Genomic DNA, 57,671 nt, shown 5'->3' on the forward strand with positions numbered 1-57,671 from the left:
CCAATTGTGTGTTTTTTGCCGTAGGCGCGAGTACAGGGCAAATACTAGCTGAAAGTGGCATCGCGGCCATAGTACCTAAAGAGGCACGAACCGAAGGTTTATTGGCTTTGCCTGAACTTAATAATATCGATTCTAGTAGTGTTGTTATTATGAAAGGTTATGGGGGCCGCGAGTTATTGCGCCATACGCTTTCATCCAGAGCTGCACTTGTGCAAGAATGGGAAGTATACAAAAGACAACGCCTTACCAAACCTTTGTCGACACAAGACTGGCAAGCGAGTCAAATTAGTTGCATTATTGCTACGAGTGGCGAAGTCATTCAAGCTGCGTTTGCTCATTTTGAGTCAACTTGGCTAACCCAACTAAAGTGGATAGTAGTGAGTGAGCGGATTGCTCGCATTGCCTCTACACTGGGAATTAAACAAATAGAAATTAGCCGTGATGCTAGCGATCAGGCACTTATCCAATGCGCACAAAACATGATGTTGCGCTAGACATTCTTTGGAGCTTTAAATGGCAGATAGTCAGGACAAATTAACCCCAGCAGATCAAAAAAAATTAGCTGAGTTGGAGCAGCAAGTAGCCAAAGATAAATCATCTGATAAGGCCCAAAGTGAGCAACCATCTTTAGCTACGAAAAAAGAAACAGTCAGTAAAGCCAGGGCGCCTGATAAACCTAGTCAGCCAACTAGAACAAGTAATATTGCGAGTAATTCTGCACAAAGAAAATCAAGCAAAGAAGTGAAAACTGGCCCCTTATGGTTTTTTACGGTGATTAATTTACTGTTGCTCATAGGCGTGTTTACTGCGGGTTATTGGTTGTGGATGCAATGGCAAACTCAGAACCAACAACAAAAGGATATGCTCGTCAGCCAACAAAATGAAGTGCTGGGCCAGCAAGCTCGAATCGATCAGTCTTTGTCCAAGGCTGAGGCGACTGAAAACTCACTCTTTAAACAAAACCAAGCGCTACAAACGAGTATGCACAGTGTAATTGAGCAGTTACAAGTCACCAGCGAACAGGTCAGAGTAAATCGGCAAAACTTGGCTGACGTGTCGGGTCGCCGACCTTCTGATTGGCTATTAGCCGAAGCTGACTACTTAGTGCGCATGGCGGGTAGAAAACTGTGGCTAGAAAACGATGTAAAAACGGCCATCATGATGCTGCAATCGGCCGATACGCGTTTGCAAGACCTAGATGATCCGAGTTTATTGCCAATTCGTGAAAACCTTGCGGTCGATATGCAAACCTTACAGCAAGTTAATCAAGTCTCTATTGATTCAATTGCTCTGTCGATTGGAGCACTAGCCCAACAAGTCGATACCTTACCTTTAGCCTTTTTTAAAAAACCAACTATTGAGAATGAGCATAGTCCAACGAGTGAAGAGGGCGACTGGCGATCTAACCTAGCACGGAATTGGCAACAAGTGACTCAAGACTTTTTTAGTGTAAAACGCAAAACCGCCGAAATTAAACCTTTTATGTCAGATCAAGAACAGTGGTTGTCAAAGGAGCAATTAAGGTTTGCCTTGTTACAAGCGCAAGTGGCCGTATTACGTGAGAATGAAGCTTTATTTCAGCAGTCTTTGCAAGCGGCAAGTGATTTGTCCACCGAGTACTTTGATGTACAACAAGACGTGGTACAACAATTTGCAGAAAGAATAGCAGCCTTGCAAACCACAAATATTCAGCGGGTTTACCCAGAGCAGTTTGCTGCTGCTCCTTTATTGCAAGATGTGATTGAGCGCCGTTTAGACAGTCGCTTTATCACTCGGGAGCCAGAGACAACTGAGGCAATACAACCATGATTAGAATTTTCGTTGTTTTAGTCTTATTGCTGATCGCCCTTATGGTGGGCGCAATGGTGTTTGATGACCGCGGATACGTATTCGTGGAATTTAGCGGTTGGGTTGTGGAAATGAACGTATTTTCATTGGCTATTTCGCTAATCTTTATTTTTGTCGGTTTTATGTTTTTAAACTGGTTGGTGAAAACCTGTTTACGAGCGGCGAGTGGGTCACGTAACTGGCTAGGAAATTGGGGATCTCGGAAAAAACAAAAGGCCTTCACTGGTGGCTTGATAGCCTTAGCCGAAACTAACTATCTAGAGGCGCAAAGCCATTTTCATAAAATTGAAAATGAAGATTTTGATGGCATCAATCTATTAGCCGCAGCCGAAACAGAAATGCAGCTAGGCCAGCCACAAAAGGCGCAAGAATATTGGCGTATGGCCAGCACTTATGACAAATCAGCGCTAGCCGCCAATCTTTGTTTAATACGTCATGCGTTGGGACTACAACACAATGAAGAAGCGTTAACGTTAATCGACGAGCTTAGCAGTAAGCAAAAAGAGCAGCCGGTCGTGATTAAAGTGTGGGCGCAGGCGTTGGCCCAAGCAGGAAAGTGGCAGACGCTTAAAGATAAACTTAAAGGTTGGAAAAAATCCTTAGGCGAAGATTACCCCGTGTTAATGCAACGCGCTTCAAAAGGCAGTTTTGCCGAGATTGCAAGTAAACAAGGGGCGGTTGAACTCAAACAGAACTGGTTAGCTCAACCTAGAGCGACTCGCAAAGATCCGGCGCAACAAGCCGCCTATATTCAGCAGCTAATTGATCAGGGTATGTATTCTGACGCCGAGCAAAGTTTGGTGGAGTTACAAAAATCAGGGCCGGTTCCACAGTTAGTGCCTTTGTTTAAACACATTAAATTACCTAACCCTACTGCTTCTATTCGTTTATTAGAGAGCTGGCTAAAACGAGATGACTTGAATGTTGATTTGTTGTCTGCCTTAGCTCATGTAGCAAATGCTTCTGGTGACAAAGTTCTGGCCGAAAAAGCCTTGGGTAAGGCCATTAAATTAGCCAGTCGCCAAGAAGATTTGCTATTAATGGCAGAGATTAAAGAATCGCAACATGACGATAATCAAGCGCTGCAATTATACAAGCAGAGCTTGGCACAACAACCAAGGTAAAATAGTAGTGAAGTTATTTTGTATTTTATTGTTAGCGTATGTTGGCCTCGTTCAAGCTGGTAATGCTAAAGCACCTTCCTCTGCGGCTTTTGAACTCATTACCCTAGGTGATAGTGGTGGTATTCAAGACGGTAATCTAAGTGCGTTTTTGCTTAGATCGCTAACCGAAAACAACTATATTGCCCTCGATGCAGGCTCGATAGTTAATGGTATTGACGTGGCGCTAGAACACAATGCTTTTGCTAAACTGGCCATAGCTAACGACCCTGAATGGCATACCAATGGCACTATTTTACGTCAGCATGTTAAAGGTTATTTTATCAGTCATGGACATTTAGACCACACGGCTGGCATGTTGATATCGTCCCCCCAAGATAGTAGTAAGCCCATTTATGCATTGCCGTCAGTGCATCAAACTATGTTGGACACCTACTTTAATTGGCAGGCCTGGGCAAATTTCACAGATAGAGGCATAAAGCCTCAGCTCAAAAAGTACCAACTGATTGACCTTATGCCTAAGCAAACCCTTGCCATAAAAGATACCTCGTTAAATGTCACTGCTATGAGCCTGAGTCACCCATTAGAGTCGGCGGTGTTTATTATTGAAAAGGGCGATGACCTATTTGTTTATTTTGGTGATACAGGGCCAGATGCTGTCGAAAAACAAGGGAAGTTAAAAGCCGTATGGCAATATTTAGCGCAGCAGCTTAAAAGCAAAACTCTACGGGCTATGGTAATAGAAGTCTCATTTGACAATCAAAGGCCAAATAACCTGCTGTTTGGCCACTTAACCCCAAAGTGGTTAATGACCGAACTTAATCAATTTAATTCTTTGTTAGCGACGACAACCGATAAAGACACGCCCCTGCAAGGTGCCCAAATAGTGATCAGTCACATTAAGTACAGCTTAGCCAAAGGCCCCGATCCCAGAATAGTGATTAAACAACAGCTTGAGCAAGCGAATAACTTGGGTATTAAGTTCATCTTAGCGAAACAAGGGCAAAGATTAGAGTTCTAAGTAATACTCACTTATCAAAAAATCATGGCTCAGGCTGAGTTCATATTAGGCTTAATCTTGGGACGTAACTTGTATGCATTCAATGTCATCAAAGATGTTGATACCCACTATGGTTTTGTTTTTTACAGATGCTACGCTGGGACTCAGGTTATTCACAAAATTAGAGTTGGTATAATTCAAATATAACCTCAATGAATTATTAATATTGACTCAGAAGTATCTGATAGTATCTTAGCAAGTAAGTAATCGATCAGAGCGGACCTGAACTAACTTGAAACTCAAACGTTTAAACATAACTTATCGGCTTATTCTATTTTTTTAGTTTTACCGTTAAATGCTTTGAGTGCAGAAAGCGATAAATTGCAATTTTCTGGCTTCAGTCGTGTAATTTTAGGTTACCTAGACGACAAGAATGCAGAATACATAGGTTACGGCAATAGTGTCAGCGCAAGTCAACAATCACTATTAGGACTACAGGCGGACTACCGATTTAATCAAGATTTGTCATTTACTGGACAAGTTATTGGGCACACCGGTGAATTACGTTTATCGGGGGTCGAGTGGCTTTATTTCACTTATACACCAACTAATGCATTGCGAATTAAGTTGGGCAAACAACGCATTCCTTTCTTCAATTACAGTGATAGCTTGGACGTGGGGTTTGCGTATCCTTGGTTAACACTGCCTCAACAGTTTTACGATACTGTTTTCTTTTCCACCTTCGAAGGAATATTAGCCAACTATGAATGGGTGATTGATGATTGGGTTATCGATTTTGAAGGGTATTGGGGACGTTATGACGATAAAATTTATTTGGCGAGCGGGGAAATAGATACCAAAGTCACTGGGCTATTCGGTGGCAGTACAGGTTTTATGTACCAAAATTGGTCTTTTAGTGCGGCGTATAACCAAGGTAATGCCCACTTATTTCTGCCAGAGGTTATAGAATTTACCGATGTATTAAACCAGTATGGTTTTACTCAAAATGCCAATTGGTTAAATGGTGATGGGCTGATGCATTTTTATCAACTTAGCCTAAATTATGAGAACTTAGATTATTTTTTTCGAAGTGAAATGGCAAAGATGAAAGGGGAAAGCGGTCCAGTACCTGATATTGACAGTTTTTACCTGTCAGCAGGCTATAATTTCTCTTCATTTACCTTGTATATTTCTTATAGTGAACGAGATGTTTATTTCGAGCATTTGGCGAGTCTAATACCTCTTGGTGTGTCTGATGAGTTGAATATTTTGGCAGCAGCTTATGAGTCGATAATTGGTGGTTTTCCCGATGACAAAACGACAGGGACGAAAATTGGTCTTCGCTGGGATTGGCAATACAATATTGCCTTAAAAGCCGAGTTGACCTTAATCGAAGCAGATAAAGTGAGCAATGATTTTGCTTTACAGGACTTAGGCGGTTTCGATAATAGTGCCCTGCTGTATCAATTGGGCCTAGAGTGGGTGTTTTAATGAAAAAACTAAGTTTGTTGATTATTGTTATTTTTAGTTGTTGGAGCTCAATAACCCACGCCCAAGACAGCATCATAGTTGTGGGCAACACCGCTGACAAATCTATTCAACTTAATCGTTCGCAGGTGCGTAATTTATTCATGGGAGGGAGTTTACCTTATGATTTAGTTGCCATCTCACTACCTCCAGAAAACCAAACTCGTGTGCTTTTTAATACCAAAGTGGTCGGTTTGACTGAGTCTCGAATTCAATCTTATTGGGCGCAAATGCGCTTCACTGGACGTAAAACAAAGCCTAAAGAGGTAGGTAACGTGGAATTAGTATTGGATTATCTTAAAAATAATGAAGGAGCTGTTGGCTATTTACCTGCTGGGATCGCTTTACCAGAACCCTTAACCGTGTTGTATTCTACCCGCTAATATTGCTCAGTGATTACTTGCAAAAAAATTTGACAAAAAACTGCTTTATAGTAATTTGACAGTTAACCTCTTTTTCAAACATATATTAGTCACTCTATTAAAACGTCAATGTCTCGATTTTCTCTGGCTATTATTGTTACCTGCGCGGTAGCAATGTTTTGTTCGCCGGCTGTTTATGCTAACTCAGAAAGCAATGTGCAATTTTCAGGTTTTGCCAGAGTTGTCGCAGGTTACTTGGACGATGATAGTGGGAGATATCTGGGCTATAAAAATAGTGTCAGTTTAGATAAACAGTCGTTGTTAGGTCTTCAGTTAGACTATCAATTTACAAATGAGTTAGGCATTACTGCTCAGGTGATAGGTCGAACAGCCGATACTGAAGATTCCGGCATAGAGTGGTTATATTTAACCTACAGTCCACATAAATCCCTTAAATTCAAACTAGGTAGACAGCGCACGCCGGTGTTTAGTTACAGCGATTTCTCTGATGTTGGGTTTGCGTATAATTGGGTGACTTTGCCTCAGCAAGTATATCGCCAATTTATGTTGCCCAATTACGATGGATTGCATAGCCAGTATGATTATGTTGGGAAAAATATCTCTCTTAGTATGGAGGCATATATTGGCGGCCTAGAGAGGGATTACGACGATTTCGGTCAAGATATTAATGTAGATGTTGATAATTTTAAGGGCCTTGTTGGCACGCTAGGCTATAACAATTGGACATTTAGAGCGTCGTTACACCTAGGCGATATCGATATAAATATAGCTGAATTAGATAATTTCAGTGATACGCTTAATCTCGCCGGTTTTGCTCAAAGCGCTAATTCATTGTCTAACGAAGGCAAAGGAGAATTTTATCAATTTAGTGCTTTTTATGAAGACATCGATTATTTTTTCAGAACCGAACTTACCAAACTTAACACCGAATTGTTTTATGCGCCAGATACCAATGGTTACTTTGTTTCTGGTGGATTGAACTTTTATCCATTCTCTGTTCATCTCTCATTCGCTAGAGATACTAGTCGCTACAATGAGTACCTTTCGGAAATTCCCATTGGCGTCAATGAACAACTAGATCAATTGGCATACGGTTATCAAGCTATAGTGGGACAACTACACAACAATAGCACTGTCAGTTACACATTAGGGGGAAGATGGGATTGGCAAGATAATTTAGCTTTTAAAGTAGAAGCAACTTTATTAAAAGAGCGAGACGGGTATCAAGGACTATTTACTACTAGGAAGAGCGACTTTGATGGTGAAGCTATGTTGTATCAACTCGCTTTAGAGTGGGTGTTCTAATGAAAGTAGCATTTTTCTTTATCTCCCTGTTATTTTTTACACAGCACACCTTAGCTGACGACAAGGCTATTATGGTGATAGCCAATACGCAGAATGCTGATATACAACTGACCCGACAACAAGTACGAAACTTGTTTATGGGTGGGGTGCTTTCTTATGATTTTGTACCTATAGCTTTACCAACAGATAACCAAGCCCGTGTGTTATTTAATACTAAGGTTGTTGGGTTAACAGAATCAAGAATTCAATCCTACTGGGCGCAGATGCGTTTCACTGGTCGTAAGAAGCCTCCTCTAGAGCTGCAAAATGAGCGCTTGGTAATTGAGTATGTTATGAATAATCAAGGAGCTGTGTGTTATTTACCTGCTGATGTGCCCTTACCAGAAGGCTTAACTGTTTTATATACTTCACATTGAGCAGCAGTTAGTCCCAACCCTGTATCTAATACCATTTCGCCAGTGGCAATTCCCAGACAAAAGGCTTTGATACTCGGTCTATGTGTAGTATTTTTATGCCCAATAGAGTTCCTCACTCCCAAAAATAGCTCATTATCATCACAATGCTTAAAGTTCGACGTTTTACCCTTGTTCGGTTTTTGTTTTTACTTAGTTGCACTTCCATTGCTCAAGCGCAAGACGAAAATGAATTTCAGTTTTCTGGCTTTGCTCGTGTCATCATGGGGCATTTAGACGATTCAAATGCAGAATATGTCGGTTATGGAAATAGCCTGAGTATTGATCAACAGTCACTGTTAGGTTTTCAAGCTGATTATATTGTCAATGAACGTCTATCTTTTAGTGCCCAGATGGTCGGTTATACAGAACAGCAGCGTCATTCAGGTTTGGAATGGTTATATGTTACCTATACGCCCAATAATGCGCTACAAGTCAAACTAGGCCGCCAACGCATTCCATTTTTTAACTACAGTGATAGTCTGGACATTGGCTTTGCTTACCCATGGCTAACCCTACCCCAGCAATTTTACGACTCCGCTTTTTTTCTACCTTTGATGGTGTGTTAGCCACTTATCAATTTATGTATAAAGACTGGTTGGTAGCCTATGAAGGGTATTGGGGGCGGTTCGACGATAAAATTTATTTGGCTAGTCAAGAAATAGCGACTAAGGTCATTGGTCTGTTTGGTATGAATACTAGTATTACCTATCAAAATTTAACCCTTCGCGCTTCGTTTAACCAAGGAGACGCAAGTATTGAGCAAGATGAAGCGGCAGAGTTTAGTCAGTATTTACGGCAATTGGGTTTTACAGATAATGCTGATTGGTTAAACGCAAATGGGATGATTCGTTTTTATCAATTGAGCGCTAACTACGATCACTTAAATTATTTTATTCGTACCGAGCTTGGTAAAATGGTGGGTGAAGGGGGCTTAGTGGCTGACATCGATAGCTTTTATATTACCCTAGGGTACAACTTCTACCCCTACACAGCCTATGTTTCTTATAGCAAAAAAGACCTGTATTTCGAGCACCCAGCAAGCCAAATCCCAATTGGGGTATCCCCTGATCTGGATGTGTTAGCTGCCACTTATCAAGGAGTGCTCGCGGCATTTCCAGATGATAGAGCAAATGCTAGTAAAATGGGTGTTCGCTGGGACTATTTGGCTAACTTAGCCTTGAAAGCTGAAGTGACTTTTGTTGAGGCTGATGAACAAATTAGTAACGATTATGCTGTCAAAGATTTGGGTGATTTTGACGGTCACGCAATCTTGTACCAAGTTGGCGTTGAATGGGTATTTTGATGAATAAACACCTAGTATTTTTATTCATATTCTTGGCCGGGATTAACAGCGCCACAGGGGCGGATGGAATTGTAGTGGTGGCCAATATCAAAAACAAAACTATGCAACTCACCCGTCAAGAAGTAAGAAATTTGTTCATGGGCGGTGCCATTCCCTATCAGCTAAAAGCTATCGCTTTACCCGCAAATAATCGCACTAGGGTGTTTTTTAATACGAAAGTTGTTGGGTTAACTGAATCAAGAGTTCAATCTTATTGGGCGCAAATGCGCTTCACTGGTCGTAAAAAGCCCCCAAAAGAAATAAAAAGTGAAAAGTTGTTACTGGGATATTTAATTGACAATGAAGGAGCGGTAGGGTATTTGCCCGCCAGTACACCACTGCCAGCGAGCCTATCTGTGCTATATACCAGTAACTAACCCTTGAGTAATTCTTCTAAACTGACAGGTTTGGCAAAAAAGTACCCTTGCAATTGGTGACAGCCATTGGCTAATAAGAAATCAGCTTGCTCTCGTGTTTCTACGCCTTCTGCGCAGATTTTTAGGTTTAACTGTTTCGCCATTTCAATAATTGTTTTAGTGACTAAGGTACTTCTTTTCGAAACATTTAAGTTGTCTACAAATTGTTTGTCAATTTTCAGAGTGTTTAAGTCAATTTGGGTTAAATACCCCAGTGATGAATAGCCCGCACCAAAATCATCAAGAGCGATAGAGCAACCCATTTGACGCAATTGAGTCAAAAATCCATTAGCAGCATCGAAGTTTTCTAGGTAAGCCGATTCTGTTACTTCAAATTCTATATGTTTGGTATCAATTTTATATAAAGTAAACATCTCTTTTATATAACCCACTAGAGATGCATTTTTTATATCATGGGCCGACAAATTTAAAGAAACCACTACATCATTTTTTTGTACTGCGAGAATTTGCTCAAACTCCATGCATACTCTTTTAATCACCCACTTAGTGATTTGTAGTATTTTCCCGCTTTGCTCGGCTATTGGAATAAACTCTGCTGGAGATACAACGCCGAGCGCGGCACTGCGCCAGCGTATCAGAGCTTCGTAGCCTACTACTACTTCATCGGCGTCAACTTTTCCTTGGTAATGAATGCTAAATTCATCGTGTTTAATCGCACTGGCTATCGAATTGGCGATGAGTAGTCGACGCTTGTTATCTTCCATCATTTCTGGCACGAATATAGTGTGTGAGCTTCGTTCGGCCATTTTAGAGCGGTACATCGCAATATCTGCATTGCTGACAAATTCGCTGACATTAAAGTTTGAATCACTGGCCCGAGCTATGCCAATACTCACCCCAATTTGAATTTCCCAGGACTGAATGTGAAAAGGTTTGTTCAAATCACCTACTAGGCGTTCAGATATTTGAAATAGCTCCAGTTCGTTTGGTTCATTATGTAATAGAATAAGAAACTCGTCACCGCCCAAACGTGAAATAAGATCACCGTTCCGTAAAATTTTCTTGCTGCGACGACAAACCTCCATTAGTACTGCGTCTCCTATTTCATGACCGAATGAGTCATTTACCCCTTTAAAGCCATCGAGATCAAAATACATTAACACCAAGGTTTTTATCAGCACGTTCAGCTTTGGCCAGTTCTAGCCTTAGGTTTTCCATGAAAAACTGGCGGTTAGGTAAGCCGGTTAAGCCGTCAAAGTTGGCTAGTCGCTCCATCGCCTTTTGTTGTTCCATCAGTTTTTCGGTGTATTCTTTATTCTTTTGGGTTTCTTGATTGATGGTTTCCATCATCAAACTTAAATCTTTACTTAAGGAAGATACCTCTTCTTTGCCTCTAATCTCGATTTTTAAAGAATAATCATTTGTTTTCTGAATTTTTTGCGCTAGTCGAGATAAGCTACTCAAAGGTTTAAACAACCTTCCTTGGATCCAAAATAGAATAAAAATAAATACGATTAACACAATTAAGGTCAAGGGTAATACTTGCTTAAGAAGGCTGAGCTTGCTTTTATTCAATGGGCCACTTGAATCGTGTACAATAATCAAATATCCAAGGGGTAATCGTTTATCACCAACGAGTTTTATCGCAATTAACTCATCATTGTGGACATAAACCCCAGAGTCTTTTCCCTTAAACTCATCTAGTTGTGTCGCTGTGGTAGAGGTGTTTTTAGCGTAGGCTACGCCATGATAGTTCTGTAGAATTTTCCACTTGTTGTCAAAAATATACGCGTATTTTACATTGTCGTATCGGTCCAAACGTAGAAGCAAAGTTGCTAGTTCAAAGTCATCTGGTTGGATGGCTAAAAGAGGCACCAAATCACTAGACATATTCTCAGATAATGCGTCTAGATCACCTTTCACTGATTCAAAATACAACTGTTCATGCACTTTGATTGATAAAAAAAGAATAGTTAAGCTAACAATACAGATCGCTAAAGCCGATATAGAAGATGTAGTATTTTTAATTGTTTTAAATAGCATTACTTTCCCTAAGCTAATTAGCCCACGCTACATTTAATTGACATCGCAACCTTTGTTCACGAGTTCATTATTTTGAAACAACCTATTAAAAATGCATAATAACAATTCTGAGTAATTTAGTCTTTCCTTTGTTGGCATCTAAATCGAGTAAGTTTGACATGTTGCTAGTGAAATTACCCGCTAGCTCACGCGGATAATTCCACACAAAAATTAATTCGTACTTTAACGCTAATCTAGATTTTTAATCTTAACGTTTTTAAATTCAATTGGTTGCCCTTCACTTTGCAAAGCAACGTAGCCAGATGTCAATTGTTTACCTCCCTGTTTAAATTCGGCATCTTGACCTTTTATGGTTCTGTCTTTTCCGTCTATTGTAGGATTGCTGTATGTAAGCACTACTTTGCCGTTAATTAATTGTGTGACTTGTTCGCCTTGCACGATCAACTCAGCTGTTACCCATTGTTCTTTGGGTAACGCTTTGTGATTTGATTTCAAACAATGGCCGGGAAACACTTTCCCTTGATAGACGATATTAGTGCCAGGTGAGCACATATTGCCTGTGGTACGTTTACCATCGCCTAAGTCAGCTAAATATTGCATTTCTACAGATACAGGCCAGTTTTGTTCTTTTTTATTGAATAAGGTGATTGGCTATGAAACATCACGCCACTATTTAAAACTGCATGTCGGGGGCCGCCTTCCTCAAATTCACCGCTAAAGCGATAATCGACTGTCAGGTGAAAATTATTAAAAGGGGTTTTGTAAAAAATATGCCCAAACTCGTCGGTAAACTCATATTGGTCGTAGCGAACTTTAAGTAAGCCGTCTTCGACTCTAAAGGTATCGCCGTAATTATCGCCTGGTTCATAGTGATTTATTTTCACTACCCAGTCGTTTATGTCTTGGCCATTGAACAATGAGATCCATTCGTCTGGCTGTGGCGTATTAGTGCATGCCGATAGTGTCATATAGATACCAGCAGAGAGAAAAAGTAACTTCGCGGTCATATCAAGCCTTAGTTAGTTAAGTTGGGGTTTTATATATAAATATTTACATTAAAACTTAAATTTAACAACATTTCACTGCTTCGCTATCTGTTCCGTCCAGTGCTGATACAAGCATGAATCAATATAATTTCTCGTGAAGAACAAATTATTTCGTTTTTGTTTTTAATTATTCATGTCAATAATGCTTCTGCAGCAAAAGCTGCGATGAATTAGATTAACTTTCTTGGATTAAGGTAATGAGTAGAAATTTTTATTTTAAAAAAGATAATTTCGAATCCCACTCAGGTGCTAAAAAGCATAGATTTAACGCTGAATACAGCGGCGAACTAGAGGCAAACTCTAGAAAAAAACAAAAGGCCAACAAACGTAAAGCTCGCCCGGAGTTTGTTGAGTTACATTAACCATTTTGAAAGAGTAAATAACAATATGAAAAGCGTCATTTTATCTTTAGGCGTTTTGTTAACTGCTGCTGTGTCAGCAAAAGATTTACCTGTGGCCAAAGCAGAACTAATTACAGAATTAAAACAATACTGTACTGAAATGGCTAGCGAGTATGGAACTGAAAATAAACCGCTAAAAAAATATCTATTGGACTGTGTTAACGAAGAACTAGCCAGTGAAGGTTTTAAAGCGCTGACAAAGCTAGACTAGCCTTGTCTATCTAACAAACAGGAGCCATGTGCTCTTGTTTGTTATTTCAAAAACTCAATAAGCTCGGTTAACCACGAGTTTCTCGCCTCTTTTAAATAAATCAAGTAACACTTAACCTGTGACTCGTTTAGGGTTTCTATTTTCGTTAACGTGTCTTGCAGGACAAAACTTTCCGCAAAACTCTCAGGTAAAATAATCGAACCCTGGTTGCTGGCTAAATACTCCATGGCAACCTGTAAAGAACTTGTACGAAATCTTGCTAACCTCGTTTCTGGATAATTTCTATCTATAGACTCACTGTATTTTTGCCCCATTCGATATGTATAAACTGAGATTTAGCGGTTTCTGCTGAGAGTTTACTCGAATAGTAAAGGGCTAAACTTGAAGCGCAGAGTTCAATTGTTTCCACATCATCTGACTTAAATGGGATAGTGGTGACCGCTAAATCAATGGCATGCTCATGTACCATTCGCATTAATTGTTCGTTTGTTAATACATCGGCCTTAATTGCCACTTCGGGAAACGCTGTTTTCAGAGGCGTTAGTTGTTGCTTTAAATGTAAATCCCAAGCATTGGTTGTGCAGGCAATGGTCAACTGCTGAACATTTTCGTCACTTAACGCTTGGCGTGCCTTGTTCAAGGTTTTTGCCAATGTTTCTGCGTAAGGTAATAGCTTTTCACCCGCCACAGTGAGCTGCAAACTATTTCTATTGCGCACAAATAACGCAGAATTAAAATACTCTTCTAGCTGTTTAATCCGCGCGCTAACCGCCGACTGGGTTAAGTACAGGTTTTCAGCCGCCTTACCAAAGTGCCGTGTCTCGGCTACTTCCATAAACGTCACAAGAAATCGAATATCCATAAAAGCTCTTTTATTTATTGGTTTTATAAGGCGTTGGGTGCCTTGATGTACTGCAAGAATAAAGCAATCTACAAGATTAATAAAAGTGTTCTTGAAGATAAATATTTTGCGTTGCGGGAGCTCTTCACAATTGGCTTAAACAGAGTACGATGCGCCGAATCTTCAGCCTCGGGCTGGCTAATAATTTTCTAATACTGGAAATAGAACAATGCACAAAACCCTAATTGTACTTAACCAAACTTCAGACCAGTTAGGTGCAAATATTAAAGCGATTGATTTTAATCAATACCTTGCGGATTTTCCGAAAAAGCATGAACAATCAACGCGACTAATTAACCTATGTGATTCAAGTCAGTACTTGAGCTAGGGGTACTATTGTTCGTTATTAGCCGAAGCTAGATGCCACAAAGTGCTACCCAGTGTGAGCACCATTAACGATTTAGCCAGCGAAAAAAATGGTCGTGAGCTGTTGATACCTAGCTCTGTGTCTCGGCATTTTATCAAGCAAGAGTCATTTGACGCCTTGGTGTATTTTGGCTGGCATCAGAATTTTTGCGTTAACAAAGTAGCCAAATACGTGTTTGAGCAATACTCCGCACCGATTTTGAAACTGGATTTGTATTGGCGCGAAGGCAAGTTGTATGTATGGGTATGCTTATTTGATTTAGGTCAGTTAGAACACAGCCAACTAGAAGTATTCTTGCAGCGTCTTGAGCATTTTACTAATCAGGTGTGGCGCAATAAAAAAAATAACAAACATTTGCGTTGGGACATGGCGATTTTGGTTAACGAGCAAGAAGCCTTGCCTCCTAGCGATAACGGTGCGCTTAAACGTTTTGTTAAGGCGGCTAAACATTTTGGCATTAACGCTGAGTTAGTATCAGCTAATCACATAGGTTTGTTGAGTCGTTTTGATGCGTTGTTTATTCGCGAAACTACGGCTATTCGCCATCACACTTATGAGTTAGCGCGTGCAGCTGAGCGTGAAGGGCTGGTGGTGATAGACGATGCCGATTCAATTTTACGTTGTTGCAATAAGGTGTTTTTACACGATGCGTTTACCTATCACCATATTCCAGCACCTAGAACTCGATTCGTGTTAGATGCGTCGGAGCAAACTATCGCCGATTTAGAGCAGGAGTTTGGCTTTCCGATGGTGTTAAAACTACCAGAAAGCTCGTTTTCGAAGGGGTATTTAAGGTAGCAGATCACCAAGGGCTAGTGAGTAAGATCAGTGAAGTGTTAACCGAGTCGGCGATTATTTTGGTACAGGAATATATCTATACAGAGTTTGACTGGCGCATCGGTGTGCTAAATGGCCGAGCGATTTACGCATGTCGCTACCACATGGCACGTAACCATTGGCAAATTTATAACCATGGTTCAAAACGTTTTTCGTCGGGCGACTTTGAGACTTTGCCTACTTTTGAAGTACCAAGAAAGGTGCTTGAAGCTGCAGTGAATGCTTGTTCATTTATCGGGTCTAGTTTGTATGGAGTTGATATTAAGCATCACGAAGACAAAGTGTATGTCATTGAAGTCAATGACAACCCAAGCTTAGATTATGGTGTAGAAGATAAATACTTGGGTGAAGAGTTATACATGCAGGTGATGCAAGAATTCGCCACTCGTTTAGAGCAAAGAGGTCGCTGATGAAGACTGCATATCAACAGTTTATCAGCCGTGAGGCTAAGTTGGCAGATTTGCCCGCGTTGGTGGCTCTAGAGCAAGCCTGTTTTAACTCTGACCGACTGAGCAAACGAAGCTTTAAAAACTGGCTGCAGTCTACCCAGCGTATTTTTATGGTGCTCGAGCAGGGTGCTGAAATTGTGGGTTATGGTTTAGTTATTATGCGCAAGGGTACGCGTTTAGCGAGGTTGTATTCATTAGCAATTAGCCCAACCATGCGAGGCCTAGGGCTCGGTAAGCAGCTGTTAATTGAGTTAGAAAAACAAAGTGTGGCTGTCGGTAAGTTGTTCTTGCGTTTAGAAGTGGAAAAAACTAATCAGCGTGCCATAGGTTTGTATGAATCTATGGGTTACAAGGTGTTTGGCGACTATAAAAACTATTATGAAAATAACAATGACGCCTTAAGGATGCAAAAGGCCATTCGCCATTATTCTAATTTTAGTCGGTTACCTACTTACCCTTGGTATCAGCAAAGTACTGATTTCACTTGTGGCCCGGCAGCACTGATGATGGCCATGAATAGTATTGCGCCCAAGGTAACTATGGATCAAAAAACCGAACTAGATTTATGGCGTGAGGCGACCACTATTTTTATGATGGCGGGGCATGGTGGTTGTCATCCTCTTGGTTTGGCGTTAGCCGCTGAAAAAAGAGGCTTTAGTGCCAAAGTGTTCATAAACCAAGCTTTGCCTCTGTTTACAGCAGGTGTGCGAAGCGAACACAAAAAACAAACCCTAGAGTTAGTAGAAGCGCAATTTGCCGCTCAGGCTCTACAAAAAAACATACAAATTGAAACGGCAGAGTTCGAGTTAAGTGTTTTACAAAATGCGTTAGAAAATGGTGGCCGTGTAGTAAGCCTAATTAGTACTTATCGTATGGATGGTTACAAAGTTCCACACTGGGTGACCATAACTGCGATGGACCAAGATTGCTTATATTTTCACGACCCAAGTGTACCCGATGGTCATGTCATGGGGTTTGATTGTCAACATATTCCGCTGGCTAAGGAAGACTTTATAAAGTTGTCTAGCTATGGAAAAAACAAGCTACGTACAGCCTTGGTGTTATATCCAAACTTCTTAAACACAAGCTTGGACTAATGGCTACGTGGCTGAATAACGTTATAAGGTGAAAATAAGAATGAATACAAATTTTGCTAATTCTACTGTTGAAATCATGTTGTTGGGGAATGAGATCACACTAAGTACATTGAAACAGAAAATTGCCAGCATTTATTTTGTTAAGCAATACCGAGATGCGTTAAGTGTAAGTACCCCCAAGGGCCACTTGTTTGTTTTTGATTATGGGGTGGTAATTGCGTGGGGAATGAGTGTTGCTAAAAAACAACAATTGCTTGAGATAATCGAAGGCAGCATTCAACAAAAAGCGGCGCAAGTAGTTGATGAGTGTTTCGAATTTAAAGTAGAAGAATATCAATCGGTGAAAATGATAGATGACCAACTGACTATTCCCGATGGTAGCACTTTAACGTTACTAGCGGTTAGTCATGGCCTGACTCAATCGGCAACATTAGAAAGCTTTGAAAGAACGGCAGAGAATACGATTAAGAATAACGCTTATTTGTCGCAAGCTTTAGCTAAAACAGGGAAAATGCCCTTAGGGCGCAATAAACTATCGATGTTGCGCGGTGACTTGTTTAGCATTAAAAGCGACATTTTGTTGCACTTTAACTTGCTAGATACACCGGAGTTTTTCTGGGAATATCCCGAGCAAGAGCAAAAATATTTAACCGTCAGTAAGTATTTAGACCTAAAACCTAGGGTAGAACTCCTTACTATGAAATTGGGTACTATTAATGAATTATATGAAATGTTAGCCGCTGAGCAGCATCATAAACATTCTTCATTTTTGGAATGGATCATTATTATTTTGATTGCAGTCGAGATCGTGTTGTTTTTCGTGCACTAATTGTTGAGCGTAAACAGAAGGCTTGTCATTTTCGTGAGGTGGGTAAGCAAATTGTACCTGTGCGGCAAACCCACCTTAAAATTGTCGAAAACCCAAACAGCCACATCGCGATTGTATTGTGTAGCCGTGTATACAAAATACCGAATGCTTTGTGAAAAGGCATAGTCAATTTTGGCTGGTGCTATTTGGAATAAAAGTGTGAAGCTGCGCCGCAGTCATCGGTTTAGCATAAAAATATCCTTGGCCTAATTGGCACTCTAGACTTTTTAAATGTTGATGCTGAGCTTCAGTTTCTATGCCTTCTGCGGTTACTTGTAGTTCAAGTGCAATTCCCAGTTTAACTATCGAGTTGACAATTGTCATAGCAGAGTTATCCCCCAGCTCTGCACTAAGTAGTTGAATAAAAGAGCGATCAATTTTGAGTTTGTCTAACGGAAATGAATGCAGATAAGAGAATGAAGAAAAGCCCGTTCCAAAATCATCTATGGCGATTCGTCCACCTGAAGCTCGAAAAGCTTCTAGTATCGCCATATTCCGCTCGCTGTTGTTCATAATTGAAGACTCAGTTAGCTCTAATTCCAATCTTTTTCGGGCGAGTCCAGTGCTGCGGATTGTATTTTCAATTGCTTCGCCAAAATCCGAATACTCTAGTTGTATTGCTGATACGTTGACCGCTACGTTAATTGACTCCGGCCAATGCAACGCATCCTCACAGGCTTGTTGTAGTACCCATTCGCCTAATGGAATAATTAATTGACTGCTCTCTGTTAGTGGAATGAAGTCATCGGGAGTGACTTGACCCAGCTCTGGATGCTGCCATCTAATGAGGGCTTCAAAACTGGTTAATTGCATAGCGGTTAAGTTAAATTGAGGTTGATAAACTAGAAAAAATTGTTGTTCATCAATGGCTACTTGTAAATCATTGAGCAACCTTTGTTTGTATAGGGTCTTTTGTTTTAAATAGTCTGTAAAAAAGCTGCTGCGGTTTCGTTTTTCTTTAGCATGATATAAGGCGATGTCGGCAGCTTTTAGTACCTCATTCGGATCCAATCCATCTTGTGGCGCAAAGCTAATGCCAATACTGATTTTAGATTCGATTCTGTGCCCATGTAAATTAAATGGGGTGGCAACGGCTTCGCGGATACTGTGGGATAACTTTTCGGCACTGGCTTGGCTCACTTCCTGTGTATTTGTATGCCTAATCAATATAGCAAATTCGTCTCCGCCCAACCTAGCTAACAAGGCTTCTTCAGGTAGCACGCTTTTTATTTGTGCAGACAAGTGGCGCAGTAATTGATCACCCGCATGATGGCCTAGTGAATCATTTACGTGTTTGAAGTTGTCTAAGTCCAGCATCATAAGATAACTAGGTGCGGGTTGACTTGGCAGCCTAATATATTCGTCCAGCCAATTGATAAACTGATGCCGATTGGCAATGCCTGTCAGTGAATCCTGGTTGGCTAGGCGGATTAATTCTTGTTCTTTTGTTTTTATTTCGGTCACATCGCTGACGACGCCTCGCCAGCCTTTTATTGATTGATGTTCATCAAAAAGGGCTTAGCGGTAAACGACCACCACCTATGTTGTTGACCTATATAAACAGGCAATAACACATCTTTAAAGGGCTTCCCTAAGGTGAAGTGGTGTTTGAGTTGATTATTTAGCGTGGTGAACTGTTGTTGTTCGCGATCTAGCAGAGTTTGTAAAATGTGATTAAATTTTTGCTTTTTTAGATTTTCGATTGATTGCTTGGTGGCATCGACTAATTGCATCGATACGTGTTGTAAAAAATCGTTATGGTTTATTTCCCACAACCAATCATTAGCGTTTTCTTCAAAGTCATTCAACAATAACTCTATTAATTCTCCTTGTTGTTCAATTTTGGTTTCAGCAACTAAGCCTTGTAAAAATTTATGAGAGGTGGTCATGACCGTGGCTACCAAAAATACACAATATATAATTGAAAGATAGCCTAGCGCTTGATAACCACTATGAAACGTCAGTAGACCAATGCCAAGCGTACCGACCAAAAAAACGCTCCACAAGACACCTGCCACGGGTAAGCTTGCAAACATCCAGCCACCTGTTACCGCAAATGTAGCTACTACCGCCATCAATGTAATACGGTCATGTGGGTCGTAAATAGAGAATACCTGTATGGAAAAATAAGCATATAAAAAGGCGGCGAGGGCTATATTGAAAGTAAACAGGTGGCTCTTAAAATGAGTGTATGTGTGCCACTTTTTTTAATTAGATACTGTCGCCACAGCAACAAATTGCAGCTTCCGATAAACATTAGTAGCAAAAACCATACAATTAAGGCGCCACGGTTAAGTATTGGCCAAGCGCTAATCAGCCCAAGTACCGCAATAAAATAAGTACCTAGACTGCTAAGAGGAACAACATGCAGTACAGCCATAAATTGGCGGCGATGGTAAAGTTCTGCTTTTTCAGGTGTGGCATCAAGTGATACAAAGCTGGAACGAATTAATTGCCCAAATTTGCTGTCCACAAGTTGTTTAAGTAAATTCAGGCGTTTCTCCTTAACGGTTTAGTTTTCCCTGAAAAAATGCACAATTTAATATCGACCACTACCCGGACAATATAAAACATATTGATAGAAATGGCGATATTATGGTCTAACCAAAGCTAATCGTAGTTGCCTCGATTTTTCGTGTCCAACGCAGGTCAACGCATGATCATTGACCATTCCCATAGCTTGCATAAATGCATACATAGTTGTTGGGCCGACAAATTTCCAACCTCGTTTTTTCAAATCCTTTGACAACGCGACACTCTCTGGGCAGGTTGCTAATATCTCTGGATCTAACGATTCATCTCTTTTGGGTTCAAATTGCCAAAAATAACTAGCCAAAGAACCAAACTCTTTTATTAGATCTTGAGCCCGCTTGGCATTGTTGATAGTGGCCGTTATTTTGCCTCGGTGGCGAATAATGCCAGCATTTACTACTAACCGTTCAACATCTTGCTGAGTAAAACTAGCTACTTGGTCAAAGTCAAAGTTAGCAAACGCCTTTCTAAAATTCTCACGCTTAACCAATATGGTGTACCAACTGAGTCCTGACTGAAAACCCTCTAAGCATATCTTTTCGAATAATGTTTGGTCATCGGCAACTGGATAACCCCATTCATTGTCGTGGTAGTCAATATATTGCTCGGTCGCTTGGCACCAACTACAGCGAATTGTGCCATCATCAGCTAGAAAGGTATTTGACATAAAGGCCTGCTCTTAACTCTTTTTAGGGTTTTATTCTTGGATTTGCATGGAAGTGAATTACAATAAAATTCTTACATGTTATTCCATTGATTTAGGGTTTATTCGTACCCACATAGGTTAACATTAATTGAAACGCGGAGTTAACAAATACGTGAGGAAAACATGTTTAGAATATTAATGTTTTTAGGTACTAATATTGCCGTTATTGCACTAATAAGTGTGACCTTTAGTTTGTTAGGAATTGAAGGCTTGTTGCAGCAAAATGGTGTGGATTTGGACTTAGGTGCACTGTTAGTTTACTCAGCAGTGATAGGCTTTAGCGGCTCAATTATTTCCTTGTTATTGTCTAAGTTTATGGCTAAACGCTCAATGGGCGTACATGTAATTGACAGGCCTAGTTCTAGCAATGAACAGTGGTTAGTCAGAACAGTGAAAAGGCAAGCCGAACAAGCCAATATCGGTATGCCTGAAGTGGGTATATTTGATCATCCAAGTCCAAACGCTTTTGCCACAGGCTGGAATAAAAACAACGCGCTGGTGGCGGTAAGTACTGGCTTGTTAGCGCAAATGTCGCAAAACGAAGTAGAAGCCGTGTTAGCCCACGAAGTCAGTCATGTTGCCAATGGTGATATGGTGACTATGACTTTACTACAAGGTGTAATTAATACTTTTGTGGTGTTTATCTCGCGGGTGATTGGGCATGTGGTCGACCGAGTGGTATTTAAAGTTGAACGAGGTCATGGCCCCGCATTTTGGATAGTGTCTATTATTTGCGAAATAATATTAGGCATATTGGCTAGCATGATTGTCATGTGGTTTTCTCGCTACCGGGAATTCAGAGCAGACGAAGGTGGTGCGAAGTTAGCAGGTAAAAATAACATGGTAGCCGCATTAAAGCGCTTACAGAGCTTTCAAAATGCGCCTCCCATGCCCGACGAAATGGCCGCTTTTGCTATTAGCGCTGGCAAGGTACAAAAGATGTTTGCTAGCCATCCACCACTAGAAAAACGCATCGCCAATTTGCAAGAATAAAGCTAATAAGGACCCCCATAATTTCTAGTCAGCTAAAAAGGACACCCATAATTTCTAGTTAACGTTCGCAGATAGGCAATTGAAGTACTTGGCCTATTTTTATCTTTATAAATTTCTCGGTTGCTTGAGTTTTGATGTGTAAAAGTGAAAAAACCACTGTTTTTACGAATGGTAGGTATGCTCAATCCCCGCTGTACGGGGATGGGATGTACGTTGACAGGATGTTTGATTAAGCCAATAAGGCTCTCGCGTTGCTATGAAATAAATGTAGACACCCATAAATAAATTAGGACACCCATAATTTCTAGTTAACGTTCGCAGATAGGCAATCGAAGTGCTTGGCTTATTCTTATCTTTATACATTTCTAGGTTGCTTGAGTTTTGATGTGTAAAAAGTGAAAAAAACACTGTTTTTACTGAATGGTAGGTATGCTCAATCGCCGTTATACGGGGATGGAATGTGCGTTGACAGAATTTTTGATTAAGCCAATAAGGCTCTCGCGTTGCTAATGCCCTGTATTTGCCGGTGATGGGTATGCTCAGCAAATTGTCGCATCATGTGCTCTGAGCCAACGGCATAGCAAAAGTGTTGTTCGAACTCTGTGGTAAGGGTGAGCCATTGTGCGTCTGATAATCCCAATCTTTGTAATATTGCTGGTTGGGTAGTGGCGATATGACCCTGTTTATCTTCGCGAATAACACGGCCTGTTATATCCACTAGTTCGCAGTAATCTTTTAATGAGAATGAAATACCTTTGGGCATGTTTTGCCTAGGGTTACCCACAAATGGCAACAGCGTGTGGGGTGGGTGTTGGTTAGTTTTCAACGCGTGAATGCGTTTTTGAATGCTGGTGTGATGGGAGTTTTCAGGGGTTGTCGCTATTTTTGTGCGAATGGGATTTAAATCCACATAGGCCATGCAGGCTAATAGAGCTCTGTTATCTAACAGAGCTTGTGATTTAAACCGCCCTTCCCAGAACCTGCCAGTGCACTCGTCCTCTTTGTTGGCTTCTCGGGCGATGTGCTCGTTGAGATTGCGCATGAGCCAACTGATGTCGTGCAAACGCTGGCGATAAACCGCAATGGTGTCTTCAAGAGTATGCATTTCACTTTTTGTTAGCTCATCATCTCGCATAAACCTCTGGGTCAACAACGTCCCCTTATAGAGCGTATGCCACAGCGCTAATACCTGTTTATTCGACCAATTTAGCGCTTTGTCTACATCCACATGCAACACCACATGTACGTGATTGCTCATCACCGCATAAGCACAAATATCAATGGCAAACACCGAAGACAAAAACAACAAGCGCTCCTCTACCCAAGCCCGCCTGTGCTCATAATTTTGCCCTGAATAATGGTCAACGCCACACAAAAATGAACGGCGCACACAACGGGAAACACAATGATAAAATGGGGTGTCTGATAAACTGATTAAACTGGCTCTTTTCTGAGTCATAACGCCTCCGAAAATGAATAAACACAAGCACAACCGCTTAACGATAGCCTAGTATAAATCTACGATTTATCAAATTATGATGGGTGTCCTTGTTTTCTATGATTTATCAAATTATGATGGGTGTCCTTGTTTTCTTTATGGGTGTCCTTGTTTTCTTTTAACTTGGTCTATTCAGTTATAATCAGGCTCTAGTTGGCATAACTACTGCCAATGGCGTTAAAAGGCATATCTAAACCCAGTTCTGGCACTTGCAAGCCAATCCAAGTTGGGAAAGTGTTGCTATTAGGGCCTGGTATGACCGAGTATTCATCGGCCCAAGGGTATCGTGCAACCGCTTGTTGAATTTTAGGGATTAACCTCGCAGCTTTGTCTCCCTTGATTGACAATAGCACTTCGGGCCTAGCGCCAAACCAGTATCGATCTGGGGTAGGGGTTAAGTACTGGTGTAATGCAGGGAGTCCTCTTTTTACCCGCCAACCTGTTACTTCGTAAACCGAGTACTGTTCGGCATTTTGTTCTTTTAACGCAAACCAAGTATGTACCGCGAACCAGCCGCGCCAACTAAAGGCATCGGCGGCATAGAACTCAATTACCGCTTGTTTTTCGGTTGCTGGGTTAGGTGCTAAGCCTGCGGGCTCCCTTGATGCAGTGCGCCAATCCTTATTAGCACAGCTATTGAGTATGATAAGAAATGCAAAAATGCTGGCGAGTTTAGTCATAAATATGTAATTACGATGGGTTGAGATCATTATTCTAAATGAATTTTTATTGGCTTGATGTAATAAGTTGCAGACTAAAGGTTTGCAGAATGTTGCCAAACTTAATTTCATTGGTCAAAAGGTGAAAAGTCAACGTTCTTGTCAACAATGCGTAGTTAAAGAATAAGTAAAAGCAGGTAAAGAATGATCAGTGCTGTTCTTAAGGGACGACTACTTGCGCAAAAGCCCTAACCGGAAAAGTACCCACGCCTGTGATTTTGGGAGGCACGGCAAAAAATCTAAATCCGTTTTTGGGTAGGCGTGCTAAATTAGTCATGTGTTCAACAATTAGCACGTCATTGCCCAATAAATGCTTGTGTACGGGACGCAGTTTGCCACGAGTGTCGTCAATGTTATGGCTGTCAATGCCTACTAGTTTAGCACCGTTGGCCACCAACCATTGTGCTGCTTGTTCGGTTAGGTAAGCATGGTTCTCAAAGTACTGTTCGCTATCCCAATGTTGACTCCAATTGGTATAAACCAACACAGCTTTACCCGCCACGTCTACGCCAGTAAACGTGTCTACATCAATTTTTATTTGGTCTTTAACATCCACTAATACCGCAGGTAGGTTAGCCAATAGTTCTAAAGACAATGCAGCTAGGTCTGCGCCGTTTTCGTCAAAATGAAAAGGTGAATCAAGATAAGTGCCGGTATTGCTGACCATTTCAATTTTACCAATTTGCACTTGGTAATCATTACCGTAGATCTCTTTCGACTTTTCGCGGCTTAAGTAGTCGCACATGATAGGTGCGGGTAAGCCTTTATAAGTAACTAGTCCATCGAAAATGCGATGACTTAAATCAATCAGTTCGTTAGTGTTCGGTGCAGAATTAGTCATAGTTAACCTGTTTTTTTGAGTATGAATCTTAGGAGTAATTTATCATTTATTACCTTATAATCTCGGCCATATTTACTTAGTTTTAGGCAATACGTTGAAAAATGTAGATGTAATCGTTATAGGGGCGGGGGCTGCTGGGCTGTTTTGTGCAGCGCAAGCGGCTAAACGTGGTCGCAATGTAGCGGTGCTTGATCACGCTAAACGTATTGGCGGAAAAATATTAATGTCTGGCGGTGGTCGTTGTAACTTTACAAATATGTATACCAGTCACGAGAATTTTTTATGCGGCAATCCGCATTTCACTAAATCAGCCTTAAGCCGATATAGCCAATGGGATTTTATTGGGCTAGTGGCCGAATATGGTATTGCCTACCATGAAAAAACACTAGGGCAGTTGTTTTGTGATGACAGTGCCAAAGACATTTTAAACATGTTACTGGCTGAGTGTAAAAAAGCCGGCGCAAGTGTGTGTCAACAGTGCGAAATACTAAGTATTGAAAAGTTAGACGCAGGTTTTTTGTTGCACACAAGCCAAGGTGAATATCAATGCGAATCGTTGGTGGTGGCAACTGGCGGTTTATCTATTCCCAAATTAGGCGCCAGCCCTTTTGGTTATCAAATCGCCGAACAGTTTGGCCTCAAGGTAAAACCAACTCGCGCTGGACTAGTACCTTTTACCTTACATGAACAAGACAAAAAAATACTGTCTGAACTTAGTGGTATATCACTAGACGCTAGCGCTAACTGCAATAACGTGAGTTTTAACGAAAACATATTGTTTACTCACAGAGGCTTAAGTGGTCCAGCTGTGTTACAAGTTTCTTCATTTTGGCAATCAGGTCAAACTGTCGAATTTGACTTATATCCGAATGGTGATTTGCTAGCTCAACTTCAAAAGGCTCAGCATAACCAGCCCGATATTCAGCTTAGCACAGCACTAGGGCAAATTTATCCGAAACGTTATGTTCTAGCGGTTTTGCCTTATTTTAATGTTGCCAATAAACCGCTAAAACAGTATCAAGGAAAACAGCTAGAGCAGGTGGCAGAAGCCTTTCATCAGTGGCAACTTAAACCCAATGGTACTGAAGGCTACCGCACAGCAGAAGTAACACTTGGTGGGGTAGACACAAACGAACTATCCTCAAAAACCATGGAAGCTAAAAAGGTCAGTGGGTTGTATTTCATTGGAGAAGTGATGGACGTAACAGGCTGGTTGGGAGGCTATAACTTCCAATGGGCTTGGTCTAGCGGCTGGGTAGCCGGGCAAGTGGTTTAACCGTGTTCTTAATTTGATGATTCTGAAGTGGCTTAGTTAAATAGCAAAAATTGTAGGAGCTAGATTTATATTTTTATAGCCTCAAATCTGAGCTCCTACACCTCAAGTGAGTGAACGCTTGCTGTCAGTTATAAGTTTTTGTTAAAGCTGCCAACTGCATCGACTATTTCTCTCGCTCCTGTTTTAATTTCATTCATGACTTTCCCGCCATCATTTGACAACTCTAACGCTGTTTGCACTTGTTTCAAACTTTGCTCAATAAGTGCTACAGCATTTTCGGTTAAGTGTTTGTTGTCATTCACAACTTTGACAATTTCATCAGTCGTAGTAGTTGTCCGTAGCGCGAGTTGGCGAACCTCATCCGCGACAACAGCAAATCCACGCCCTTGCTCTCCTGCTCTCGCGGCTTCTATCGCGGCGTTTAGCGCTAACAGATTGGTCTGATCAGCAATACCACTTATGTTGTTCACTAATCCTGCAATTGTTCGCGAATGTTTCTCTAAATCGAAGATACCTTCACTTACCGTACGCATTTGTGCAGAAAGTTGCTCCATTGTATCAATTGTAGTTTCTATGACACTCATGCCCTTATCTGTATCGGCATCGGTTTTCTTCGATATATCAAATGCAACTTGAGCCGTTTCCGAGATGGCTATTTCTCTATCCATTTGCTCAGTGATGATAGTTGCAAACTTAACAACCTTATATAAAACGCCATTGTCATCATGTATAGGGTTATACGATGCTTCAAGCCATACCAAGCCACCTTGGCTATCATATCTTTTGAATCTGGAAGTAATAAAATGGCCCTGATTCAATTTTTGCCAAAATCTTGAATAGTCCAAGCTCTTAACTTCTTCAGGGTCACAAAATATTTGATGATGCTTACCAACTATTTGTTCTTTGCTATATTTCATCCCTCTTATGAAGTTTTCATTGGCATCAAGAATAATCCCATCCAAATCAAATTCAATCACGGCCGAAGAGCGGCTTAGGGCATCTAACATGTCCTGCTTGCTCCTTGACTCGGATATTGTTCTGGTTAGTTCTGAAGAATACACCGCGAGGTTTATATCATCACCTTCATTATTTTTAATAGGCTGAATAATGCTTCGATACCACAATACATTTCCTTCGCTACTGACAAATTGAATGGCTCCGTGCCAATGCAGCCCCGCTGAAATAGCTTCTAACATGTTCATACAATAGGGCTTATTTCGTGATTCTTTTAAAATAAAATCAACGAAACTCTTATTAACTAATTCTTCAGAAGAATAGCCACATGAATTAACAAAGTGTTCATTTACTTCTGTTATCACACCACGTTTATTGATAGAGCAGTAAATCATTTCCTTTTTTAAATCATGCTGAATACTGTTAAATTCGATTAACTTTTTTTCCAAAGCTTCAATCTGTAATGACATCTTCTTGTTGTTAAATAGCATGTGCGTATCAATCCTTAGGGAACACGTTTGTTATCCACGTTTCCAATTTTGTTGAGTTTAATGGGTGTGAAAATAAGTAACCTTGAGCTATGTGGTATCCTTGGGATTTTAATATTCCATATTGCTCTTTATTTTCGATTCCTTCGGCAACAACCTTAATGTTAAGGCTTTTTCCAATTTGCAATATAGCTTTGCTAAGAGCTCTGCTTGTATTGTCATTTTCTATATCACTAACAAAACTACGATCAAGTTTCAGCTCTTTTATCGGTATTTTTTGTAAATAACTTAAGCTTGAGTAACCCGTTCCAAAATCGTCCATCGAGAAACTAATACCACTTTCGTGGATATCTAGTAAAACCTTAATTGTGCTTGGATTGGTATCTAATAAGACATTCTCGGTAAGTTCTAAAATTAAGCAGGAAGGAGCGAGATTAAAATTATCAAGTTCACCTAAAATAAGTTCGCATAAATTTATGTTATGGAAATTATGAAGTGATAAATTTACCGATACTCTAGGAATATCGATTTTTTGCTCTTTCCAGGATGCCATTTGTTTACAAGCACTATGAATTGCCCACTGATTTAAAGCCTCAATTAAACCGCAATCTTCAGCAATGGGAATAAATTTACTTGGAGAGATTTGTCCTAACCTTGGGTGATCCCATCTTGCTAGGGCCTCTACTCCGCAGATTTTTCCATCTTCTATTGAAATCTGAGGTTGATAATGCAGCTCAAGTACATTGTCTTTAATCGCCTTTTCTAGATCGACTTCAAGCTCTTGGCGATCTTGAGCCAACTGATTGAGTTCGTGACTAAAGTAGGTAAATCGTCCTCTACCCGACGTTTTAGCTTGATACATCGCTACGTCTGCGCGCTGAATCAACGTGCCAATGTCACGTCCATCATCAGGGAATGTGCTGATCCCAATACTCATGGATGGAGTAAATTTATTGCCTTCAATGGTTAGCGGTAAAGAGGTTTTCTGCTTTAGTTCTTCAACAAAAATGTTCAATTCTTCATTTTGTCGAAACGGAGTCACAGCAACAAATTCATCGCCAGACAAACGCCCCACCAAAGTATGGTTATTACCAACTTCGGTTAATCTTTCTGAAATTGCTTTTAATAGTTGATCGCCTGTGGCGTGGCCATATGTATCGTTAACTTGCTTAAATCGATCTAGATCTAAAAACAAAAACGCTAACTTGGTTTTGTTATTGGATGCCTCTTGTAAAATATGTTCGGCATTGGCATACAAAAGCCGTCTATTGGGTAATTTAGTGAGAGGGTCATAGTAGGCTAGCTTTTTTATACTTTCCCGCTGTTTTTCACGTTCAATAGCTAGTGTACACAATGGGCCTAGTACATTTAATAAGTCTTGATGTAAATCGGAGGGCGTTTTTTCATTCTTATAATAGAACGTAATAGCGCCGATAGCCTCTCCGTCACTACCTTTAATGGGTACAGACAAGCAACCGGTATAGGCTAATCGTTCTAATGCATTTTTGTACTCACTACTCCATAAAGGATCACTTGCAATATCGGCTGATAGAACAGAACACCCTCTATATATGGCGCAACCAGCTGAGCTAGTTGTCTCTGCAACTTCCATTTTATTTAGCAGTTTACGATAAGACGGTGGCAGCTTTGGCGCCGATAACAATTGCAATTGATTTTCATCGTTCAGTTTTAATATTGCTGGTGTGATACTTTCACTGAGATTGCTTATTTCACTACACGCATTATCCATAATACGCTCTAACGGCTCATCATAGGCAATGGCCATCAATATTTTTTGGTGTAAAATTTCATGCAGTTTTGTTTTCGTGATCTCAGATAAGATCATTACAGCATGGGTTAATTCTCCTTCATCGCTCAGAATGGGGTTGCTCACTACAGAGCACCAGAGACGCTCCCCTGTTTTTGTTTGGAGCATTTCATCAATTTTGGTTGATTGGCCAGCCAGATGATGTTCTTTAATTTCGTCGACTTTAACAGGGGGAATGTGAGGGGCAACGGCCGATATTGGTGAATGGCCTATAACTTCAAAATCGCTGTAACCAAATAAAGTGGTAAAGCCCTGATTTACATAAATGATACGCCAATTGTTATCTACTATGATAATCGCATTATCAGTTTGATCTGTAACTAAAGAGAGTAATTCTAAGTGCTTTCTATTTTTAACTGCTTCCGTTACATCTTTAATAAATGCGGTATACAGTATCTTTCCGTCAGAATGTACTTTAGAGATAGACATTGCGCCCCATTTTTGACCGCCGTCTTTGCACATAATGGGGACTTCACGGCTAGTGCCAACTATCTTATTAACACCTGTTTTTCGATTATTATTGATGAGGTTGTCATGATTTGCTTTAAGGTTATCTGGTACAAGAACTCTTACGTTTTGCCCAATAACTTCTTCTTTGGTATAGCCCCATAATTTTTCAGCAGCGTGATTGTAAAGTAGAATATGATTGTTAGAATCAATCACCACTACACTGTCGATTGCTTGCTCTAAAGTTTCAATAAATATATTTGATAATAAGCGGTTAACCATCAGAACATGGGCTTTTCGATTCTAAATTGTACTAATAGTAACCAATTAGCATTGTATATAGAATAACTATTTAGGTATAAAATTGCTTATTTGCGTATACTTTTAGTCTAAGCCCATTTTCAATGTCAATGTTCTTCAGGGGTGTTTAAATGACCGTCTAAGGTAGGCGTTGGAGGCTGGTCCAATTTACTTTACCCCAAATAGCCAAAGGGTAAATGTAATTACCAATTTGCTTGAAGGGGCGATTGAGCCATGGAGTATTTAGCTGAATCGGTTTGGTTGCCTAATATTGACTGACAAAGTCTAAGGCACCCGTTATCGCTGCCACTTGGGCTTGAATACAGTTTTCACCATCTACTTTTGGACTGTCTGGGTAAACTTCTGTAGTGCTAACAAATTTAGCATCTGTTAACCCAGCGCATAAGCCTAAGGCTTTGGTTGCGTAGTTTATCACGCCTTTTTGTTGTATCACTTCGCCAATCAATCTGCCAGATCCATCAGCAGGAGCAATGTGAGTTACCTTTTCTACTGATTCAATAATTGCTTTTTGAAATTCAGGATTAGGTTTTATCGTATCGCCAACGGTATAGAAGCCATCGGGAATTGCCCATTCTTTGTGTTCTACCGCATCTCGTGCACTTAAGGCTGGTCTGAATTCTGAATTGTCTGTATCGGTAGTTTCATGCAAATCTATATGCATAATAAAATCCAAGTCTTTGACTAATCCCATTAAAGCAGCTGATTCAGGCGCAGGACTATTGGGATAAAAAGAACGATTAGGATCAATAGCGTTTGGATTCCATCGATTAATGGTTTGGTACGCCCAAGGGCTCACACATGGCACTATCATCAAGTTAAAACGAGCATGGTACTGCTGCGCGGCACTATCGGCAAATCGTAGTGCACCAAATATCCCGCTTGTTTCATAGCCATGGACGCCGCCGGTAATCAGTACATTAGGTTTTGATTTATCCCAGTTTACACTGCTTAGATAAAATAGTGGAAATTCTGTCGAGTCATATCTTAAATTTGCATATTGTTTAATCGTAAACTGCTTAGCTAAGCTATTTATTTGGCTCAAAACATCATCAGCATAAGAACGTTTTACGCATTGCAATGCCAACCATTGTGCTTTTTCTGTGTTAGTCCATTTTACGCCGGTTGTGCCTATTGGGTATGAATAAGTGATGTGAATGCCCCTGAATTCGTTTCAAGAGGTGATTATCGCGCGCGCGGATATTTTGTTCAAGCCAATAGGCAATAGCGCAGTGAATCCAACGTTTAATTCTAACATCCATATACGAATCCATTCGTTCCCAGCAGGGTTTCAAAAGAATAGTTCTCGGCTAAAAACCCAGCGAAATCATAAAGGTGGTATTCATCTATTTTAGCAATGACGTTTTCATAGTCTGTCATTCCGGTAGTCCCTGCTAATAACGTGCAAGGATGATGATACGAGCCGGAGCCGGTTTGTTGCTAGCGCTAAATCCAGAAGCACACTAACCAACCACTCTACCTTAATACCGAATCACTAATCATGGGTGTCCTGATTTTGTCGCTCTAATCATGAGTGTCCTGATTGGGTTCTATGATGGGTGTCTCAATAGCGCTGGTGCAGTACTTAAATAGCCCTGCGGATGGTTCGCGCAGGGCATGTCTTATGGATTAGGTCTAGAAGGGTGCGAATCCATCACTCACCGTTATCGGCTTAGTCCAGCGTACATCGGCGTCAACCGTTTCTCTGGCTGCACCTCGTTGCGGAATTAAGCCTCTATCACCGTATAGCCAAAGTACAATGTTGGTGCGCTCTCCGCTAGTGATGGGTTGAGCGGCATGCACTACGTTTCCTCTATGCAGCATGGCTGTGCCTGGTTTAAATATTAACGAATGAGTTTTACCTGTACTAGGGGCGTAAAAGTCGACACTAGAGCCGGTAAATTCCTCACCTGAGTAAATTCAAGTTAATGTTTAACGTTACTGCCGACGCATCTGTATGAGGGCGAATCGATGCATCTGTACTTGGCTGATAATGAATCGAAAAGCCAAAGGTTTGTGTGTCATATCCTATTATCTCAGGAAATAACATGCGAGAAATAGGACGCATATAAGTGTCGAGCAACTGACGGTAAAATGCCTGAAATGTTGGCGCTGCAAGATGCCCTTCAGAGCGCTCATCGAGCATAGCACCGCGGCGATTAAGTACAATACCGTATGGCGGACGCAGTGGTATTTGCGCGTTCCATGCATTTTCTAAATAGCCACGTAACTCAGCGAGTCGTTCGGGGTCGAAAAACTGGAATTGGAATACGTCAGGCGCGACTTCTTGCAGCAAGTCTTTGATGGCTAGTTCTTTGCTGGGATCTTGCCATGCTTGCATCACTGCTTGCTGTAATTTCGGATCAAGCAAAGAGCTGTCGAGTGTAAACTTACTTGCTTCATCACTTTGCTCCCACTCTTTCCAAGCTTGGCTAAATAAGTCTTGGTTATCATTCCAAAACTGCTGTACCGATGGAGCACGATGCAACATGGCTTCTCGTGAAGGTAAAGTGACATTCCGTGCTTGTTGTAGTTGATTGAGTTGCATGATTTTTATTCACTCCTAAATGATTGAACGGTGTTAACTATTTAGTTCTTTGAGATTAATACCGGACTAATGTTCTGCTTTCTAAGCTGGTTCTGATTCTATTCGGATAGGGGTTATTGACTAGGTCAAGTGCACTATGCGCAATAGATTGAATACCAGAGTTATCGTAAATATTAAAAATGGCTGCGTCGGTTGGGGTCATGGCTGACTTGTACAACCAATGGTGATTTTGATTAAAAACCAAGCCCATAATTTGCCCGGTTCGATCGGGGTAATCTAAGCGCAGAGTGAGCCAGTCTTCTGTCGCTACAGACGATGGTTGCACAAATCCAAGTGGCGCTGTCAAAACGGTTTGGTGTAGTGGCCGCCAAACATTTACAAAGCCAAAATGACCTTGCTGCCATTTGTTGGCGCGTTCTTGGCCAATAATGTCTATGAGCCTTTGCTTAGCGCCACTTGGGCTGTAATCACTGTGCACATTGCGAGCAGGTTTACGCTCAGCATTTGCGTCATCTGTACGAACCGTGTGATCAAAAACGATGACTTCTGTAGCGCCTATTTTGTCTTTTAACAACTCGCTGAGCTGTGCATTATAAGCCGCTGTACTTTGCTGATCATCAACATCAACCGTGACAGATGCCAGCTCGGTGAAAATAACACTGTCTTGCTCAAAATTCAGAGGTCGACTAATATCGCGCACATCATTCACAGCTATGTGCTTGATCACTTGCTCAGGATTGATTATTTTTCCAGAGATGCCGCCGGCATCAATACTGTAAGATTGCTCTTAGTCACTACGAACGTGATAATTAACTTTGGCTTGTGTGTTCATACATCACCTCTAAATATCTATTTTAAAAAACGAGTGAGGAGATCTGAGTTACTGACTGACCTAAACTTGACGCTCCACAGACTTGGATGTTAATCCAGTAAGTAAAGTATATTGCCTTAACTAAATTTTGATAATATAGTCAAATAACTAATCAGTTTTTACTTTTCGTTAATAATAGGCGTGACTATGAATAATGATCATTTACGGCTTTTTGTGCGCATCGCCGCTACGCAAAATATCAGTTTGGCCGGCAGCGAATTGGGCTTGTCGCCGCCAGTAGCTAGTACTCACATTAATAAATTAGAAGACGAATTGGGAGTGAAGTTAATTCATCGCACCACCAGAAAAGTATCTTTAACTGAAGAGGGGCGAGAGTTTTTACCTCGCGCCGAAGAAGTGCTTGATGCGGTAGATCTGGCTAAAGCCTCTGTAGGCAGCGGCAGCTTTACCCCACAAGGTACCATTCGTGTGACTGCTCCTTCCTCTTTTGGCGGCATGCACATAGTGCCAGCGCTAAAAGGTTTTATTGAAACTTATCCCAACTTAAAAGTGGATTTAAGGCTGAGTGACAGTGTAATTGATATGGTTGAAGGGGGCTTTGATATTGCTATCCGGAATGCCTCGCTGAATGACTCTAGTTTGGTGGCTCGCAAGCTAGCCAGTGACAAGCGAATAATCTGCGCTTCGCCAGACTACATCAAACAATATGGTGAGCCCAAAACGCCGCAAGATTTACTCAAGCATGAATGTATTAACCTTATGGGGATCGATAGTTGGTTGTTTGAAACGCCTGATGGCCCACAAAGAATTAAGGCTAAAGGAGCAATTCGTATCGATAATGGGGTGTCAGTTAGAGATACTTGTGTGAGTGGCGCAGGGTTAACTATCTCGTCTATTTGGTGTGCTTACCAACAATTAAATGATGGCAGATTAGTAGAAGTATTAAAAGATTACGCACTGATATCTGACACTGCTATTTGGGCAGTCTACCCTAGCTCTCGTTTATTGGCTCCTAAAGTACGAGCGTTTATTGACTATTTTATTAAATATTTTGGTGAAAGACCTTATTGGGAACATGATAATAGCGAGAGTAATAGGCAAGATTAATAGGTATCAGCACACAACAAATGGAATGAAACATACCTTGTTGTGTGCAATGGCTCGATTGATGGCGTCACTTTTACCTTTGAATAAGCCGATTACCCAAAGGTTTGGTTTAATGTCTAATTAGCCAACCAGCTGTTGATAAAGCTTGTCTTTTAGTACTGCTCTGTCGTGTTTCATTTGATGAAAAGCTTCATCATCAATAGGCGCATTGTTTAATTCTAGATTGCGGATTTCGCTATCTAACAAATTATATTGCTTGGTATCGGTAGCAAATTCAGAGTCTGCTGACACCAAGGCTGCAATTTTGTCTTTATGTTCTGGAAACTCGTTTAGTAAAGAATGGTCTTCGCCTAGCATGGTCTTTCCTCAATGATTAAGTAACTTGTACAAATAGCTTAGCAATGACTGCACATTTTGATAATTACCTATTACTAAGAAACACTTTCAATAAAATATTAATAGTCGCACGGCAAATGCTTTGAGCGTCTTAGGGCTACAGCCTTGAGCGTGACAAAATGACCACTCTGGATTTATCGCGGTCCAAGCCGAATCAAGGACCAGTGCAATCAGGACACCCATAACAGTGCAATCAGGACACCCATAACTAAGTTTAGTGACAATCTTCATTCGATTCATTTTTATGGGTGTCCCAATAAAGCTTTCGATTCATTTTTATGGGTGTCCCAATAAAGCTTCCTCCTAGTAAAGCTGTGAGGCCCAACAAAACTCAATCGTGCGGTAATAGCTTTAAGTGCGACAAAATTACAGCTCTGGATTTTTCGCTGTCCAAGCTTTATCAAGAGCGGCTAGATGCTCATTGTTGTCGCGTTTCATTAACTCTTCCAAATGTTGGTGATGTTTGCGATACAAAGAAATATAACCCTGCTCTTCGCCCCTTTGTTGGTAAAGTTCAGGGGTAATTTCGTTTTCTTTCTTTTGAAAAATTAGTTTTAGACGATGCACTTCGTATGGATCAACGCCGAGTTGTTGCATCACGGCTTGGCCCATATTTAGCGCAGTACCAAAGGTTTCTTGATAAATGTTACTCAGGCCTAAGTCCCTCAACTCAAAGTTGGCTTCGCGGTCACTGGCGTTCACTACAATATGTAGATTCGGATAGTGCTTGTTCGCCAGTTCAACAAGTTGTTTGGTCACTTGCATATCGCCAAGTGCAATTATGAGGAGTTCGGCGTGGGCAGCGCCTGCAGACTCTAGCAAGTCGAGCCTAGTGGCATCGCCATAATAGACCTCAAAACCGAGCTTTCTGAGTACACTCACGTTACCCGCATTATGATCAAGAATCACTGGCTTGACGCCTGCCGATAATAAAAACCGCCCAATATCAGTGCCTAAACGACCAAAGCCGGCCAATATCACTTTATGTTCGTGCGGTTGAATGTCTTGCTCGATCGTATCGTGCTCTGCAGATTGGCTGCCTTTAGATAGCTCGCTTTGCATTGCATTGCCGCTTAGTTTTTCGTGTAGCAAAAACATTAATGGTGCTAAGAACATTGAAATGGCTGCCGCTGAAATGAGCGGTTCTATTACATCAAGGGATAACACTCCGTTGGTTTTAGTTACTTGGAATAATACAAAAGCGAACTCTCCGCCTTGGGCTAAAGCTATGGCAAATAGCCCTCTTTCTTTACGGCTGATTTTAAAGACTAGACTTACCCCTACTAACACTAGCCATTTAATTGCAATTAGAGTGGCGGTTAAGCCTAAGATGAGCGGGATGTTATCGCCAATTAGCGTGAAGTTTAGGTTGGCACCAATAGAGATAAAGAAGATCCCTAGTAGTAGTCCTTTGAATGGCTCAATGTCGCTTTCCAATTCATGGCGAAATTCGCTATCGGCTAGTACCACGCCTGCTAAAAAGGCACCTAGAGCGGGTGATAAACCTACTGTCATCATCAATAGTGATGTGCCAATCACTAAGCCTAAAGCTGCAGCCACAAAAATCTCTCGTACACCAGTGTTGGCTATGCTTCTGAACAAGGGCTGACAGGCAAACTTACCTAACACCAGTACTGCACCGATGGCGGCTATCGTGACCACTATTTGCAAGTAATTTGGCAATACGCTTAGGTCGAACAGAGCCGATTCATGATGTCCACCATCACCTATGGTTAACGTTGCCAATAAAGGCAATACCGCCAACATGGGGATCACTGCTAGGTCCTGAAACAGTAATACAGCAAATACTGATTGCCCTGCTTCGGTTTTCATCAGACCTTTTTCTTGTAAGGTTTGCAGTACTATAGCAGTAGACGACAGCGACAAAATTAAACCTACTGCTAAGGCTTGCTGCCAAGGCAAAAATACAAAGGCGACACTTGAAATTAATAAACTGGTTAGGACTACCTGAGATCCACCAAAGCCTAAAATTGGTATACGTAACTGCCAAAGCAGCGAAGGCTTTAATTCTAGCCCGACCAAAAATAGCATCATCACTACGCCAAATTCTGTGAAGTGCATGATGGCCTCTACATCATGAATTAACGAAGCGCCAAATGGCCCTATCACTATGCCAGCAATCAGATAACCCAGTACTGAGCCTAAGCCCAGTTTCTTCGCGATTGGTACCGAAATAGCGGCCGCGGCCAAAAATATAAAAAGCTGAAGTAAGAAAGCTTCCATCTTATAGGCTCCTGATCATAGTGTTAATGTCGCTGTTTAAGGTGGGTTGTAGTTTGGCTTGCTCGATATCGAAAAAACCATCGCGCAAGGCTATGATAGTGCGGCGATAATCTTCGGCATGGCTTTGCATTTTTTCTTGGGCTAAGCCTTGATGAATACCAGTGACAGCGAAAGGTGGTAGCCAAATCATGTTGCATAGCTTGGCAGTTGCCTGATAGGGCGTAGTAAATTCGGCTAAAGTAAAGCCGTTATGCCCTTCTTTGCTGTAAGTGCTGGCATCGCCACCAGTGGTAATAGCTTGAAAAAACAACTTGTTTTGCAATGCTTTGCCTGTCGAACCATAAGCCCAGCCATGCTCTAACACTAAGTCTAACCACTCTTTCATAATGGCAGGGGTGGAGTACCAGTAGAAAGGATGTTGGAAAATAATAATATCGTGACTTTCACACAAAGCTTGCTCGCTCTTAACATCAATCATAAAGTCGGGGTAATTCGCGTACAGATCGTTAATGGTCACACCCTCAAGCCCTTCGACCGCTTTGCGAAGTGCTTGATTGATGTTTGAGCGAGACTTTGCTGGGTGAGCAAAGTTAATCAGTATTTTTTTCATATAAGTGGTTACCTAGCGTCTTATGGTTTATTACTAACCTGCAAATGTATTCAATACACTGGTTATCTGGCTGATTTTTTCTGAGTTCAGTGCATCTGGATGAGGGGAGGCAAAGCGGCCAGAATCATTGTCGAAATACAGTCCAGTCGCATTGGCAAATTCTTCGGACAAGGCGGCCTTCACCAGAATATCAGCGCCAATTTGCAAATTACTGCCGGCGACACCATAGGCCTTCTCAACCATTTTGCTACCCAAAAATGACTTAGGATTAACCGCGACTATCACCGGCCCTTCATTGCCTAGGGTGAGACTTAATTGACGAGACCACATGGTTAAAGCCAGTTTACTTTTGGCGTAAACGTTATTGTCGGATAATGCACTGGGTTGAGTCAGTTCCTCTGGGTTAACTGAAGCCTGGGCTGCAGAAGACAAATTCACCACTCGGCCATTATTGTCTAGCAAAGGCAGTAACGCTTTGGTCAAAATATAAGGTGCAATTGTATTAACAACAAAACGCGTATCCAATCCATCGGCAGAAACAGTTTCTGGCACCACAAATACCCCAGCGTTATTTATAATGACATCAAGCTTGCTGTGTTCATTTTTGATTTCATTCGCCAACGTCTTCACCGCATCGAGAACAGACAAGTCGGCTTGATAGCTAAAAACTCTATCGCCGTCTGCTATTGCTAATAGTTGCTGCTTGGTGTTGGCTAATTTAGCTGCACTGCGGCCATGTATCAGCACAGTATGCCCAAGTGTTAATAGGGTTTTAGCCGTTGCTAAGCCAATTCCGTCGGTTGAACCTGTGATTAAAATTGTTTTTTTCATGATTATCGCTCCAGTTGATGTAGCAAAATTATTTAATTTAAGTCTAAGGCGCAGAGTTCTCAGTCAGATAAAAGCCTGATACTGCGCAGTTGTTACTTTGCGCCTTAAATACTGACTGTTAACTGTGTTGTTAGAGGGCTAGTTGATTTCTTGTACTTTCATTACCAATTCATTCCAATTACGCTGATTCTCAATATTGTGCTCCAGGCCTTGTTCGTCAGCGGCAGCAAAACGCTTAATCGCTGGTGTTTTACTGGTGGCTTGATAGAGCCAATAAGCTTCGGCTTTTAAGGCGTCTTCGATAGGACGGTCGATGGACTCATAAACCGCTTGTTTACAAGCGTTGATAGACTCTGCGGGGAATTGAGCAATACGATTGGCTAGGTGATCTACGTATTCACCTATTTCATCGGGTTCGAGGGCTTTGTTAATCGTGCCATAGGCTTCGGCTTCGTCGGCATCAAAGTCACGAGCACTCAATATGATTTCTAGCGCTCGACCTAAACCTGTTTGACGAGCCATGCGCGAAGCTCCGCCACCACAAGGTAGAATGCCCATACCTACTTCCATTTGCATAAATTTGAACTTACCGCGAGCAGCAAAACGCATGTCTAGTGCTAAGGCTAACTCATGACCGCCACCACGGGCGAAGCCTTCAAGTTTAGCGATAGTAGCTTGAGGAACTTTACTGATACGTTCACAGACACTTTGTAAATCGAGTAATTTGGCGTCTTCACGAGCAACAGCTTCGGTTGACATATCTTTGAGTAAGTCGGTGTCGTAATGACAAACCCAGATTTCAGGATTAGCTGATTGGAAAACAACCACTTTAATGGTGCGATCCCGTTCTAGTCGCATGGCCAGACTATTTAAGTCTTCTAACATTTCTTGGCCTTGCACATTGACTGGGCCAAAATCAAAAGTGACTGTGAGTTTTCCGCCATCGGCGGCTGTAGTGAATGTTTTGAAACCTTCGTATCTCATTGTCCTATCCTCAATATTATCGTTAGTGAAAAGTTAGTAAGCACCTAAATGAAGTCTTAGCTAGGTGTTCAATTAAGCTAGGTAGATAGTAGATTGCTTTTCAAAATTTTATAATGAGGTTTATTTGGTAATCAGTTTTAACTTTTCGTTAATAATGGTGTAGATAGGCCGATACTGACCAGCAGTATTAAATTGGGCAGTATAAAAAGGGGGCTTAGGTTTGGCGTCCGTCTAAATAGGCCGGACACTTTCATCGTCCGAGCGGACACTTAAACAAAATAAATCGGACACTTTTATTTTACGTTCGTAAATATAACCTAATTAAAACAAGTGCTTACAGAATCTTTAATAGCTGGCACGCTCTTCGCAGTACTCTCTACATGTACCACTAATCTGTGCAATTTATATGATTAACTCAACAGACGGACAAGACCAAGTAATAAGCAAAACCGCTAGCCGCAAACCATGGGGTAGCATAGCGTTTGTTGCCGTTGTGCTGGTAGCTGCAGTTTGGTTCATATGGCCCACATTACAACAATGGGCTGGTGGAGTGCCTAATGTCGAGGCGCAATCTATCACTCGCTCTGAGGTTTTTCGCGGTACGTTGGTGAGAGATGTTGCGGTAAATGGCAAGCTTGTGGCTGCCAACGCACCGACACTGTATAGCTCAGAGTCTGGGCAAGTCACTTTACTTGCTAAGCCTGGCGATATTGTCGAAGAAGGGGCAATTGTTGCAACCATATCAAGCCCCGAATTACAGTCGCTTATTAAACAAGCTACGGCAAAATTAGAGAGCTTAAAAACGGCAGCCAGCCGAGGTGAGCTAACCGATTTAGAGTCACAACTCGATTTAGAAAGAGTTTTGGATACTGCACAGGTGCGGATTAAAGCCAGTACCAGAGAACTAGCTCGGGCCGAACTTTCTTTCAAAAAACAAGTGATCAGTGAAATTGATTTGGTGAGCAAGCGAGACGCAAAATTAGAGAGTGAATTACTTTTTCAACATGCCCTGAAGCGGGTCGAGTTAGCCAAAAAGCGCCTTGAATTTGAGAATCAGACTCGGGCTCTTTCGGTACAAAGGCAGCAGTTAATTGTTGATGAATTGCAACGTCGTGTTGAGTTACTTAATGTTCGAACGCCTGTAAATGGCGTGGTAGGTAATTGGTTAGTGCAAAAACAAGAGCGCGTAGCCGACACGCAAGCCATTATGACTGTGGTTGACTTGAGTCAGTACGAAGCTGAACTGAGCGTGCCAGAATTTTACGCCGATGATTTAGGCCTTGGTCTTGATGTGCAAATGAAAATCACTGGAAAGTCATTGATTGGTAAAGTTATTTCGGTATCACCAGAGGTTAAAAATAATCAAGTGATGGTGAGGGTATCGGTGGACAATTTTGCAGATATTCAATTGCGTCAAAATCAACGGCTCAATGCTCGAATAGAATTTGAAAAGAAAGAAAACGTGCTAATGGTAAAGCGCGGTGGCTTCTTAGCGAGTCACGGTGGCCAAACAGCTTATGTCATTAATGGTGAATACGCACAGCAAACACCTATCTCGTTAGGCGCACAAAGTGTTGAATTTATTGAGGTTATCTCAGGATTAAAAGCGGGAGATAGCATCATCAGTTCATCGACTGTTGAGTTTGATAGCCATTCAGCCATTTTATTGAATTAACTTTTTACTATGACCGTGGCCACTATACAGCCGCGCTCTTTAAACATTTATTAGGAAAAAACATGCTTAACATGAATAACATTAGTCGAATTTATCGCAGTGACACTATTCAAACTCACGCCCTGCGAGATTTTAATTTACAAGTCAAGGCAGGTGAATTTGTGGCGGTAACAGGGCCGTCGGGTTCTGGTAAATCGACGTTTTTAAATGTCGCTGGATTGCTAGATAGTTTCGATCAAGGGTCTTACCAACTTGATGGGGTGAGTATTCAAGGTTTGCATGACGATGAACTATCGCGCTTACGAAATGAAAAGATTGGTTTTATTTTCCAAAACTACAATCTTATCCCTGATTTCAATCTGTTTGATAATATTGACATGCCATTGCGCTATCGCGGCTTTAATGCCACCGAGCGTAAGCGTCGTATCAGCCATGCGTTAGAACAAGTGGGTCTAGCCAGTCGTCAAAACTATCTTCCAAGTCAGCTTTCAGGTGGTCAACAACAACGTGTGGCCATCGCCAGGGCATTGGCCGGAGAGCCAAAAATACTGTTAGCCGATGAACCAACGGGTAACCTAGACTCGTTAATGGCTCGTCAGGTCATGGAGTTACTTCATACCCTGAATGAGGCCGGTAGCACTATTATTATGGTGACCCATGACCCAGATCAAGCCCGCTCTATTAGCCGGAACATTCAAGTCATCGACGGGCAAATAACCGATCACAGTGTGTATGCTCCAATCAATAACAATGCGCCTATCGCAGTCAAGGCCTAAGGACTAAGCATGGAAATGTTTCACTACTATTTAAAGCTGAGCATTCGAAATATAGTGCGTAATCGTATGTTTTTTATATTGATGATATCGACTCTGGCCGCGGGCGTTGGGGTATTCTTGGCCAATATTGCGATCATCAAAGCTATGTCATCAGATCCCATTCCCCATAAGAGTGAGCGCATATTTAATGTGTCATTGAATATTTGGCCAGACGAAAATCCACGTGCAGAATTACTGGAAATTATGCGCTATGACGATGCACAACATATTTTGGATAACAAAATTGCAACCCATACCATGGTGCATTATCAGTCTCAGGTGTATGCCAGAGATAGTGAATCTACTAATTTGACTCGTCATAAAGCAATTGTACGGGCGACCACCCAAGGCTTTTTTCCATTAACCGAAGCGCCCTTTGCTTTTGGTGGAAGTTGGCAACAAGATCGAGCCAAACAAATTGTGATTGGTGACACACTAAATCAACAAGTATTTGGTGGTGGTAACAGTGTAGGTAAAACTTTAGAGATTGACGGCAAGCCTTACGAAATAGTCGGCGTGTTAAAGCCATGGCTTCTAAAGCCGTTGTTTTATCAAGCGTCAAGTCGAGAGGCATTTTCTGCAACCGATGATATTTATGTGCCGATAGAAACGGCGCTAGATAATGAATGGGCGATTAGCGTGCAAAATATGGCTACTGAACGTATTGACTCGGTATCCGACAGTCGAGGCAAAAATGGATTTTTTATCCAAGCTTTTGTCCAGCTTGACAACCAGCAGCAAAAGAACGAAATGCAGCAATATCTAGATAACTATTCACAATTTAGACAACAACAAGGTGAATATTTACGAGCCAATGGCAATCGACTGCTAGACGTCAATCAATGGCTAGATCACCAAGAGGTAGTAGATGAACGTATGTTGGCTTTTGGTCTAGCTACCTCGTTATTTTTAGCTGTTTGCGTGTTTAACGCCAGTAGTTTATTGCTAGCTCGCTATCATAGTACACGCTTCGAAACGGGGTTGCGGCGTGCCGTGGGTGCCAGAATGAAAGACGTTTTTTATCAAGGCTTAGTAGAGAGTTTACTCGTTGGGGCATGTTGTGCCGTGTTGGCGCTTCTATTTGGTTGGCTATTTTTGCAGATATCTACTGCCTTGTTTCCGGCACTTGAAAAAACTAGCGACATTGATTTCACACTGATTGTTATAGGGGTGGTTATTGCTTTAGTGACCGCGTTTACCAGTATGTTGTATCCGCTTATTCGCGCTTGTCGAATCCCTCTTTCTACCACCTTGAAGTAAGGCATTACCATGAATATTAAAGCACTATTGAAAGCCCTTAGCTTACGTAAATTTGCCACCACCTTATTGCTTTTACAGCTGAGTTTCACCATTGGTTTAATGGTTAATACCGTCATTTTAACTAACAGTGCAATTGAAAAACTCAACAATCCGTTGTTGTTTGATGTTGAGCAACTAATTACTGTGGATTTAATCCCTACCTCTGGTGCATATAGAGATACAGATTATTATCGTTCTATTACCCAGCAAGATATTGCAAAAATAAGTGCTTTGGATGGAGTGATTAGCGCTGCTCATTACAATCAGTTGCCGATTCAACGAGGCGGTTGGAATGGCAACATGCAAGCTGCTGATTTTCCAGATGATGCTATTTTACCCGATGAATTGCAGTATGTGCCACAATTCTATACCAGCAAAATAGGCTTACAAAACTTAGGTGTAGAAATTATTGAAGGCCGTGCATTGACTGATAGTGATGATATAACCCGCGACTTTTATACCTCAGGAATGCGTGATGACATAGAACAAAATATTGTGATTACTGAGTCCTTGGCTAAGGCCATCTACAAGGATCGTTCTGCGGTAGGCGAGTTAACGAATAATGGCAGAGTGGTAGGGGTTGCACGTGACTTTGTGATTTCTCCGACAAGAAAAGGCGAGGCTAAATATTTCGCTATGTTTGGTAATTTTATGTATTCACAACCTGATTATGAGCAACATTATATAGTGCGTGTTGAGCTAGGAAAACAAGAGCAAGTAAAAGCCCAGTTGAGAGATACTATTTTGTCGGTACAATCAGAGCGAGATATCAGTTTAGTGCAAAGTATGTCGCAACGCCTGACAAAGTTTTACAGCCAAGATTCTGGGCTTGCCAGCTTGTTTGGTATGTTGTCGCTACTGATGATTTTAGTCACTGTGGTGAGTAGTTTTGCCCATGCACATTTCCACGTTACCCAGCAGCGTAAACTTATTGGTATACGTCGAGCGCTAGGGGCGCGTAAAAAAGACATTATGTTGTACGTGTTTAGTGAAAACTGGCTCCTGAGCTTAGGGGCTAGCCTGTTGGGTATTGCCACTATGATTGGCTTAAATATCGCATTGTCGTTGGTTATTACTATCGATAAGCCCAATGTATTGCTGTATGTTTTAGCGGTATTGGTTGTGTTCATAGCAGGTTCGTTAGCCACGTGGTTACCCGCTTATAAAACAACTAAAATTTCTCCGGTGATTGCTACCAAAACCCTGTAAGGGGTCGCTGGCTATTAATTTAGTGACTAGCCAAAATTAAAAATAAACATAAGGTCAAAATAGTGAAACGTATCTTAGTGGTAGACGATAACCCTGATATTTTAGAGGCATTAGATTTATTGTTGGGCTTGCACGGCTACCAAGTGATAACGGCTAATACGATAAAGGACGCGGTGTTAGCAGCCAATAACCAACGCATAAATTTGATTATTCAAGACATGAATTTTAGTCAAGGCACTACGTCTGGCGCTGAAGGAAAGTCCTTGTTTTATCAGTTGAAAGAGATTTCTACTACCACCCCGATTATTGTGATAACGGCCTGGAGTCAACTTGAGACCGCCATCGAATTAGTCAAAGCCGGCGCAACCGATTATTTACCTAAACCGTGGAATGACAGTAAGTTACTAGAACTTATTGCGGCTAATATTGAAAAGGCTAGTGATGGGATTGGCAAAACGGCCAGTGCTCCTAAAAATGCGCATACTTCATCAGACTCATGTTCGTCCCTTATTATTGAAAGCCAACCAATGAAACAGTTGATTGCTATGGCAAATAAAGTGGCACATAGTGATATTAGTGTATTGATTACGGGTGCAAATGGCAGTGGTAAAGAGCGCATTGCTGACTACATTCATCAGCACTCGGATCGTCACGCGCAACCTTTTATTAAGGTGAATATGGGTGCTTTGCCCAGTGAATTGATGGAAGCTGAATTGTTTGGTGCTGAGAAAGGTGCATACACTGGCGCCACTAACGGGCGCATTGGGCGCTTTGAAGCCGCAGACGGTGGCACATTGTTTTTGGATGAAATTGGTAATTTGTCTTTAGCTGGACAAATGAAGTTACTAAGGGTTCTGCAGACTGGACAGTTTGAACGAGTAGGGTCGAGCAATACCATTAGCGTTGATGTGCGCGTAATAAGTGCCACTAACAGCCATTTAATTGAAAGCATCGCCCAAGGCACGTTTCGAGAAGACTTATATTACCGGCTCAATGTAGTGGAATTGAATTTGCCCGCATTGTCGCAACGTCCAGACGACATCATTCCACTGGCCCGTCACTTTGTATCCCCCAATTATGAACTGAGCGAAGTCACCGAACAACTGCTCAAGCAGCAGTTATGGCCGGGCAATGTACGTGAATTAGAAAACCACTGCCAACGTGCCATGGTGTTATGCAGCGACAAACTTTTGTTACCTGAGCATTTTCTGTTGGGAGAGCCAAGTACTTGTCCGGCAGATTTGTCTTTAAACGTCCCGTCACCAAGTGAAGATAGCAAAGATACGTTGCAGGCCGTATTAGATAAACATCAATGGGTTATTGCCAGAGCAGCCAGTGAGTTGGGGTTGAGCCGCCAAGCCTTGTATCGTCGAATTGAAAAATACCAACTTAATCAGTCATCTTCGCCTTCACAAGTAGACGAACAGTAAATGCGGCTGATCATTTGTTTAGGATTATTACACGCGGGCTTAATGTTGGCGGTTTATTTCTTGGCGGCGCAACATTCTATTTATATTAGTGTTGTGCTGTTGGTGTCGTTGATTGGATCTTTTGTACTGTTAAAAAAGCAGTACAAGCGTCAGAAAATAATTTTGCAGAGCATAGAGCATGGTTTACAAAGTCTATGTGATAATGACTTTTCGGTTAGTTTACGTCAGCAAAAACATGGCGGTTATAATGGCTTAATAGAAGCATTCAATCAAACCAGTGAAAAGTTAAGGCAAGAACGCCAACGGCTCTATCAACGAGAAATGATGTTAGATAAAGTACTGAATGCCTCTCCGATGGTGACCATATTGGTTGATCATCGCGATACTGTTATTTTCACAAATAATAGTGCGCAACAAGCGTTTGAACTAAATGACTCGATTGTAGGTTGTCAGTGGAGTGCATTAGTTGAGTCACTCGCCCCAGAATTTCAGCATGCTTTACACCATCAAGGCGAGTCTATTTTTACCTTAACCGATAGGCAAGGTACACAACAAGCTTGGCATGTGACAAGTTCTAATGTGACAATCCACCAAGCGGCTCATCGATTATTTTTGCTTAAAACCATTACTCAGGAGTTATCAAAACAAGAGGTAGTACTATGGAAAAAGTAATCAGCGTTATTAGCCATGAGTTGAATAATTCAATCGCACCTATTAGTTCTATGTGTCACAGTGGTGAATTAATCGCTAAAAGTTTGGATGAACCCAAACTCAATCGCGTGTTCAGTACTATTGGCCGTAGAGTGAGTCATTTGAACGACTTTATTGAGGGCTATGCCACGTTGACTAAAATAAAACGTCCAATCAAACAAAAGGTTGATTGGCATGCGCTGACTGAGCAGTTGCAATCACTTTACCCCTTTACCTTATCTAGTCCCTTACCAGATTCAACACTTGATGCAGATTTAGCTCAGCTTGAACAAGTGCTAATTAACATTCTAAAAAACGCCCATGAAGCAGACCCATCTAAAAATGTCTCCATGAGTTTTAAACGTTCTGATAACGCAATCGAAATTAGCATTGAAGACAGTGGAACGGGAATGTCGGCCGAGGTTATTCAAAATGCGCTACTGCCGTTTTATTCAACCAAACACTCTGGTACCGGCTTAGGTTTAGCCTTATGTAGAGAAGTGATTGAGGCGCATCATGGCAAGCTGGTGTTTAACAACAAAGAAACAGGGGGCCTTTGTGTGTTAATTATCTTACCTATTCATTCTATCTAAATCTTAAACGGCACGGCTTACTGCAGTAGCTTAGGCTTCATGCCCCAAACGTGACGAAAATTTACTCTCTCCCCTAGACGACTGTAGCGTATTTTTCCTCGTTAACTTGGGCTCTATGCTGTGCTCAGCAGTGTAAGCTCTACATTGAAACGCGCATGGGCGTATAAATGCCTCTCGACACCCCTCTTGTTGTGTCTAGCGGCGTCGGATTGTTTAGCTTCAACAATGCTTCTTATCCAGATCTCAGGTTAACTAATTTTATATGCCTACTTGTTGCAATATGTCTAGAATGTCTTGTTCTAGTTGTAGTTCCCAATCTTTTTTCTCTGATATGACTAGCTGTTCAAGTAGGGGCTTAATGGGGAGTTTTAAACCTTCACAATTCAAGTTTGATTCGGGAATGGGGACCGACACTTCAACATTCGCTTTAGAATGGGGAGGATTAATAATTGGCTCAATGTCGATTCTGGTTTGAGTTTTCACTTCGGAAGAGCAATTGAGTAGAAACTTTTGCCCCAAGAGCTGTCTATTTACTTGTCCTGTCATCACAACTTTAATCGGCACTGTTAAGCTCAAATATTTATGTGTGCTCGAAAATTTAGCGCCACCAATTTTAGTGACCGTTAAATCATAAGTACCCATAGCCCATGTTCTCGCTTTTTCTTGATGTAATGTATGGGGTAAGTGCTTGTCTACTAAAGCCACGATTAGCTCGTCAGTTATGCTTTGTGCATGAGTCGTATGCACACAGGCAAGTAAAAGGCTTAGCATGATGAGAAGTTTCATTATTATGTCTCTTTTTGTTCAATGAGTGGCGGTATCGAAAGCTTATAAACGCAGTCCAAATTGTATATTGAAACAGGTTTCAGAGCTATAAAGGTTAGTCATACAACGTAAATGTTAAATAACTTACAGGCCTGGGTACGTGGCTTGCCTGAATTTTCGCTGAGCGTGTATGTATTGAAATTAGTATTATTGCGAGCAAGATTGCTAGCAGATGTGCGTTTAATGCCTAGTTCAGTTTACGTAGCGTTTAGGCTGCTTAGTTAAGCAAAGTAAAGCAAACCAAACTAAGCGTCAGGTATCTGTAACACTACTATTGTGCTTAGATTACCTATTTAGATGAGTCTCGTGAAAACGTAAGTGCTCTTCAATAAAGCTTGAGATAAAGTAGTAGCTGTGGTCGTAACCTTGATGCATTCTCAGTTCAAGTGGGTAACCACTTACTTTAGCTGCCGACTCTAGTTTTTCTGGCTTAAGTTGTTCAGTTAGAAAATCATCTGCCGCCCCTTGGTCGACTAAAGCGGGAACAAACTGGGTGGCGTTACGCATTAGCTCACTGGCATCATATTGCTGCCAAGTTGCTGTGTCATTACCTAGGTAGGCACTAAAGGCTTTTTCTCCCCAAGGGCAATAAATGGGATTGCTAATTGGGCTAAAAGCAGAACATAGAGGCGTAACGTTGTGGATTAGACATGGCGATGGTCAGCGCACCATGGCCCCCCATAGAATGACCAGCGATGGCTCGTTTATTCGAAACAGGAAAGGTAGATTCAATCAGTTCTGGCAGTTCTTTCACCACATAATCGTACATTTGGTAATGCCGATCCCACGGTGCTTGGGTGGCATTCACATAAAAACCAGCGCCTTTACCTAAATCATAGCCTTCATCATCGGCTACGTCGTCTCCTCGTGGGCTAGTGTCTGGCGCGACAATAGCGATACCTAACTTTGCAGCCATGCGCTGAGCGCCAGCTTTTTGCATAAAGTTTTCGTCGGTGCAGGTTAACCCTGATAGCCAATATAGTACTGGCACTTTCTTACCACTTGAGGCTTGTGGCGGTAAATAGATAGCGAATCGCATCTTGCAGTTGAGTACTGTAGATTGGTGGTTATATTGCTTGTGCCAACCGCCAAAACTCTTGTTAATCGTTAAATTTTCAATTGTCATGTTTAAGTCCTTAGCGCAAAAATAAAAGGCTGACGGTTAATCTTGGGAAGACTAACCGTCAGCTAAACGGGCTCTTTTGTTACGAGATTATTTGTTGAAATGAATAACGCTGCGAATACTCTCGCCTTTATGCATCAGCTCGAAAGATTGATTGATGTCTTCAAGACCCATGGTGTGTGTGATGAAATCACTCAATTTAAACTCACCAGCCAAATAACGTTCTACGTAATCTGGCAGTTCAGAACGACCTTTTACCCCACCAAATGCAGTACCACGCCACACTCGACCCGTTACTAGTTGGAAAGGACGAGTGCTGATTTCCTGCCCCGCTCCCGCTACGCCAATTATCACTGATTCGCCCCAACCTTTATGACAGCACTCAAGTGCAGAACGCATTAGGTTAACATTGCCGATACACTCAAATGAGTAATCCACGCCGCCGTCGGTCAATTCAACGATAACGTCTTGAATGGGTTTGTCGTAGTCTTTAGGGTTGATGCAATCTGTAGCGCCGAGTTTTTTGGCAAGCTCGAATTTGCTTTCGTTGATGTCGATAGCAATAATCCGACTGGCTTTCGCCATAGTTGCGCCAATCACAGCAGACAAGCCAATACCGCCTAATCCAAAGACGGCTACTGTTGCACCTTCTTCTACTTTGGCGGTATTCATTACCGCGCCCATACCTGTAGTAACACCACAGCCGAGTAAGCAGACTTCTTCTAATGGCGCGTCTTTATTAACTTTAGCCAGCGAAATTTCTGGTAGCACTGTGTACTCAGAAAAGGTTGAGCAACCCATGTAATGGAAAATTGGCTGTCCATCTTTATAAAAACGTGTAGTGCCGTCTGGCATTAAGCCTTTACCTTGGGTTTCGCGAATTTTTTGGCAGAGATTGGTTTTACCCGATAGGCAGAATTTACATTCGCCGCATTCTGGGGTGTAAAGTGGAATAACGTGATCGCCAACCGATACACTGGTTACCCCTTCACCTACTTGCTCTACAATACCGCCACCTTCGTGGCCTAAGATGACTGGGAAAATACCTTCAGGATCTTCACCAGACAAGGTAAATGCGTCGGTATGGCAAACCCCCGAAGCAATCACCTTAATTAGTACTTCTCCTTTGCGAGGTAGCATTACATCTACTTCTTCGATAGACAATGGTTGCTTAGGCCCCCAAGCGATAGCGGCTTTAGACTTAATAAATTGATCTGACATACTGAGCATCTCTTTTAGTTCGAATATGGTAAACATTATATTTGTTTCTCGAGGAATGATAATATCCTTATTTAGTAAATTACTTTTACTTACAGGTAATAATCAATGCAGTGGGAAGGAATAAACGAGTTTGTGTCGGTGGCCGAAACTGAGAGCTTTACCCAAGCTGCAAAAGCTATCCAGATTTCAACTGCCCAAGTAAGCCGTCAAGTTAGCGCGTTGGAGAAACGATTAAAGGTTAAGTTGTTTTACCGTACTACCCGCAAAGTATCATTGACCGAAGAAGGCCGAGTGTTTTATCAACATTGTCGTAGTGTACTCGATGGGCTAGATGCTGCCGAGCGTGCCCTTACTAATTTGCAGTCAACGCCTCAAGGTAAAGTTCGCCTTACAGCGTCGGTGACTTACGGCGAGCAGCAAATTTTGCCTATCATTAATGATTTTATGTTGCGTTACAGGGATGTAGAAGTAACGGCTTATTTGAGTAATCAAAGAGTAGATTTAGTAGAGCAGGGGTTCGATTTAGCTATTCGCCTCGGCAAACTCAATGACTCGTCGATGATGGCTAAAAAGCTTGGAACACGCACCAATTATCTGTGCGCGTCTCCGGCCTATTTGGATCAATATGGTGTTCCTCATTCTTTGTCTGAATTAAATAAACATAGCTGTTTATTAGGTACGCTGGACTACTGGCATTTTAGTGACGCAGGCAAAGAAAGAAATATTCGGGTGAACGGACGCCTAAGGTACAACAGTGGTTACGGTTTAGTCGATGCAGCACTTAAAGGATTAGGTATAGTGCAACTGCCCGACTATTACGTACAGCAACATATACAAAGTGGGGCGTTAGTCACCTTACTCGACAATTATCGTGAGTCTGATGAAGGAATATGGGCCGTGTACCCAAAGAACAGGCATTTATCTGCGAAAATTCGTTTGCTGGTGGATTTTTTAGCCGAACACTTAGTTGATTTGTATTAGCTATTCTGCGTATATATGAGGTACAGAGTTTGCCCTATCGTAACAACCCTTGAATATTATGTACCGACTGGTAAAATAAGGGCCTTGTCGTGTAAAAAGGTAAATATTGTGAGCAGTGGCCGTAAACTAGAGTTTGATTCTGAAGTAGCACTTGATCGCGCTATGCATGTCTTTTGGCAAAAAGGCTATGTTGGAGCATCGTTGAGCGACTTAACTCAAAGTATGGGAATAAACAAACCTAGTATGTATCGCACATTTGGCAACAAAGAGTCATTGTTTGTAAAAACCACTCAGCGCTACTTAGATACCAAAATGAAACCCCACTTAGCGCTACTATACGAGCGGGATGTGTCTTTGAAACAGCGCTTGCATAGACATATGATGTCGATTGTTGATATGCAATGTAACCAACACAATCCAATGGGCTGTTATTTAGTGTTATGTCAGTCTGAGCTAGTGAGCGGCAGTATTCCAGATGCAGCCAAGCAAGTACTTTTAGATGCCGATCTTTTGCCTAAACAGATCTACACCGACTTATTCAACACCGATCAAGAAGCAATAGAACTCGGCTTAAATAAACATGCCGCGGCTAATGCGTTGAGTGTATATACCCTATTGAAAGGCACTGCATCTATGGCTCGTTCAGCGGCTAGCCAAGCCGATCTCGAATATTCTGTTGATTCGATTATCAAGGGCATTGGTGTGCATTAAAGCTCGAATTAATCTTGTTTTAGCAACATTTGGATAATTGTCCATTCTTTAGCGTTGACTTCCTCATTTTCAAACATTCATAAATAATATTTTCCATTTTATTCAATAGCTTACATTTCTAAATTTACCTTAGTCTGCCCTTGAGCCAAGTTTTTATCTAGATCTCTGTTGACTTACTGTTACCGATCGGTACAATGCTTTCAAACCAAATTATACCGATTGGTACAATTCATGGTTAACGCTTTTTACTCATTATAGAAAGAGCATAAAGGCGATGTTGCCTATTTATATTTGAATCTGAGGAAACCTAAATGACCACTTTAAAAATCCACACTATTGAGTCAGCTCCTGAAGCAAGTAAGCCATTATTAGAAGGCTCACTGAAAGCATTTGGTATGGTACCCAATCTACATGGCGTGTTAGCCAGCGCACCAACCATCCTAGAGGGATATCAAAAGTTACATGAATTGTTTACCAACACCTCTTTTGATGCAGAAGAACTAACAGTGGTATGGCAAGGTATTAACGTTGAGCATGGTTGTCATTATTGTGTGCCTGCTCATACCGGTATTGCCCATTCAATGAAGGTTAACCCAGCGTTAATTGAAGCATTGCGTAATGAACAGCCTTTGCCGACTCCTAAGTTACAAGCCTTGTTAGATATGACTTTGATTATTGTGCGTAACCGTGGCCACGTTACAGACGAACAGCTGCAAGCTTTTTATGCTGCAGGCTATGGCGAGCAACAAATTCTAGAGATTATTTTAGGTTTGTCGCAAAAGGTAATCAGTAACTATACCAACCATATTGGTAATACCCCAGTTGATCAACCATTTGAAAAGTTTGCTTGGTCAAAAGCCTAGTACCATTTATCTATATAATTTAGAAAAGCTTAGCCAACTAATGTTGGCTATTTTTTTATCCGAATTGGTAGGTTGAAGCTGTTTATCAATAAAGGCTGATAGTAGTCAGGTATTACAGGTGCGGCCTATCAATTTAATATTGAAAAGTCTTTATGTCCCGATGCCGTGCAAAGGCGTCAACTGTAGATAAGCTAACGCCTCTTTTCAATTTACGAACTACGGTCAAAGGATTATGCCGCTTTGTCTAGTCGGCCGCTTATTCGCGTCAACAGTATGGCTAACCCAACAATGATGGCTCCTATCCAAGGGGTGTCCATAATATGCAAGTTTTCGACTATTAGTCCCCCGCCAAATGCACCTACAGCAATGCCTACATTAAAAGCGGCAATATTTAATCCCGATGCTACATCCACAGCGTTAGGAGTGTGTTTTTCGGCTAGTTTAACCACATAAACTTGTAAGCCGGGTACGTTACCAAAAGCAAATGCTCCCCATACTAAAATAGTCAACACCGCTAAAATAGGGTGAGGGGCAGTGAAGTTAAACATAAGTAACACTAAAGCTAGGCCACTAAATATAATGGTTAGTGCTGTAATAGGCCCTTGTTTATCGGCTAACTTACCTCCCCAAATATTGCCCACAGCAACGGATACTCCATAAACTAATAAAATTAGGCCAATGGCACTGGGTTCAAAACCTGTGATCTTCTGTAGGATAGGGGCTAAATAGGTGAAGGCGATAAATGAGCCGCCGTAACCTATGGCTGTTATCGCGTACACTAACAATAAACGGGGATGGGTTAATACCGTAAATTGCTCTGAAAGTTTTGCCGCCTGGGCTTGTTTCAAGTTGTTAGGCACTAACATCGCGCTACCAGCCATGGCAGCCAAGCCTAGTATTGCTACTGTCAAGAAGGTCGCTTGCCAACCGAACAATTGACCAATGTATGTTCCTAAAGGCACCCCCGTCACTAAGGCTACTGTTAAGCCTGTAAACATAATTGCTATAGCGCTCGCGCCTTTTTCTTTGGCGACTAAACCTGTGGCTATGGTGGAGCCAATCGAGAAAAATACACCGTGAGCTAAGCCGGTTAGTAGGCGAGCGATGATCAGGGCTTCAAAAGTGGGCGCTTGCCAAGGCAACCAAATTACCTATGACAAATAGTCCCATAACCGAAAGCAATACGTTTTTTCTATTCCAACCGCTAGTAAAGGCCGTCAAGACTGGTGCGCCAATGGCTACACCTACGGCATATAAGCTGACCAACAAACCAGCCGAAGGAATGCTGACATTAAGATCGTGCGCCATGACAGGCAACAACCCAACAATAACAAACTCAGTGGTCCCGATGGCAAAAGCACTCAAGGCTAATGCAAGTAAGGCGAGTGGCATAAATATCTCCAATTTGGTTAAGTGTGTAAATTAAGCAGTGCCTAGCGCACTGGTTTTTGATGGCAACATTATTAACTGCTATTCTTTTGTGATAAATATTGGTATTGGCAAATTACTTTTGTAATAAATGAGGGTTATATGGGGTTAAAAACGCGTTCTGATGATCTAGAAGTGATACTTGCCGTAACGGAGTATGGCGGGTTTTCGGCTGCAGCCGAGGCTTTAGATATGCAAGTTGCCCGTGTATCTCGTTCGGTTGCTAAAGTAGAGTCCACTTTGGGTGCCAGTATCTTTACGCGCACCACAAGAAAAGTGGCCCTAACTGACGAAGGAAGGAAATTTGTCAATCTAGTGAGTGAAGGATTAGAGAAACTGCAAATTGCAGAGTTAGATATTATTAATCGCGGCGCGTTGCCTGCCGGGCCTTTGAGGGTAGACGCTGCTAGTCCATTTCTGTTTCACCAAATCATACCAGTGATTGATCAATTCAGACGGGCTTATCCTGATATAGAATTAACCTTAAGTTCGAATGAGGAGTTCGTGGACTTAATTGAAAAAAGAACAGATGTTGCTATTAGGATAGGTAAATTAGAAGATTCTTCTTTAAAAGCCAGAGCATTAGGCAGAAGCCCTTTGTATATTGTCGCCAGTCCGGAATATTTGCAACAGCATAGCAAACCGCAAACGCCAGAGGATTTAGCCAAGCATCAATTAATCGGCTTTTTAAACAATAAAGTGTTAAACAAGTGGCCGCTAAAAGGGCAAGCGAATATGACTTCTGCTTTGATTACTCCAACGTTAACCGCTAGTAATGGTGAGAGTGTGAGGCAATTAGCTTTAACCGGTAATGGCGTTGCTTGTTTATCGGGTTTTATGATTGGTGAAGATGTCGCTAGCGGTAGGTTGGTAAAACTGTTAGAACCTTATTTGATATCGAATACCGACAGAGAATTGATAAACGCGGTGTATTATCCTGCATCGACTACAGCCAAGAGAATTCGCGTCTTTATCGACTTTATTCAAGCCAATTTAACCTTAGATGCATAAACAAAAGGCGACCTAGGTCGCCTCGCTATGTGAATGACTAACGCATTACTACCATAGGAATCTCGCTTTGCTCCAGCATTTTTGTGGTATTGCTGCCTACAAAAAACTGGCGTAATTTCGAGTGACCAAATGCGCCCATTACTACTAAGTCAATACTATGCTCGCTTTGATAGGCCATTAGAGAGTTAAAAATATTGCCGTCAAGTAACGAGGCCGTGACAGTAAAGCCTTTTTCTTCGAGTTTTTGTTTAGCTGATTGTAATTTTGTATCGAGGTTTTTCTCGTTATTTTTTACTGAAACTAAATGGCAATGCAGACCATGCAATAGTCCACCATCAATAACTTTCTGTAAGGCTTTATCAGCTGTCTCTCTGCCATCATAAGCAATCATAAAAGATTTGGGTGTTCTAAATATTCTCGGCACAAGCAATACAGGCTGGCAAGCTTGGCGTAATAACGTTTCTATATTTGAACCCATCGCACTAAAATTGCCATCATGGCCTTGGCCGCTACGCCCAATCACGATAAGGCGCGTTTTATCTGATAAGTCGGCAATGGCTTCGACTAAATTACCGTGCCTTTGTACCGAATCAACTTGCTCTGCGCCTGAAGCTTTGGCTTGTTCTACAACATGCTCTAGCAATTCTTTACCTAATTGCAGGGCCACTTTACCTCGTTGTTCGTCCAGCTTAGTCATCTCTTCAAGTAACGCTGAGCGCGCCCCAAGGCCTATAGCACCACTAAGGTCGTCGGCGCCATGCTGCTGTTGTTTCTCTAGCGTGTGTAAGAACAGCATGGGCTTGTTGAGCTTGTTTGATGCCCATACTGCGGCTGACGTAACAGCTTGAGTAATGGCAGAGCCATCTACACAGGTAACTATGTTTTTCATCATATTCTCCTTAATGTCCGCCAAATAGCTTTTCGACTTCTTTGGGGTCATTGTGTACACCGAATTTATCAACGACTGTGGCAGTTGCTTCGTTCATTCCAATAATGTTGACTGTTGCACCTTCTCGTCTGAATTTGATCACCACTTTGTCTAATGATGTGACGGCTGTGATATCCCAAAAATGTGCATGGCTTAAATCAATTACTACTGTTTCGGCGGCTTCTTTAAAATCAAATTGATTGACAAACTGCTCAGCTGAAGCAAAAAATACTTGGCCGACTACTTCGTAGGTTCGCACATTATCCTGTTCAGAGTGATGTGAATTAACCACCATAAAGCGGCCAATTTTATTAGAGAAGAATAAGGTGGCTAACAATACGCCTACAAAAACACCAAGAGCTAAGTTATGAGTCGCTACCACTACTATGACTGTGCTGATCATCACAACATTTGAAGACAAAGGAAGTTTGCGTAAATCTGTAATCGACGACCAAGAAAATGTCCCTATGGACACCATGATCATGACGGCTACTAATGCAGCCATAGGAATTTGACGCACCCACTCATCTAGGAACACCACTAAGATGATTAAGAAGAAGCCTGCTATAAATGTGGACAATCGTCCTCTACCACCAGATTTAACGTTGATGATTGACTGACCTATCATGGCACAACCGGCCATACCGCCAAATAAGCCGGCACCGATATTGGCAATACCTTGACCTTTACATTCTCTGTTTTTGTCACTCGTGGTGTCGGTTAAATCGTCCACTATGGTGGCTGTCATCATCGACTCGAGTAAGCCTACAACAGCAAGGCCCAATGAATAAGGCAGGATTATCATCAGGGTTTCCATATTAAGTGGTACGTCTGGCCATAAAAAGATTGGCAAGGTATCGGGTAGTTCACCCATGTCACCTACCGTGCGAATATCTAAACCAAGTAACATAGCGACTATGGTCATAGACACAATACAGACAAGTGGTGATGGAATAATTTTGCCGATTGTAGGTATATAAGGGAATAGATAAATAATGCCTAATCCTGCAGCTGTCATAGCGTAAACGTGCCTAAGGTAACGTCTGTCAGTTCTGGCAATTGGGCCATAAATATAAGTATGGCCAAAGCATTAACAAAACCTGTTACCACAGAGCGCGAGACAAAGCGCATTAAGCTGC

Annotated in this window: 49 protein-coding genes and 8 pseudogenes (2 of these 57 running past the window's edge); 29 read left to right on the plus strand and 28 right to left on the minus strand. The window is 41.6% G+C overall.

What is annotated here, in order from left to right:
* The 10 genes and pseudogenes from RS130_RS05775 to RS130_RS05820 form a co-directional block, all read left to right on the plus strand.
* Positions 1 to 494, plus strand: partial view of a uroporphyrinogen-III synthase gene (locus RS130_RS05775; protein WP_316025169.1) — the 3' portion only. It extends 238 nt beyond the left edge of the window; only the last 494 of its 732 coding nucleotides appear in the window; the start codon falls outside the window, past its left edge; its stop codon occupies positions 492 to 494.
* A gap of 19 nt (positions 495 to 513) precedes the next feature.
* On the plus strand, positions 514 to 1,809 hold the full coding sequence (locus RS130_RS05780) for a uroporphyrinogen-III C-methyltransferase (protein ID WP_316025170.1): 1,296 nt from the start codon (positions 514 to 516) through the stop codon (positions 1,807 to 1,809).
* On the plus strand, positions 1,806 to 2,972 hold the full coding sequence (locus tag RS130_RS05785; protein ID WP_316025171.1) for a heme biosynthesis HemY N-terminal domain-containing protein: 1,167 nt from the start codon (positions 1,806 to 1,808) through the stop codon (positions 2,970 to 2,972). The genes RS130_RS05780 and RS130_RS05785 overlap by 4 nt, the downstream gene beginning before the upstream one ends.
* 7 nt (positions 2,973 to 2,979) lie before the next feature.
* On the plus strand, positions 2,980 to 3,990 hold the full coding sequence (locus RS130_RS05790) for an MBL fold metallo-hydrolase (RefSeq protein WP_428982735.1): 1,011 nt from the start codon (positions 2,980 to 2,982) through the stop codon (positions 3,988 to 3,990).
* Positions 3,991 to 4,302: 312 nt separating this feature from the next.
* Positions 4,303 to 5,460, plus strand: a complete 1,158-nt coding sequence (locus RS130_RS05795) for a hypothetical protein (RefSeq protein ID WP_316027982.1) — start codon at positions 4,303 to 4,305, stop codon at positions 5,458 to 5,460.
* Positions 5,460 to 5,879: a hypothetical protein gene (locus tag RS130_RS05800; protein ID WP_316025172.1), complete on the plus strand. Its 420-nt coding sequence runs from the start codon at positions 5,460 to 5,462 to the stop codon at positions 5,877 to 5,879. The genes RS130_RS05795 and RS130_RS05800 overlap by 1 nt, the downstream gene beginning before the upstream one ends.
* Before the next feature lie 108 nt (positions 5,880 to 5,987).
* Complete coding sequence (locus tag RS130_RS05805) at positions 5,988 to 7,184, plus strand: hypothetical protein (RefSeq protein WP_316025173.1); 1,197 nt, start codon at positions 5,988 to 5,990, stop codon at positions 7,182 to 7,184.
* The gene (locus RS130_RS05810) at positions 7,184 to 7,600 is read left to right on the plus strand and encodes a hypothetical protein (RefSeq protein WP_316025174.1); all 417 of its coding nucleotides are present in this window, start codon (positions 7,184 to 7,186) and stop codon (positions 7,598 to 7,600) included. The genes RS130_RS05805 and RS130_RS05810 overlap by 1 nt, the downstream gene beginning before the upstream one ends.
* A gap of 143 nt (positions 7,601 to 7,743) precedes the next feature.
* Positions 7,744 to 8,942, plus strand: a pseudogene (locus RS130_RS05815) (hypothetical protein).
* Entirely contained in the window at positions 8,942 to 9,358 is a 417-nt protein-coding gene (locus RS130_RS05820) for a hypothetical protein (RefSeq protein WP_316025175.1), read from the plus strand. The pseudogene RS130_RS05815 and the gene RS130_RS05820 overlap by 1 nt, the downstream one beginning before the upstream one ends.
* On the opposite strand, the pseudogene RS130_RS23685 reads toward RS130_RS05820, so the two are convergent.
* The 3 genes and pseudogenes from RS130_RS23685 to RS130_RS05840 form a co-directional block, all read right to left on the minus strand.
* A pseudogene (locus tag RS130_RS23685) lies at positions 9,355 to 11,401 on the minus strand (EAL domain-containing protein). The gene RS130_RS05820 and the pseudogene RS130_RS23685 sit on opposite strands and share 4 nt — an antisense overlap.
* Positions 11,402 to 11,629: 228 nt before the next feature.
* On the minus strand, positions 11,630 to 12,001 hold the full coding sequence (locus tag RS130_RS05835; RefSeq protein ID WP_316025178.1) for a 3-keto-disaccharide hydrolase: 372 nt from the start codon (positions 11,999 to 12,001) through the stop codon (positions 11,630 to 11,632).
* A gap of 2 nt (positions 12,002 to 12,003) precedes the next feature.
* The gene (locus RS130_RS05840) at positions 12,004 to 12,408 is read right to left on the minus strand and encodes a 3-keto-disaccharide hydrolase (RefSeq protein ID WP_316025179.1); all 405 of its coding nucleotides are present in this window, start codon (positions 12,406 to 12,408) and stop codon (positions 12,004 to 12,006) included.
* A 236-nt stretch (positions 12,409 to 12,644) separates the two neighbouring features.
* Here RS130_RS05840 and RS130_RS05845 point away from each other — a divergent pair, with 236 nt between their 5' ends.
* Complete coding sequence (locus RS130_RS05845) at positions 12,645 to 12,809, plus strand: hypothetical protein (RefSeq protein WP_316025180.1); 165 nt, start codon at positions 12,645 to 12,647, stop codon at positions 12,807 to 12,809.
* Positions 12,810 to 12,834: 25 nt separating this feature from the next.
* Positions 12,835 to 13,059, plus strand: a complete 225-nt coding sequence (locus tag RS130_RS05850; RefSeq protein ID WP_316025181.1) for a hypothetical protein — start codon at positions 12,835 to 12,837, stop codon at positions 13,057 to 13,059.
* Between the two features lie 41 nt (positions 13,060 to 13,100).
* Here the strand turns inward: RS130_RS05850 and RS130_RS05855 are convergent, their stop codons facing one another.
* Together RS130_RS05855 and RS130_RS05860 are read right to left on the minus strand one after the other, a co-directional pair.
* Positions 13,101 to 13,373, minus strand: coding sequence for a hypothetical protein (locus RS130_RS05855; RefSeq protein ID WP_316028140.1), 273 nt, complete (start codon positions 13,371 to 13,373; stop codon positions 13,101 to 13,103).
* A complete protein-coding gene (locus RS130_RS05860; RefSeq protein WP_316025182.1) occupies positions 13,346 to 13,921 on the minus strand; it encodes a LysR family transcriptional regulator in 576 nt (191 codons plus the stop codon). Before RS130_RS05860 ends, RS130_RS05855 begins: the two co-directional genes overlap by 28 nt.
* 208 nt (positions 13,922 to 14,129) lie before the next feature.
* Here RS130_RS05860 and RS130_RS05865 point away from each other — a divergent pair.
* From RS130_RS05865 to RS130_RS05875, 3 genes and pseudogenes are all read left to right on the plus strand, one after another.
* A pseudogene (locus RS130_RS05865) lies at positions 14,130 to 15,574 on the plus strand (RimK family ATP-grasp domain-containing protein).
* A complete protein-coding gene (locus tag RS130_RS05870) occupies positions 15,574 to 16,710 on the plus strand; it encodes a peptidase C39 family protein (RefSeq protein ID WP_316025183.1) in 1,137 nt (378 codons plus the stop codon). Before RS130_RS05865 ends, RS130_RS05870 begins: the two are co-directional and overlap by 1 nt.
* A gap of 40 nt (positions 16,711 to 16,750) precedes the next feature.
* Positions 16,751 to 17,539, plus strand: a complete 789-nt coding sequence (locus tag RS130_RS05875; protein ID WP_316025184.1) for an RMD1 family protein — start codon at positions 16,751 to 16,753, stop codon at positions 17,537 to 17,539.
* A 165-nt stretch (positions 17,540 to 17,704) separates the two neighbouring features.
* Here the strand turns inward: RS130_RS05875 and RS130_RS05880 are convergent, their stop codons facing one another.
* The 3 genes from RS130_RS05880 to RS130_RS05890 form a co-directional block, all read right to left on the minus strand.
* The gene (locus RS130_RS05880; protein ID WP_316025185.1) at positions 17,705 to 19,042 is read right to left on the minus strand and encodes a putative bifunctional diguanylate cyclase/phosphodiesterase; all 1,338 of its coding nucleotides are present in this window, start codon (positions 19,040 to 19,042) and stop codon (positions 17,705 to 17,707) included.
* Positions 19,043 to 19,068: 26 nt separating this feature from the next.
* The gene (locus RS130_RS05885; RefSeq protein WP_316025186.1) at positions 19,069 to 19,653 is read right to left on the minus strand and encodes a hypothetical protein; all 585 of its coding nucleotides are present in this window, start codon (positions 19,651 to 19,653) and stop codon (positions 19,069 to 19,071) included.
* Between the two features lie 518 nt (positions 19,654 to 20,171).
* Positions 20,172 to 20,777 (minus strand): DNA-3-methyladenine glycosylase I, encoded by a 606-nt coding sequence (locus RS130_RS05890; RefSeq protein ID WP_316025187.1) that lies wholly within the window; start codon positions 20,775 to 20,777, stop codon positions 20,172 to 20,174.
* A gap of 162 nt (positions 20,778 to 20,939) precedes the next feature.
* Between RS130_RS05890 and htpX the strand changes: the two genes are divergently transcribed.
* A complete protein-coding gene (gene htpX / locus RS130_RS05895) occupies positions 20,940 to 21,809 on the plus strand; it encodes a protease HtpX (RefSeq protein ID WP_316025188.1) in 870 nt (289 codons plus the stop codon).
* 481 nt (positions 21,810 to 22,290) lie between these two features.
* Here the strand turns inward: htpX and RS130_RS05900 are convergent, their stop codons facing one another.
* From RS130_RS05900 to RS130_RS05910, 3 genes are all read right to left on the minus strand, one after another.
* Complete coding sequence (locus RS130_RS05900) at positions 22,291 to 23,268, minus strand: transposase (protein WP_316024964.1); 978 nt, start codon at positions 23,266 to 23,268, stop codon at positions 22,291 to 22,293.
* A 188-nt stretch (positions 23,269 to 23,456) separates the two neighbouring features.
* Positions 23,457 to 23,987 (minus strand): DUF3750 domain-containing protein, encoded by a 531-nt coding sequence (locus RS130_RS05905; protein ID WP_316025189.1) that lies wholly within the window; start codon positions 23,985 to 23,987, stop codon positions 23,457 to 23,459.
* A gap of 199 nt (positions 23,988 to 24,186) precedes the next feature.
* Positions 24,187 to 24,867, minus strand: a complete 681-nt coding sequence (locus RS130_RS05910; protein WP_316025190.1) for a cyclase family protein — start codon at positions 24,865 to 24,867, stop codon at positions 24,187 to 24,189.
* Positions 24,868 to 24,961: 94 nt separating this feature from the next.
* Between RS130_RS05910 and RS130_RS05915 the strand changes: the two genes are divergently transcribed.
* Positions 24,962 to 26,143 carry a BaiN/RdsA family NAD(P)/FAD-dependent oxidoreductase gene (locus tag RS130_RS05915; protein WP_316025191.1) on the plus strand — a complete coding sequence of 394 codons (1,182 nt, stop codon included), beginning with the start codon at positions 24,962 to 24,964 and terminating at the stop codon, positions 26,141 to 26,143.
* A 128-nt stretch (positions 26,144 to 26,271) separates the two neighbouring features.
* Here RS130_RS05915 and RS130_RS23690 read toward each other — a convergent pair whose 3' ends face one another.
* The 6 genes and pseudogenes from RS130_RS23690 to RS130_RS05940 form a co-directional block, all read right to left on the minus strand.
* A complete protein-coding gene (locus RS130_RS23690; protein ID WP_428982850.1) occupies positions 26,272 to 26,811 on the minus strand; it encodes a methyl-accepting chemotaxis protein in 540 nt (179 codons plus the stop codon).
* Positions 26,812 to 26,823: 12 nt separating this feature from the next.
* A pseudogene (locus RS130_RS23695) lies at positions 26,824 to 27,588 on the minus strand (PAS domain-containing protein); the annotation flags it as partial.
* A gap of 7 nt (positions 27,589 to 27,595) precedes the next feature.
* Positions 27,596 to 30,142: an EAL domain-containing protein gene (locus RS130_RS05925; protein WP_316025193.1), complete on the minus strand. Its 2,547-nt coding sequence runs from the start codon at positions 30,140 to 30,142 to the stop codon at positions 27,596 to 27,598.
* 283 nt (positions 30,143 to 30,425) lie between these two features.
* Positions 30,426 to 31,337 carry a M14 family metallopeptidase gene (locus RS130_RS05930; RefSeq protein ID WP_316027983.1) on the minus strand — a complete coding sequence of 304 codons (912 nt, stop codon included), beginning with the start codon at positions 31,335 to 31,337 and terminating at the stop codon, positions 30,426 to 30,428.
* Between the two features lie 476 nt (positions 31,338 to 31,813).
* Positions 31,814 to 32,726, minus strand: a pseudogene (locus tag RS130_RS05935) (2OG-Fe(II) oxygenase family protein).
* A gap of 55 nt (positions 32,727 to 32,781) precedes the next feature.
* Positions 32,782 to 33,498, minus strand: coding sequence for a CmcJ/NvfI family oxidoreductase (locus RS130_RS05940; protein WP_316027984.1), 717 nt, complete (start codon positions 33,496 to 33,498; stop codon positions 32,782 to 32,784).
* 246 nt (positions 33,499 to 33,744) lie between these two features.
* Here RS130_RS05940 and RS130_RS05945 point away from each other — a divergent pair, with 246 nt between their 5' ends.
* Positions 33,745 to 34,665, plus strand: coding sequence for a LysR family transcriptional regulator (locus RS130_RS05945; protein WP_316025194.1), 921 nt, complete (start codon positions 33,745 to 33,747; stop codon positions 34,663 to 34,665).
* 120 nt (positions 34,666 to 34,785) lie between these two features.
* Here the strand turns inward: RS130_RS05945 and RS130_RS05950 are convergent, their stop codons facing one another.
* The 5 genes from RS130_RS05950 to RS130_RS05970 form a co-directional block, all read right to left on the minus strand.
* Positions 34,786 to 35,022 (minus strand): HP1242/YdcH family protein, encoded by a 237-nt coding sequence (locus tag RS130_RS05950; RefSeq protein ID WP_316025195.1) that lies wholly within the window; start codon positions 35,020 to 35,022, stop codon positions 34,786 to 34,788.
* Positions 35,023 to 35,427: 405 nt separating this feature from the next.
* A complete protein-coding gene (locus RS130_RS05955; protein WP_316025196.1) occupies positions 35,428 to 37,305 on the minus strand; it encodes a monovalent cation:proton antiporter-2 (CPA2) family protein in 1,878 nt (625 codons plus the stop codon).
* A gap of 1 nt (position 37,306) precedes the next feature.
* Entirely contained in the window at positions 37,307 to 37,915 is a 609-nt protein-coding gene (locus tag RS130_RS05960; RefSeq protein WP_316025197.1) for an NAD(P)H-dependent oxidoreductase, read from the minus strand.
* Positions 37,916 to 37,948: 33 nt separating this feature from the next.
* The gene (locus tag RS130_RS05965) at positions 37,949 to 38,746 is read right to left on the minus strand and encodes an SDR family NAD(P)-dependent oxidoreductase (protein WP_316025198.1); all 798 of its coding nucleotides are present in this window, start codon (positions 38,744 to 38,746) and stop codon (positions 37,949 to 37,951) included.
* 138 nt (positions 38,747 to 38,884) lie between these two features.
* The gene (locus RS130_RS05970; protein WP_316025199.1) at positions 38,885 to 39,730 is read right to left on the minus strand and encodes an enoyl-CoA hydratase/isomerase family protein; all 846 of its coding nucleotides are present in this window, start codon (positions 39,728 to 39,730) and stop codon (positions 38,885 to 38,887) included.
* 406 nt (positions 39,731 to 40,136) lie between these two features.
* Here RS130_RS05970 and RS130_RS05975 point away from each other — a divergent pair, with 406 nt between their 5' ends.
* From RS130_RS05975 to RS130_RS06005, 7 genes are all read left to right on the plus strand, one after another.
* Positions 40,137 to 41,405 carry an efflux RND transporter periplasmic adaptor subunit gene (locus RS130_RS05975; protein WP_316025200.1) on the plus strand — a complete coding sequence of 423 codons (1,269 nt, stop codon included), beginning with the start codon at positions 40,137 to 40,139 and terminating at the stop codon, positions 41,403 to 41,405.
* Positions 41,406 to 41,467: 62 nt separating this feature from the next.
* Complete coding sequence (locus RS130_RS05980; protein ID WP_316025201.1) at positions 41,468 to 42,181, plus strand: ABC transporter ATP-binding protein; 714 nt, start codon at positions 41,468 to 41,470, stop codon at positions 42,179 to 42,181.
* A 9-nt stretch (positions 42,182 to 42,190) separates the two neighbouring features.
* Complete coding sequence (locus tag RS130_RS05985; RefSeq protein WP_316025202.1) at positions 42,191 to 43,480, plus strand: ABC transporter permease; 1,290 nt, start codon at positions 42,191 to 42,193, stop codon at positions 43,478 to 43,480.
* Positions 43,481 to 43,489: 9 nt separating this feature from the next.
* Positions 43,490 to 44,728, plus strand: coding sequence for an FtsX-like permease family protein (locus tag RS130_RS05990; RefSeq protein ID WP_316025203.1), 1,239 nt, complete (start codon positions 43,490 to 43,492; stop codon positions 44,726 to 44,728).
* A gap of 62 nt (positions 44,729 to 44,790) precedes the next feature.
* A complete protein-coding gene (locus RS130_RS05995; protein WP_316025204.1) occupies positions 44,791 to 46,158 on the plus strand; it encodes a sigma-54-dependent transcriptional regulator in 1,368 nt (455 codons plus the stop codon).
* Positions 46,159 to 46,830 (plus strand): hypothetical protein, encoded by a 672-nt coding sequence (locus RS130_RS06000; protein WP_316025205.1) that lies wholly within the window; start codon positions 46,159 to 46,161, stop codon positions 46,828 to 46,830.
* Positions 46,818 to 47,441, plus strand: coding sequence for a sensor histidine kinase (locus RS130_RS06005; RefSeq protein ID WP_316025206.1), 624 nt, complete (start codon positions 46,818 to 46,820; stop codon positions 47,439 to 47,441). The genes RS130_RS06000 and RS130_RS06005 overlap by 13 nt, the downstream gene beginning before the upstream one ends.
* 258 nt (positions 47,442 to 47,699) lie before the next feature.
* On the opposite strand, the gene RS130_RS06010 is transcribed toward RS130_RS06005, so the two are convergent.
* The 3 genes and pseudogenes from RS130_RS06010 to RS130_RS06020 form a co-directional block, all read right to left on the minus strand.
* Positions 47,700 to 48,227, minus strand: a complete 528-nt coding sequence (locus RS130_RS06010; RefSeq protein WP_316025207.1) for a hypothetical protein — start codon at positions 48,225 to 48,227, stop codon at positions 47,700 to 47,702.
* A 324-nt stretch (positions 48,228 to 48,551) separates the two neighbouring features.
* Positions 48,552 to 49,392: pseudogene (gene fghA / locus RS130_RS06015) on the minus strand (S-formylglutathione hydrolase).
* 87 nt (positions 49,393 to 49,479) lie between these two features.
* Positions 49,480 to 50,610, minus strand: a complete 1,131-nt coding sequence (locus RS130_RS06020) for an S-(hydroxymethyl)glutathione dehydrogenase/class III alcohol dehydrogenase (protein WP_316025208.1) — start codon at positions 50,608 to 50,610, stop codon at positions 49,480 to 49,482.
* A gap of 105 nt (positions 50,611 to 50,715) precedes the next feature.
* Between RS130_RS06020 and RS130_RS06025 the strand changes: the two genes are divergently transcribed.
* The 3 genes from RS130_RS06025 to RS130_RS06035 all read left to right on the plus strand — a co-directional run bounded on the left by RS130_RS06025 (position 50,716) and on the right by RS130_RS06035 (position 53,165).
* Positions 50,716 to 51,591: a LysR substrate-binding domain-containing protein gene (locus RS130_RS06025; protein ID WP_316025209.1), complete on the plus strand. Its 876-nt coding sequence runs from the start codon at positions 50,716 to 50,718 to the stop codon at positions 51,589 to 51,591.
* A 108-nt stretch (positions 51,592 to 51,699) separates the two neighbouring features.
* A complete protein-coding gene (locus tag RS130_RS06030; protein ID WP_316025210.1) occupies positions 51,700 to 52,302 on the plus strand; it encodes a TetR/AcrR family transcriptional regulator in 603 nt (200 codons plus the stop codon).
* A 311-nt stretch (positions 52,303 to 52,613) separates the two neighbouring features.
* A complete protein-coding gene (locus tag RS130_RS06035) occupies positions 52,614 to 53,165 on the plus strand; it encodes a carboxymuconolactone decarboxylase family protein (protein ID WP_316025211.1) in 552 nt (183 codons plus the stop codon).
* A 230-nt stretch (positions 53,166 to 53,395) separates the two neighbouring features.
* Here RS130_RS06035 and RS130_RS06040 read toward each other — a convergent pair.
* Positions 53,396 to 54,557, minus strand: a pseudogene (locus tag RS130_RS06040) (MFS transporter).
* Between the two features lie 138 nt (positions 54,558 to 54,695).
* Between RS130_RS06040 and RS130_RS06045 the strand changes: the two are divergent.
* Positions 54,696 to 55,604: a LysR substrate-binding domain-containing protein gene (locus RS130_RS06045; RefSeq protein WP_316025212.1), complete on the plus strand. Its 909-nt coding sequence runs from the start codon at positions 54,696 to 54,698 to the stop codon at positions 55,602 to 55,604.
* A 37-nt stretch (positions 55,605 to 55,641) separates the two neighbouring features.
* On the opposite strand, the gene RS130_RS06050 is transcribed toward RS130_RS06045, so the two are convergent.
* Together RS130_RS06050 and RS130_RS06055 are read right to left on the minus strand one after the other, a co-directional pair.
* Complete coding sequence (locus RS130_RS06050) at positions 55,642 to 56,493, minus strand: universal stress protein (RefSeq protein WP_316027985.1); 852 nt, start codon at positions 56,491 to 56,493, stop codon at positions 55,642 to 55,644.
* Positions 56,494 to 56,503: 10 nt separating this feature from the next.
* Positions 56,504 to 57,671, minus strand: a pseudogene (locus RS130_RS06055) (SulP family inorganic anion transporter); it runs 326 nt beyond the window's last position.

The organism is Paraglaciecola aquimarina (assembly GCF_032464635.1).
Taxonomy (GTDB): domain Bacteria; phylum Pseudomonadota; class Gammaproteobacteria; order Enterobacterales; family Alteromonadaceae; genus Paraglaciecola; species Paraglaciecola aquimarina.

Coding starts and splice junctions, on each gene's coding strand:
- RS130_RS05780 (WP_316025170.1), top strand. CDS start 514: ATGGCAGATAGTCAGGACAAATTAACCCCAGCAGATCAAAAAAAATTA.
- RS130_RS05785 (WP_316025171.1), top strand. CDS start 1,806: ATGATTAGAATTTTCGTTGTTTTAGTCTTATTGCTGATCGCCCTTATG.
- RS130_RS05800 (WP_316025172.1), top strand. CDS start 5,460: ATGAAAAAACTAAGTTTGTTGATTATTGTTATTTTTAGTTGTTGGAGC.
- RS130_RS05805 (WP_316025173.1), top strand. CDS start 5,988: ATGTCTCGATTTTCTCTGGCTATTATTGTTACCTGCGCGGTAGCAATG.
- RS130_RS05810 (WP_316025174.1), top strand. CDS start 7,184: ATGAAAGTAGCATTTTTCTTTATCTCCCTGTTATTTTTTACACAGCAC.
- RS130_RS05820 (WP_316025175.1), top strand. CDS start 8,942: ATGAATAAACACCTAGTATTTTTATTCATATTCTTGGCCGGGATTAAC.
- RS130_RS05835 (WP_316025178.1), bottom strand. CDS start 12,001: ATGCAATATTTAGCTGACTTAGGCGATGGTAAACGTACCACAGGCAAT.
- RS130_RS05840 (WP_316025179.1), bottom strand. CDS start 12,408: ATGACCGCGAAGTTACTTTTTCTCTCTGCTGGTATCTATATGACACTA.
- RS130_RS05845 (WP_316025180.1), top strand. CDS start 12,645: ATGAGTAGAAATTTTTATTTTAAAAAAGATAATTTCGAATCCCACTCA.
- RS130_RS05850 (WP_316025181.1), top strand. CDS start 12,835: ATGAAAAGCGTCATTTTATCTTTAGGCGTTTTGTTAACTGCTGCTGTG.
- RS130_RS05855 (WP_316028140.1), bottom strand. CDS start 13,373: ATGGGGCAAAAATACAGTGAGTCTATAGATAGAAATTATCCAGAAACG.
- RS130_RS05860 (WP_316025182.1), bottom strand. CDS start 13,921: ATGGATATTCGATTTCTTGTGACGTTTATGGAAGTAGCCGAGACACGG.
- RS130_RS05870 (WP_316025183.1), top strand. CDS start 15,574: ATGAAGACTGCATATCAACAGTTTATCAGCCGTGAGGCTAAGTTGGCA.
- RS130_RS05875 (WP_316025184.1), top strand. CDS start 16,751: ATGAATACAAATTTTGCTAATTCTACTGTTGAAATCATGTTGTTGGGG.
- RS130_RS05885 (WP_316025186.1), bottom strand. CDS start 19,653: ATGGCGGTAGTAGCTACATTTGCGGTAACAGGTGGCTGGATGTTTGCA.
- RS130_RS05890 (WP_316025187.1), bottom strand. CDS start 20,777: ATGTCAAATACCTTTCTAGCTGATGATGGCACAATTCGCTGTAGTTGG.
- htpX (WP_316025188.1), top strand. CDS start 20,940: ATGTTTAGAATATTAATGTTTTTAGGTACTAATATTGCCGTTATTGCA.
- RS130_RS05900 (WP_316024964.1), bottom strand. CDS start 23,268: ATGACTCAGAAAAGAGCCAGTTTAATCAGTTTATCAGACACCCCATTT.
- RS130_RS05905 (WP_316025189.1), bottom strand. CDS start 23,987: ATGACTAAACTCGCCAGCATTTTTGCATTTCTTATCATACTCAATAGC.
- RS130_RS05910 (WP_316025190.1), bottom strand. CDS start 24,867: ATGACTAATTCTGCACCGAACACTAACGAACTGATTGATTTAAGTCAT.
- RS130_RS23690 (WP_428982850.1), bottom strand. CDS start 26,811: ATGGATAGAGAAATAGCCATCTCGGAAACGGCTCAAGTTGCATTTGAT.
- RS130_RS05925 (WP_316025193.1), bottom strand. CDS start 30,142: ATGGTTAACCGCTTATTATCAAATATATTTATTGAAACTTTAGAGCAA.
- RS130_RS05945 (WP_316025194.1), top strand. CDS start 33,745: ATGAATAATGATCATTTACGGCTTTTTGTGCGCATCGCCGCTACGCAA.
- RS130_RS05950 (WP_316025195.1), bottom strand. CDS start 35,022: ATGCTAGGCGAAGACCATTCTTTACTAAACGAGTTTCCAGAACATAAA.
- RS130_RS05955 (WP_316025196.1), bottom strand. CDS start 37,305: ATGGAAGCTTTCTTACTTCAGCTTTTTATATTTTTGGCCGCGGCCGCT.
- RS130_RS05960 (WP_316025197.1), bottom strand. CDS start 37,915: ATGAAAAAAATACTGATTAACTTTGCTCACCCAGCAAAGTCTCGCTCA.
- RS130_RS05965 (WP_316025198.1), bottom strand. CDS start 38,746: ATGAAAAAAACAATTTTAATCACAGGTTCAACCGACGGAATTGGCTTA.
- RS130_RS05970 (WP_316025199.1), bottom strand. CDS start 39,730: ATGAGATACGAAGGTTTCAAAACATTCACTACAGCCGCCGATGGCGGA.
- RS130_RS05975 (WP_316025200.1), top strand. CDS start 40,137: ATGATTAACTCAACAGACGGACAAGACCAAGTAATAAGCAAAACCGCT.
- RS130_RS05980 (WP_316025201.1), top strand. CDS start 41,468: ATGCTTAACATGAATAACATTAGTCGAATTTATCGCAGTGACACTATT.
- RS130_RS05985 (WP_316025202.1), top strand. CDS start 42,191: ATGGAAATGTTTCACTACTATTTAAAGCTGAGCATTCGAAATATAGTG.
- RS130_RS05990 (WP_316025203.1), top strand. CDS start 43,490: ATGAATATTAAAGCACTATTGAAAGCCCTTAGCTTACGTAAATTTGCC.
- RS130_RS06000 (WP_316025205.1), top strand. CDS start 46,159: ATGCGGCTGATCATTTGTTTAGGATTATTACACGCGGGCTTAATGTTG.
- RS130_RS06005 (WP_316025206.1), top strand. CDS start 46,818: ATGGAAAAAGTAATCAGCGTTATTAGCCATGAGTTGAATAATTCAATC.
- RS130_RS06010 (WP_316025207.1), bottom strand. CDS start 48,227: ATGAAACTTCTCATCATGCTAAGCCTTTTACTTGCCTGTGTGCATACG.
- RS130_RS06020 (WP_316025208.1), bottom strand. CDS start 50,610: ATGTCAGATCAATTTATTAAGTCTAAAGCCGCTATCGCTTGGGGGCCT.
- RS130_RS06025 (WP_316025209.1), top strand. CDS start 50,716: ATGCAGTGGGAAGGAATAAACGAGTTTGTGTCGGTGGCCGAAACTGAG.
- RS130_RS06035 (WP_316025211.1), top strand. CDS start 52,614: ATGACCACTTTAAAAATCCACACTATTGAGTCAGCTCCTGAAGCAAGT.
- RS130_RS06045 (WP_316025212.1), top strand. CDS start 54,696: ATGGGGTTAAAAACGCGTTCTGATGATCTAGAAGTGATACTTGCCGTA.
- RS130_RS06050 (WP_316027985.1), bottom strand. CDS start 56,493: ATGAAAAACATAGTTACCTGTGTAGATGGCTCTGCCATTACTCAAGCT.